59 protein-coding genes (2 of these 59 running past the window's edge) are annotated in these 56643 nt (G+C 56.3%); 31 read left to right on the top strand and 28 right to left on the bottom strand.

Annotation, left to right across the window (positions count from 1 at the left end):
* Positions 1-656, bottom strand: partial view of an endopeptidase La gene (gene lon / locus ACR0D7_RS00875; RefSeq protein WP_480677340.1) — the 5' end (the start) only. Its footprint begins 1753 nt before the window's first position; the window shows 656 of its 2409 coding nt (coding positions 1-656); its start codon is at positions 654-656; the stop codon falls past the left edge of the window.
* A 340-nt stretch (positions 657-996) separates the two neighbouring features.
* Between lon and ACR0D7_RS00880 the strand changes: the two genes are divergently transcribed.
* Positions 997-1863, top strand: coding sequence for a hypothetical protein (locus ACR0D7_RS00880; RefSeq protein WP_480677341.1), 867 nt, complete (start codon positions 997-999; stop codon positions 1861-1863).
* Here the strand turns inward: ACR0D7_RS00880 and tgt are convergent.
* Positions 1860-2990: a tRNA guanosine(34) transglycosylase Tgt gene (tgt, locus tag ACR0D7_RS00885; protein WP_480677342.1), complete on the bottom strand. Its 1131-nt coding sequence runs from the start codon at positions 2988-2990 to the stop codon at positions 1860-1862. The two genes, ACR0D7_RS00880 and tgt, sit on opposite strands and share 4 nt — an antisense overlap.
* A 64-nt stretch (positions 2991-3054) precedes the next feature.
* Positions 3055-3966 (bottom strand): nucleoside hydrolase, encoded by a 912-nt coding sequence (locus tag ACR0D7_RS00890; RefSeq protein ID WP_480677343.1) that lies wholly within the window; start codon positions 3964-3966, stop codon positions 3055-3057.
* A 175-nt stretch (positions 3967-4141) separates the two neighbouring features.
* Here ACR0D7_RS00890 and ACR0D7_RS00895 point away from each other — a divergent pair, with 175 nt between their 5' ends.
* The 3 genes from ACR0D7_RS00895 to ACR0D7_RS00905 all read left to right on the top strand — a co-directional run bounded on the left by ACR0D7_RS00895 (position 4142) and on the right by ACR0D7_RS00905 (position 5768).
* The gene (locus ACR0D7_RS00895) at positions 4142-5032 is read left to right on the top strand and encodes an SPFH domain-containing protein (protein ID WP_480677344.1); all 891 of its coding nucleotides are present in this window, start codon (positions 4142-4144) and stop codon (positions 5030-5032) included.
* Complete coding sequence (locus ACR0D7_RS00900; RefSeq protein ID WP_170381273.1) at positions 5032-5310, top strand: NfeD family protein; 279 nt, start codon at positions 5032-5034, stop codon at positions 5308-5310. Before ACR0D7_RS00895 ends, ACR0D7_RS00900 begins: the two co-directional genes overlap by 1 nt.
* A gap of 95 nt (positions 5311-5405) precedes the next feature.
* Positions 5406-5768 (top strand): SUF system Fe-S cluster assembly protein, encoded by a 363-nt coding sequence (locus ACR0D7_RS00905; protein WP_170569999.1) that lies wholly within the window; start codon positions 5406-5408, stop codon positions 5766-5768.
* A gap of 222 nt (positions 5769-5990) precedes the next feature.
* Here ACR0D7_RS00905 and ACR0D7_RS00910 read toward each other — a convergent pair whose 3' ends face one another.
* Complete coding sequence (locus ACR0D7_RS00910; RefSeq protein WP_170381275.1) at positions 5991-6320, bottom strand: hypothetical protein; 330 nt, start codon at positions 6318-6320, stop codon at positions 5991-5993.
* A gap of 179 nt (positions 6321-6499) precedes the next feature.
* On the opposite strand from ACR0D7_RS00910, the gene ACR0D7_RS00915 reads away from it, so the two are divergent.
* Positions 6500-6865 (top strand): HesB/IscA family protein, encoded by a 366-nt coding sequence (locus ACR0D7_RS00915; protein WP_170381276.1) that lies wholly within the window; start codon positions 6500-6502, stop codon positions 6863-6865.
* 111 nt (positions 6866-6976) lie between these two features.
* Positions 6977-7726, top strand: coding sequence for a triose-phosphate isomerase (gene tpiA, locus ACR0D7_RS00920; protein ID WP_480677345.1), 750 nt, complete (start codon positions 6977-6979; stop codon positions 7724-7726).
* Between the two features lie 8 nt (positions 7727-7734).
* Here the strand turns inward: tpiA and ACR0D7_RS00925 are convergent, their stop codons facing one another.
* From ACR0D7_RS00925 to ACR0D7_RS00950, 6 genes are all read right to left on the bottom strand, one after another.
* On the bottom strand, positions 7735-8046 hold the full coding sequence (locus ACR0D7_RS00925) for a DMT family transporter (protein ID WP_480677346.1): 312 nt from the start codon (positions 8044-8046) through the stop codon (positions 7735-7737).
* A gap of 162 nt (positions 8047-8208) precedes the next feature.
* The gene (locus tag ACR0D7_RS00930; RefSeq protein WP_480677347.1) at positions 8209-9585 is read right to left on the bottom strand and encodes a TRAP transporter large permease; all 1377 of its coding nucleotides are present in this window, start codon (positions 9583-9585) and stop codon (positions 8209-8211) included.
* Complete coding sequence (locus tag ACR0D7_RS00935) at positions 9585-10262, bottom strand: TRAP transporter small permease (RefSeq protein ID WP_480677348.1); 678 nt, start codon at positions 10260-10262, stop codon at positions 9585-9587. Before ACR0D7_RS00935 ends, ACR0D7_RS00930 begins: the two co-directional genes overlap by 1 nt.
* Positions 10263-10378: 116 nt before the next feature.
* Positions 10379-11380 (bottom strand): DctP family TRAP transporter solute-binding subunit, encoded by a 1002-nt coding sequence (locus tag ACR0D7_RS00940; RefSeq protein WP_170381281.1) that lies wholly within the window; start codon positions 11378-11380, stop codon positions 10379-10381.
* A gap of 370 nt (positions 11381-11750) precedes the next feature.
* Complete coding sequence (locus tag ACR0D7_RS00945) at positions 11751-12980, bottom strand: sigma-54-dependent transcriptional regulator (protein WP_480677349.1); 1230 nt, start codon at positions 12978-12980, stop codon at positions 11751-11753.
* Positions 12977-14707: a sensor histidine kinase gene (locus ACR0D7_RS00950; protein WP_480677350.1), complete on the bottom strand. Its 1731-nt coding sequence runs from the start codon at positions 14705-14707 to the stop codon at positions 12977-12979. The genes ACR0D7_RS00945 and ACR0D7_RS00950 overlap by 4 nt, the downstream gene beginning before the upstream one ends.
* A 47-nt stretch (positions 14708-14754) precedes the next feature.
* Here ACR0D7_RS00950 and ACR0D7_RS00955 point away from each other — a divergent pair, with 47 nt between their 5' ends.
* Positions 14755-15927, top strand: coding sequence for a cytochrome P450 (locus ACR0D7_RS00955; RefSeq protein ID WP_480677996.1), 1173 nt, complete (start codon positions 14755-14757; stop codon positions 15925-15927).
* 6 nt (positions 15928-15933) lie between these two features.
* Here ACR0D7_RS00955 and ACR0D7_RS00960 read toward each other — a convergent pair whose 3' ends face one another.
* Positions 15934-16413, bottom strand: a complete 480-nt coding sequence (locus ACR0D7_RS00960; protein WP_480677351.1) for an Lrp/AsnC family transcriptional regulator — start codon at positions 16411-16413, stop codon at positions 15934-15936.
* Positions 16414-16554: 141 nt separating this feature from the next.
* On the opposite strand from ACR0D7_RS00960, the gene cobA reads away from it, so the two are divergent.
* The 7 genes from cobA to infC all read left to right on the top strand — a co-directional run bounded on the left by cobA (position 16555) and on the right by infC (position 22179).
* Positions 16555-17331: a uroporphyrinogen-III C-methyltransferase gene (gene cobA / locus ACR0D7_RS00965; protein WP_170381285.1), complete on the top strand. Its 777-nt coding sequence runs from the start codon at positions 16555-16557 to the stop codon at positions 17329-17331.
* Positions 17331-17645 carry a DUF2849 domain-containing protein gene (locus ACR0D7_RS00970; RefSeq protein ID WP_170381286.1) on the top strand — a complete coding sequence of 105 codons (315 nt, stop codon included), beginning with the start codon at positions 17331-17333 and terminating at the stop codon, positions 17643-17645. Before cobA ends, ACR0D7_RS00970 begins: the two co-directional genes overlap by 1 nt.
* Positions 17646-17710: 65 nt before the next feature.
* Complete coding sequence (locus ACR0D7_RS00975) at positions 17711-19375, top strand: nitrite/sulfite reductase (protein ID WP_170381287.1); 1665 nt, start codon at positions 17711-17713, stop codon at positions 19373-19375.
* Positions 19365-20126: a phosphoadenylyl-sulfate reductase gene (locus ACR0D7_RS00980; protein ID WP_170381288.1), complete on the top strand. Its 762-nt coding sequence runs from the start codon at positions 19365-19367 to the stop codon at positions 20124-20126. Before ACR0D7_RS00975 ends, ACR0D7_RS00980 begins: the two co-directional genes overlap by 11 nt.
* Positions 20123-20530 (top strand): DUF934 domain-containing protein, encoded by a 408-nt coding sequence (locus tag ACR0D7_RS00985; RefSeq protein ID WP_480677352.1) that lies wholly within the window; start codon positions 20123-20125, stop codon positions 20528-20530. The genes ACR0D7_RS00980 and ACR0D7_RS00985 overlap by 4 nt, the downstream gene beginning before the upstream one ends.
* Before the next feature lie 107 nt (positions 20531-20637).
* Positions 20638-21471 (top strand): ferredoxin--NADP reductase, encoded by an 834-nt coding sequence (locus tag ACR0D7_RS00990; protein WP_480677997.1) that lies wholly within the window; start codon positions 20638-20640, stop codon positions 21469-21471.
* A 246-nt stretch (positions 21472-21717) separates the two neighbouring features.
* Positions 21718-22179 carry a translation initiation factor IF-3 gene (infC, locus tag ACR0D7_RS00995; RefSeq protein WP_438826220.1) on the top strand — a complete coding sequence of 154 codons (462 nt, stop codon included), beginning with the start codon at positions 21718-21720 and terminating at the stop codon, positions 22177-22179.
* Between the two features lie 70 nt (positions 22180-22249).
* Here infC and ACR0D7_RS01000 read toward each other — a convergent pair whose 3' ends face one another.
* Positions 22250-23566 (bottom strand): aspartate aminotransferase family protein, encoded by a 1317-nt coding sequence (locus tag ACR0D7_RS01000; RefSeq protein WP_480677353.1) that lies wholly within the window; start codon positions 23564-23566, stop codon positions 22250-22252.
* Complete coding sequence (locus tag ACR0D7_RS01005) at positions 23563-24330, bottom strand: beta-keto acid cleavage family enzyme (protein ID WP_480677354.1); 768 nt, start codon at positions 24328-24330, stop codon at positions 23563-23565. The genes ACR0D7_RS01000 and ACR0D7_RS01005 overlap by 4 nt, the downstream gene beginning before the upstream one ends.
* Before the next feature lie 142 nt (positions 24331-24472).
* Here ACR0D7_RS01005 and ACR0D7_RS01010 point away from each other — a divergent pair, with 142 nt between their 5' ends.
* Positions 24473-25318 carry a MurR/RpiR family transcriptional regulator gene (locus tag ACR0D7_RS01010; RefSeq protein WP_480677355.1) on the top strand — a complete coding sequence of 282 codons (846 nt, stop codon included), beginning with the start codon at positions 24473-24475 and terminating at the stop codon, positions 25316-25318.
* A gap of 43 nt (positions 25319-25361) precedes the next feature.
* On the opposite strand, the gene ACR0D7_RS01015 is transcribed toward ACR0D7_RS01010, so the two are convergent.
* The 5 genes from ACR0D7_RS01015 to ACR0D7_RS01035 all read right to left on the bottom strand — a co-directional run bounded on the left by ACR0D7_RS01015 (position 25362) and on the right by ACR0D7_RS01035 (position 31276).
* Positions 25362-26153, bottom strand: a complete 792-nt coding sequence (locus ACR0D7_RS01015; RefSeq protein WP_480677356.1) for an FAD binding domain-containing protein — start codon at positions 26151-26153, stop codon at positions 25362-25364.
* Positions 26154-26248: 95 nt separating this feature from the next.
* A complete protein-coding gene (locus ACR0D7_RS01020) occupies positions 26249-28609 on the bottom strand; it encodes a xanthine dehydrogenase family protein molybdopterin-binding subunit (RefSeq protein ID WP_480677357.1) in 2361 nt (786 codons plus the stop codon).
* A gap of 80 nt (positions 28610-28689) precedes the next feature.
* Positions 28690-29175, bottom strand: a complete 486-nt coding sequence (locus tag ACR0D7_RS01025) for a (2Fe-2S)-binding protein (RefSeq protein WP_480677358.1) — start codon at positions 29173-29175, stop codon at positions 28690-28692.
* A 137-nt stretch (positions 29176-29312) separates the two neighbouring features.
* On the bottom strand, positions 29313-30311 hold the full coding sequence (locus tag ACR0D7_RS01030; RefSeq protein WP_480677359.1) for a molybdopterin-binding protein: 999 nt from the start codon (positions 30309-30311) through the stop codon (positions 29313-29315).
* Entirely contained in the window at positions 30308-31276 is a 969-nt protein-coding gene (locus tag ACR0D7_RS01035; protein ID WP_480677360.1) for an XdhC family protein, read from the bottom strand. Before ACR0D7_RS01035 ends, ACR0D7_RS01030 begins: the two co-directional genes overlap by 4 nt.
* A 233-nt stretch (positions 31277-31509) precedes the next feature.
* Here ACR0D7_RS01035 and ACR0D7_RS01040 point away from each other — a divergent pair, with 233 nt between their 5' ends.
* Positions 31510-32010 carry a hypothetical protein gene (locus ACR0D7_RS01040; protein WP_480677361.1) on the top strand — a complete coding sequence of 167 codons (501 nt, stop codon included), beginning with the start codon at positions 31510-31512 and terminating at the stop codon, positions 32008-32010.
* A 3-nt stretch (positions 32011-32013) separates the two neighbouring features.
* Here ACR0D7_RS01040 and ACR0D7_RS01045 read toward each other — a convergent pair whose 3' ends face one another.
* Positions 32014-33270 carry a vWA domain-containing protein gene (locus ACR0D7_RS01045; protein ID WP_480677362.1) on the bottom strand — a complete coding sequence of 419 codons (1257 nt, stop codon included), beginning with the start codon at positions 33268-33270 and terminating at the stop codon, positions 32014-32016.
* Positions 33270-34178 (bottom strand): AAA family ATPase, encoded by a 909-nt coding sequence (locus ACR0D7_RS01050; RefSeq protein WP_480677363.1) that lies wholly within the window; start codon positions 34176-34178, stop codon positions 33270-33272. Before ACR0D7_RS01050 ends, ACR0D7_RS01045 begins: the two co-directional genes overlap by 1 nt.
* 136 nt (positions 34179-34314) lie before the next feature.
* Here ACR0D7_RS01050 and pyrC point away from each other — a divergent pair, with 136 nt between their 5' ends.
* Positions 34315-35352, top strand: coding sequence for a dihydroorotase (gene pyrC, locus ACR0D7_RS01055; RefSeq protein WP_480677364.1), 1038 nt, complete (start codon positions 34315-34317; stop codon positions 35350-35352).
* Here the strand turns inward: pyrC and ACR0D7_RS01060 are convergent.
* Together ACR0D7_RS01060 and ACR0D7_RS01065 are read right to left on the bottom strand one after the other, a co-directional pair.
* Positions 35349-36644: an MmgE/PrpD family protein gene (locus tag ACR0D7_RS01060; RefSeq protein ID WP_480677365.1), complete on the bottom strand. Its 1296-nt coding sequence runs from the start codon at positions 36642-36644 to the stop codon at positions 35349-35351. The two genes, pyrC and ACR0D7_RS01060, sit on opposite strands and share 4 nt — an antisense overlap.
* A gap of 37 nt (positions 36645-36681) precedes the next feature.
* Complete coding sequence (locus ACR0D7_RS01065) at positions 36682-37128, bottom strand: type II toxin-antitoxin system RatA family toxin (protein ID WP_480677998.1); 447 nt, start codon at positions 37126-37128, stop codon at positions 36682-36684.
* Between the two features lie 72 nt (positions 37129-37200).
* On the opposite strand from ACR0D7_RS01065, the gene hpt reads away from it, so the two are divergent.
* Both hpt and ACR0D7_RS01075 read left to right on the top strand, forming a co-directional pair.
* Entirely contained in the window at positions 37201-37743 is a 543-nt protein-coding gene (gene hpt, locus ACR0D7_RS01070; RefSeq protein ID WP_170381304.1) for a hypoxanthine phosphoribosyltransferase, read from the top strand.
* 166 nt (positions 37744-37909) lie between these two features.
* Complete coding sequence (locus ACR0D7_RS01075; protein ID WP_480677366.1) at positions 37910-38269, top strand: hypothetical protein; 360 nt, start codon at positions 37910-37912, stop codon at positions 38267-38269.
* A 4-nt stretch (positions 38270-38273) separates the two neighbouring features.
* On the opposite strand, the gene ACR0D7_RS01080 is transcribed toward ACR0D7_RS01075, so the two are convergent.
* Both ACR0D7_RS01080 and lipA read right to left on the bottom strand, forming a co-directional pair.
* Entirely contained in the window at positions 38274-39416 is a 1143-nt protein-coding gene (locus ACR0D7_RS01080; RefSeq protein WP_480677367.1) for an amidohydrolase, read from the bottom strand.
* A complete protein-coding gene (gene lipA, locus ACR0D7_RS01085) occupies positions 39413-40363 on the bottom strand; it encodes a lipoyl synthase (RefSeq protein ID WP_480677368.1) in 951 nt (316 codons plus the stop codon). Before lipA ends, ACR0D7_RS01080 begins: the two co-directional genes overlap by 4 nt.
* Before the next feature lie 265 nt (positions 40364-40628).
* Here lipA and ACR0D7_RS01090 point away from each other — a divergent pair, with 265 nt between their 5' ends.
* Positions 40629-41177 carry a redoxin family protein gene (locus ACR0D7_RS01090; RefSeq protein ID WP_480677369.1) on the top strand — a complete coding sequence of 183 codons (549 nt, stop codon included), beginning with the start codon at positions 40629-40631 and terminating at the stop codon, positions 41175-41177.
* Between the two features lie 54 nt (positions 41178-41231).
* Here the strand turns inward: ACR0D7_RS01090 and ACR0D7_RS01095 are convergent, their stop codons facing one another.
* Positions 41232-42155 carry a hydrogen peroxide-inducible genes activator gene (locus ACR0D7_RS01095; protein ID WP_480677371.1) on the bottom strand — a complete coding sequence of 308 codons (924 nt, stop codon included), beginning with the start codon at positions 42153-42155 and terminating at the stop codon, positions 41232-41234.
* Between the two features lie 44 nt (positions 42156-42199).
* Positions 42200-43309 carry a DUF6456 domain-containing protein gene (locus ACR0D7_RS01100; RefSeq protein ID WP_480677372.1) on the bottom strand — a complete coding sequence of 370 codons (1110 nt, stop codon included), beginning with the start codon at positions 43307-43309 and terminating at the stop codon, positions 42200-42202.
* Between the two features lie 241 nt (positions 43310-43550).
* On the opposite strand from ACR0D7_RS01100, the gene ACR0D7_RS01105 reads away from it, so the two are divergent.
* Positions 43551-43859, top strand: a complete 309-nt coding sequence (locus ACR0D7_RS01105) for a DUF6477 family protein (RefSeq protein ID WP_480677373.1) — start codon at positions 43551-43553, stop codon at positions 43857-43859.
* On the opposite strand, the gene ACR0D7_RS01110 is transcribed toward ACR0D7_RS01105, so the two are convergent.
* Together ACR0D7_RS01110 and ACR0D7_RS01115 are read right to left on the bottom strand one after the other, a co-directional pair.
* Positions 43852-45396 carry a trimethylamine methyltransferase family protein gene (locus ACR0D7_RS01110; RefSeq protein WP_170381312.1) on the bottom strand — a complete coding sequence of 515 codons (1545 nt, stop codon included), beginning with the start codon at positions 45394-45396 and terminating at the stop codon, positions 43852-43854. The two genes, ACR0D7_RS01105 and ACR0D7_RS01110, sit on opposite strands and share 8 nt — an antisense overlap.
* 296 nt (positions 45397-45692) lie before the next feature.
* Entirely contained in the window at positions 45693-46130 is a 438-nt protein-coding gene (locus ACR0D7_RS01115; protein WP_480677374.1) for a GNAT family N-acetyltransferase, read from the bottom strand.
* Positions 46131-46211: 81 nt separating this feature from the next.
* Here ACR0D7_RS01115 and guaA point away from each other — a divergent pair, with 81 nt between their 5' ends.
* The 10 genes from guaA to ACR0D7_RS01165 form a co-directional block, all read left to right on the top strand.
* On the top strand, positions 46212-47771 hold the full coding sequence (guaA, locus tag ACR0D7_RS01120; RefSeq protein ID WP_480677375.1) for a glutamine-hydrolyzing GMP synthase: 1560 nt from the start codon (positions 46212-46214) through the stop codon (positions 47769-47771).
* 97 nt (positions 47772-47868) lie between these two features.
* Positions 47869-48771 (top strand): DMT family transporter, encoded by a 903-nt coding sequence (locus tag ACR0D7_RS01125; RefSeq protein ID WP_480677376.1) that lies wholly within the window; start codon positions 47869-47871, stop codon positions 48769-48771.
* A gap of 124 nt (positions 48772-48895) precedes the next feature.
* Positions 48896-50029, top strand: a complete 1134-nt coding sequence (locus ACR0D7_RS01130) for an OmpP1/FadL family transporter (protein WP_480677377.1) — start codon at positions 48896-48898, stop codon at positions 50027-50029.
* A gap of 216 nt (positions 50030-50245) precedes the next feature.
* Positions 50246-51172 (top strand): porin, encoded by a 927-nt coding sequence (locus ACR0D7_RS01135; protein WP_480677378.1) that lies wholly within the window; start codon positions 50246-50248, stop codon positions 51170-51172.
* 108 nt (positions 51173-51280) lie between these two features.
* The gene (locus ACR0D7_RS01140) at positions 51281-52177 is read left to right on the top strand and encodes a DMT family transporter (protein WP_480677379.1); all 897 of its coding nucleotides are present in this window, start codon (positions 51281-51283) and stop codon (positions 52175-52177) included.
* Between the two features lie 49 nt (positions 52178-52226).
* Entirely contained in the window at positions 52227-53099 is an 873-nt protein-coding gene (locus ACR0D7_RS01145; protein WP_480677380.1) for an ATPase, read from the top strand.
* Positions 53100-53138: 39 nt separating this feature from the next.
* Positions 53139-54077: a homoserine O-acetyltransferase MetA gene (gene metA, locus ACR0D7_RS01150; RefSeq protein ID WP_480677381.1), complete on the top strand. Its 939-nt coding sequence runs from the start codon at positions 53139-53141 to the stop codon at positions 54075-54077.
* A gap of 7 nt (positions 54078-54084) precedes the next feature.
* On the top strand, positions 54085-55032 hold the full coding sequence (locus ACR0D7_RS01155; protein WP_480677382.1) for an alpha/beta fold hydrolase: 948 nt from the start codon (positions 54085-54087) through the stop codon (positions 55030-55032).
* A 49-nt stretch (positions 55033-55081) separates the two neighbouring features.
* Entirely contained in the window at positions 55082-55951 is an 870-nt protein-coding gene (ppk2, locus tag ACR0D7_RS01160; RefSeq protein ID WP_480677383.1) for a polyphosphate kinase 2, read from the top strand.
* A 79-nt stretch (positions 55952-56030) separates the two neighbouring features.
* Positions 56031-56643: the 5' portion of a TetR/AcrR family transcriptional regulator gene (locus tag ACR0D7_RS01165; protein WP_170381323.1), read on the top strand. The gene runs 2 nt beyond the window's last position; the window shows 613 of its 615 coding nt (coding positions 1-613); its start codon is at positions 56031-56033; only part of the stop codon is in view: it crosses the right edge, with 1 base visible at position 56643.

Raw genomic sequence — 56643 nt, forward strand, 5'->3', positions numbered from 1 at the left:
ATCTGAGATTTGACGCGGGTCTTGATCTTTTTCTCGACCTGCAGAACTGACATCTCGCCCTGCATCAGGCCATAGACTTTCTCAAGCCGCTCGCTGACGCTGAGGGTTTCCAGCAGTTCCTGCTTTTGCTCGACTTCAATACCCAGATGACCCGACACCAGATCAGCCAGCTTGGCAGGTTCCGTGGTCTCACCAACCGCGTTCAAGGCTTCCTCGGGGATGTTCTTGCGCACTTTGGCATAACGCTCAAACTCGTCCGCGACCGTTCGCAGAAGCGCTTCGGTCGTGGTTACATCGCCCGGAATTTCGGTCAGATATTCGGCGCGAGCTTCGAAAAACTCTTCGTTTTCAAGAAATTCAGTGATCTGCACACGCGCCTGCCCCTCGACCAGCACCTTTACGGTGCCATCGGGCAGCTTCAGCAATTGCAGAACATTGGCCAGAACGCCAGAACGGTAAATTCCGTCCTGCGCCGGGTCATCATCACCGGGATCAATCTGGCTGGACAGCAAAATCTGCTTGTCGTCCTGCATCACTTCTTCCAATGCGCGGACGGATTTTTCCCGACCCACGAACAACGGCACGATCATATGTGGAAACACCACGATATCGCGCAGCGGAAGTACGGGGTATGAGGAATTAAGGGGCTCTTGCATGCTCAATCCTTATCGTTGGCAAGACGGCTCCGGTCCCTGCTTGAGGCAACTCTTGGCCATCTCCTGTCTTGGACGATAAAGGTGGGGCCTCATCGCCCTTTTTCAACCTTACCGCCATGTATCGAGGTTCAGAATGACTGTTGTGTTCGGCAAGGGCAAGGCGACAAACCACAAGCTTTGGCAATTTTCCTGAAAAACAATTCAGGCGCGAACTCAATGCCGCGAATTTCCGTCTCCTTCCGGTGTATTACCAAATTTTGACCACAAACACGTCACGATCGCTTCGAGATCAACCAATAGTTGCTGTGATTAAAGGATTTTCATTCAAGCCGAGTTCATCATGCTAACCCGTATCTTCTTACAGTACCGACGCTTCTTTCTTTGCTGCATTCTCCTGTCAGTCTTTTTTTACCTAGCTACTTTGCTTGGTTACGGTGAGTGGCCAGAAGAGGTCCGGGGACCACTTGCTCCGCTCGCATACATTATCACGATCGCGATCTGCATAGGCACGCCCATCATAGTATTTTCTCTTTTAGCAACCTTTATGCTTCCGTTGATGGAGATATGGTTAGTGTCTTTGATCGTTTTAATGCTGGTCTTCACCCCAATGCGCGCCCTTTTACCGGCAGACTCCATTCCCGGATGGGTGGATTGCATAGCATTGGGTGCCCTAAGCATCCTAACTTATCTCGCGGTGTACGGTGCATGGTTCGGTGGAATTATGAAAAAAGACATGAAAAAGCACACAAAGACTTTCCATTTAGCCGGAGACCCCGAGGACATCTGGAACGCGTTTTTCCCGAACCCCGAAAATCCAGACCGGCATTATTGGCCGAACACACAGTTTCTTTCGCCTCCAAATGGCAGCAAAGCAAGTTTTGTGATGACACTCCCTCGTCGCGGGGACCTTGAGAACATGACCCAGAAAGTTTTTATCGAATACGCACAACCCTTTTCAGAGTTTCGATTCAGCACCCGCTCTCTGCTAGGCTGTTCGGACCCAAATCAGATTGTTGAGGTCAAGATCACGCCAAATGGGACAAAGTGCCAGGTGGAATACACACGTCAACTGATTGACGTGCCTATCGGTAAGCGGCTTTTTCTGTATTTGTCCAACGACTTTCGCGACACTGTTCACAGCATGAAACGCCGCTTTTCCGGGCGGCGGGATGGCTCGTTGCAAGGTCGACAAATGCTGCGCGGTTAGAGAGGCTCGATATCGCCCTGAGCCCGCTGCGCGTGAAACTGCGCCTTCCATGCGTCAAACGCACCTGCCGCAATAGCATCGCGCATACCCTGCATAATTTCCTGGAAATAGTGCAGGTTGTGCCACGTCAGCAGCATGCCCGAGATCATTTCGTTGGACCGGAACACATGATGCAAATAGGCCCGGGAATAATTCGAACAGGCGGGGCATGAACAGTTTTCATCCAGTGGCCGTGGATCATCGGCGTGGCGAGCATTTTTTATGTTCACAACGCCATAGCGGGTAAAGACCTGTCCAGTACGACCGGACCGCGAAGGCAAAACACAATCCATCATGTCAATGCCACGCGCTACCGCGCCAACGATGTCATCTGGTTTTCCAACCCCCATCAGATAGCGCGGCTTGTCGACCGGTAGGAAGTCGGACGCGTAATCGAGGCAACCAAACATAGCCTCCTGCCCCTCGCCCACGGCCAGACCGCCAACGGCATATCCTTCGAACCCGATGGCCTTCAGTGCTTCGGCACTTTCCTCGCGCAGGTCCTGCTCCAACCCGCCCTGCATGATGCCAAACAGCGCGTGGCCCGGACGGTCCCCGAAAGCTTCGCGCGACCGTTCGGCCCATCGCATCGAAAGACGCATCGACTCGGCAATGCGATCGCGGTCCGCAGGCAAGGCTGGGCATTCGTCGAAACACATGACGATATCCGAGCCCAGCAATCGCTGAATCTCCATCGACCTCTCCGGTGTCAGTTCATGCTTGGAACCGTCGACATGGGATTTGAACGTCACACCCTTTTCAGTCAGCTTGCGTAGCCCGGCTAGCGACATCACCTGAAACCCACCCGAGTCCGTTAGAATGGGGCGTTCCCAGTTCATGAATTTGTGCAACCCGCCCAGCCGGTCAATCCGTTCCGCCGTTGGGCGCAGCATCAGGTGATAGGTGTTGCCCAGCAGGATGTCAGCCCCGGTCGCACGGACGCTTTCGGGCATCATTGCCTTGACCGTCGCCGCCGTCCCAACCGGCATGAACGCAGGAGTCCTCACCTCACCGCGCGGCGTGTTGATCACTCCGGTACGGGCTTTGCCATCAGTGGCCTTAAGGTCAAAGGAAAAACGTTCGGTCATGGGGTCGCCTCGGGGTCGCTGAACCGGGTGGGATGTGCCTGATCTGCCGCGCCATTGCAACCCGTCAGGGCAGTGAAGCAACACGTTCGGTAAACAGCCGCACAACCCCTGCCCCGTCTACGTCCCTACACACACGAACCGGCGGTCGGGACGGATCAGGGCGCGTCGCTCCGATCTCTGAGCCTGCGGTCAAAACCTGTAGGCCGGTTTCAACCATGTCAAACATTGGCTCATGGGTGCAGGCAATCACCGCAGTTGAATCATGAAGGCCACAGCCCTCAAGCCCACCGATTTCCTTGTAGAATTTCAAATAGAACCGAGAGATATCACGAAGAAATCCGCCCATATCCAATGACCGATCGGCCAATGCCTCGAAGTCTGCAGTTTCATAAAGGGTTTTTAGCGTCACATCCAATCCGACCAGAACCGTTTCCGGTGGCGCCGCAAAAACCTCATCCGCCGCATTGGCATCGTGATAGATATTTGCTTCGGCATGCGGTGTGACGTTGCCCGGGCAGTAGACCGCGCCCCCCATTATCACAAGGCGCTTGATATTGGCCGAAAACGCGGGATCCAGACGCATCGCCTGCGCGATGTTGGTTAGAGGGCCAACCGCGCAAACCACAAGCTCGCCTTTATGCTGACGCGCCATGTCCACAAGAAACTCAGCAGCCGACAGAGGATGGTTTGCCCCAATCTCAGGAATGTCGGTGATATCGCCGAAACCTTCAGGCCCGTGGACATGTTCAGACGGTGCGTGGGTATCTTGCCCCGTTGCACATGCAGCACCTTCCGCCACTGGCGCATCTACGCCCAGCTTGTGCAGCAAGAACCGCGCGTTGCGGCTGGACTGATGCACATGCGTGTTTCCGAACACAGTGGTCAGCCCAATCAGGTCGATCTCAGGTGCTGCGGCGGCGTATGCAATTGCCATGGCGTCGTCGATGCCGGGATCAGTGTCGATGATAAGTTTCATTCCGATCCGATACCGCAAACATTGCAGGATGCAAAGCGGTCACATTCGGAAAATTCCGCCCTTCGTCCAACGCTTCTAAGATTTGCTTTCCCACCCAACCCCTTCATACCGATGTTGAATTTCCGCGACTCGATACCCATATGTATACCGTCGTACACAATATAAGAGGACAGATATGACCGAAGACCAGATTATTGGATTGCTAACGTCGAATATTATTTACGTACTGGCGGCTGTTTTAATCATCACCGTCATATTCAAGGGTGTGAAAATCGTCCCCCAATCCGAAAAATACGTGGTCGAACGGTTTGGACGCCTGCATTCGGTGCTTGGCCCCGGAATCAACTTTATTGTTCCGTTTCTGGATGTTGCACGCCATAAGATATCCATTTTGGAACGTCAGCTGCCCAACGCGACACAAGACGCGATTACCAAGGACAACGTTCTGGTGCAAATCGACACCTCGGTCTTTTACCGCATTCTTGAACCGGAAAAGACTGTGTATCGTATTCGCGATGTAGACGGTGCTATTGCAACAACTGTGGCCGGTATTGTGCGCGCGGAAATCGGTAAAATGGATTTGGATGAAGTTCAATCCAACCGTGCTCAACTGATTACCCGCATTCAGGAAAGCGTAGAAACCGCCGTGGACGACTGGGGTATTGAAGTGACCCGCGCGGAAATTCTGGACGTGAACTTGGATCAGGCCACACGTGACGCGATGCTTCAGCAGTTGAACGCCGAACGCGCCCGTCGTGCCCAGGTGACCGAGGCCGAAGGCCAGAAACGTGCCGTCGAATTGAACGCCGATGCCGAGCTGTACGCTGCCGAGCAAACCGCCAAGGCACGCCGCATTCAAGCCGAGGCCGAAGCCTATGCAACCGGCGTGGTTGCCAAGGCCATTCAGGATAATGGTATTGAGGCCGCGCAATATCAGGTCGCCCTGAAACAGGTCGAAGCGCTGAACGCGCTGGGTAACGGTAGCGGTTCGCAAACCATCGTCGTTCCCGCCAACGCGCTGGAAGCTTTCGGAGATGCGTTCAAAATGCTGAAAGGAGGAAAGTAATGGCTGATCCCTTCTGGCTGACCTGGTGGATTTGGCTAGCCGGAGCGCTTGCCCTCGGAATCCTCGAAATCGTGCTGCCAGGCTTCATCTTTCTGGGCTTTGCGATTGGGGCTGCCGTCACCGGATTGATGCTGGTTATTCCCGGTGTCGCGCCTTCTCTGCCAGTTCTGCTGCTAATCTTCGCGGCTTTGTCGCTGATCTCGTGGTTGATTTTGCGTCGGGTTTTCGCCCTGCCTCATGGTCAGGTCAAAACCTTCCGGCACGACATCAACGACTAAACTTCACTGGCGCCCCTCTGGGGCGTCATTGCGCCTCTGGACGCTGCCACTGGCTTTCCCTATATAAATGCTCAGGTAACAAACCCGAGGCACGAATGACTCATCCGAGTGAACAATTTGAGGGCTCACCGCTGATTGCACCTTCAAGCATCGAGCACCCCCTTTATGACACTGTTGTGGAAGCCTGCCGCACGGTGTTTGACCCTGAGATTCCCGTGAATATCTACGATCTGGGTTTGATCTACACCATCGACATCAACGCCGAAAACGCGGTCAAGATTATTATGACTCTGACTGCTCCGGGATGTCCTGTTGCAGGTGAAATGCCCGGCTGGATCGTCGAAGCAGTCGAGCCTGTCGCAGGCGTTAAGGAAGTGGATGTAGAACTGACTTGGGAACCGCCCTGGGGCATGGAGATGATGTCAGACGAAGCGCGTCTTGAGCTTGGGTTTATGTAAGTTTTCCTCGACAATCCTCTGTCATAAAAAGTTTATCTTTATGTCACTGAGGTTTCTAAAAACCGTTACCAAGATTGCAGACAGTGCTCGCGTGCTTGCGCTTATATCCTTTCTGGCCCAGCACAGGCTGGAAAAGCTTGTAACCCCATAAACTCCGGCCTGACGACCCAAATATGAGACCGCTCTTGCCCGAGGGCGGTCTTTTTTGTGCAAACAGGCTGGTTATTGCACACCGCAGGTAGATTTGATTTCTGCTGCCCTTTTATCCAACGCCTTCACGTAATCACCTGATAACATGGTCAATCTTTTGTTTTCGGTTCCGGTTACCATTCCCAATAGCGCCCCTGCAGGTGTCAGCGCCACCACGCTTTCCAGCTGCTGGTCCTGAGCATGTTTCTTTTCGGCTGCAATCGCCCGCAAATCGCCCTCGGCTGTGGCGCAATTGATTGGATGTGTTTTTTGTGCGGTGTCGGCAGATGCCGCGGCCGTTGAGAGCGCTGAAAGTACAGACGCCAACATTATGTTAACAAGCAACAAATTACGCTTAGCCATGTAACCTCATCAATTAATTTTTCGCCCAAGATCAAGTGTGATCAGCTAAAGTCAGCAAATTTCAAAAGGCAAGAACATTCACCGTAAGCGCGAAATGTTAGGTAAGCATGGCTGCTATGTCTTGAGCCATCGCTCTGTCGACACTAGATTAATACTCACGCGCGACAACGGAGATCACAATGTTCGGCATTCCCGGCAAACAAGCCGTGACCATGACGCCCAAAGCGGCAGAGCAGATTGCCCGCCTGATGAAATCAGGTGGTCACGCCGGCCTGCGGATTGGCGTTAAGAAAGGCGGCTGCGCTGGCATGGAATACACAATGGACTATGTCGAACAGCCCGACCCCAACGACGAAGTCGTCGAACAGGATGGCGCGCGTATTATGATCGCTCCTATGGCGCAAATGTTCCTGTTCGGGACCGAGATTGATTATGAGGTCTCCTTGCTGGAGGCGGGATTCAAATTCCGCAACCCGAATGTGGTCGACGCATGTGGATGCGGTGAGTCGATCAAGTTCGACGAAGGCCTCTCGGCCAAGACGTAATCCCTTACCTGCAATCCTCCTGATTTCAGTCCTGCCTGCAACCGGAATTGTCAGTCCGGACTGGCGGTGTTATCCCGTTCTAGCAAATACGAATTTCAAGGAGATCGGGACATGCGGCGCAAGCTGGCGGCTGGTAATTGGAAGATGAACGGAACCACGGCGGCGCTGAGCGAGTTGGAGGCGCTGGCCCGAGCGCACCCGTCACCGTCCATAGATGTTCTGATCTGCCCGCCAGCAACGCTGCTGCACCGCGCGGCGGAGGCCGTGCGTGATACCGATATTTCAGTAGGTGGACAAAATTGCCACGCAGCGACCTCGGGCGCACATACTGGTGACATCAGCGCGGACATGTTGGTTGACGCCGGAGCGAACGCCGTGATTCTGGGCCATTCCGAACGCCGTGAAGATCACGGCGAACAGAACGAAGACGTGCGTGCCAAGGCGCGCGTGGCCATGGATGCCGGGCTAAAGGCAATCATTTGCGTTGGCGAAAGTCTGGAACAACGCGAAGCTGCAAATACGCTGGACATCATCGGCGGGCAGTTGTCCGGATCGATCCCGGATCAATCGACCGGTGAAAACCTGATCGTCGCTTATGAACCCATCTGGGCCATCGGCACTGGCAAAGTCCCAACGCTGAACGAAATCGGAGAGGTTCATGACTTCATCCGCGCCCGGCTGGAGCGGCGGTTTGGCGAAGGCGTCGGCCGATCTGTACGCCTGCTTTATGGCGGGTCAGTCAAGCCATCCAATGCCGAAGAGATCTTTAGCGTCTCAAATGTGGATGGTGCGTTAGTGGGCGGCGCCAGTCTTAAGGCACAGGATTTCTCGGGCATCATCGACGCCCTGCAAAATGCCTGAGCTTAAGCTCAGGCCAGTTTCATCGTCAGCAAGCCGGTCACAATCAAAATCGCCGCGATTACGCGCGCGGCGTTCACTGTTTCCCCCAACAGCATAACTCCAACCAGAAACGCGCCTACCGCACCGATGCCGGTCCAGATGACATAGGCAGTTCCCAGAGGCAGCGTGCGCATCGCCAGCGCCAACAACCCGAATGAGCCAATCATTGACACGCCCATGATGGCGGTCGGCCAAAGCCGTGTGAAACCAGCGGATTGCTTCATGGCAACCGCCCAAACAACTTCCAGCAAGCCAGCAAACAGCAGATATATCCAGGGCATAAGGACACCTCATGTATTTTCGGGTCGTCCCGAATACTTACCCGTTATGGGGAGGTCGTCCTCTGCCTCAGATGTGGGATTGCAAGGCATATCTTCAAGTGGCCCGCAGACAAAAAGGCCGGGCAGATTGCGCTGCCCGGCCCAAGCGACAACTTACTATCGCTAGTTCGTTATGATCTCTGGCCCCATGAAGGTGTTCGGCAGGAAGGTCGAAATCCACGGTATGTATGTCACCATGATCAGGAAAACGAACAGCACAGCCAAGAACGGCAGCGCCGCCTTCACCACGCTCATCATTGGCATGCCAGCCACGCCCGAAGTCACGAACAGGTTCAACCCGACCGGAGGTGTGATCATCCCGATCTCCATGTTGACCACCATGATGATGCCCAGATGGATCGGGTCGATGCCCAGTTCGATCGCAATCGGGAATACCAGAGGTGCCACGATCACCAGCAGGCCCGATGGCTCCATGAACTGACCACCAATCAGCAGGATCACGTTGACCACAATCAGGAACGTCACCGGCCCCAGCCCCGCAGACAGCATGGCGCTGGCGATATGTTGCGGCACCTGCTCGTCCGTCAGTACATGCTTCAGGATCAGCGCGTTGGCGATGACGAACAGCAACGTAACTGTCAGCTTACCGGCCTCGAACAGAGTATGCTTGGTGTCCGGATGGAAGAAAGCAGTGACCAAAGCATAGGGCTTTTTCAGCAGCGGCAGGTTGGCCTGTCCCTCTTCTGTGCTGAGCGGCCCCATGTCCTTGTAGACAAAGCTTGCGATCAAGAATGCATATACGGCAGCAACCGCAGCGGCCTCGGTCGGCGTGAAGATTCCGCCGTAGATACCGCCCAGGATAATGACGATCAGGAACAGACCCCAACCGGCCTCTCGTGCCGAGGTGAAGACTTCACCCCAACCTTTCCATTCACCTTTCGGCAGGTTCTTGACCTTGGCCATCACGTAGATGGTGATCATCAGCATCAGACCGGCCATCAAGCCCGGAATGACCCCCGCCAGGAACATGCGCCCGACCGAGACTTCAACTGCCGCAGCGTACACGACCATCACGATCGAAGGGGGGATCAGGATGCCCAGCGTACCGGCGTTACAGATCACACCCGCGGCGAATTCCTTGGAATAGCCGACCTGCCGCATCCCCGCGATCACAATCGAGCCGATAGCCACCACAGTTGCCGGAGAAGACCCGGACAGCGCTGCGAACAACATACAGGCAAACACACCCGCAATTGCCAGACCACCAGGCAGATGCCCCACACAAGCAATCGAGAACCGGATGATCCGCCGCGCCACGCCGCCTGTCGTCATGAAGGACGACGCGAGGATGAAGAACGGGATCGCCAGCAGGGTAAAGTGCCCCTCGAACGCCTCGAACAGCGTCCCCGCGACCGAAGCCAGCGAACTGTCAGAATAAATCAGCAGGAACAGGGTTGAGCTGAGGCCAAGCGCCACCGCAATCGGAACACCGATCAGCAGCAGGCCAATGACCATTGAGAATAGAAGAATTACGTCCATCAGTCATGCTCCCCCTGCTGAGCGCGCACTTCTTCGATCTCATCCTCAACCTCATGACTGGCGACAAGACGATCCGTTTCGCCGCGCCAGATCTGAACTGCGACCTGAGAAAAACGGATCACCAGCAACAGCATCGACAATGGCAAGATGAAGTAAGGAACGACCTTTGGCAGCTTTTCATAGGCTTCGCCGTAGTTGATCATGTCTTCCAAAAACCGCAACGGTGCGACCATGGGGATGTCATCAACTTCGTAAAAGCTCTGGCTACGGGCATCGACATTGAAGCCGGTCGGGAACCAGCGGCCCGACGTGGGCGGCAAATCCGCGAACACAGCCCAATAGTCATAGGCGCCCTTCAACAGCAGCAGCGAGAATACCAGACAGCATGCCACAGCGATCAACGCCAGTATCCGGCGCGGCGCTGGGGCCAGCATGTTCAGGATAGCATCCACACCCAGATGCGCGTGCTTTTTCACGGCATAAGACGCACCCAGCAGTACCAGCCAGCCAAAAGTGAACACTGTCAGCTCAAGCGCCCACAGAATGTTGGAGTTAAATACGAACCGCGCAATCACGTTGGCAAAGGTTACGGCCGTCATCAGGCCCAGTAGCAACGCGATCAGGGTTTCTTCGATATGGTCGACCAGCCCGCCTTGGCCGGGTTTCGCACCAGACATCTTTCTGTCCCCGCATTTTTGTGATGAGAGTGAATAGGTGGCGGGCCTGATATGGCCCGCCCGACCAGCGCGTCCCTCCAACTCCCCAGTCCTGGGACGCGCGGTCTGAACCGGGATCAGAACCCGGCGTTGATGGCCTGCGCTGCGTCGATCTTATCTTGACCCACGTCACCTGCGAACTGATCCCAGACGGGCTTCATCGCATCAACCCAAGCCTGACGTTGTTCAGGGCTTAGTTCACGAATGATCCCACCCGCATCAGTGATCGAGGCTTTGGCCGCTTCGTTCACCGTAAAGGCTTCTTTGTTCCGGGTTGCGGTGACTTCGTCCAGAATAGTCATGAACTGATCACGCACTTCCGGATCCAGGCTGTCCAGCCAGTCGACCGAGGTTACAACCAGATAGTCAATGATGCCGTGGTTGGTCTCGGTGATGCCGTCCTGCACCTCAAAGAACTTCTTGCCGTAGATGTTCGACCAGGTGTTTTCCTGACCGTCCACAACACCCTGCTGCAGCGCGCCATACACTTCCGAGAACGCCATCTTCTGGGGGCTGCCACCGATGGCTTCCATCTGCGCAACCAGAACGTCCGAGGACTGAACACGGAACTTCAGGCCATTGGCATCCGAAGGGTCAACCAGCGGCTTGTTGGCCGACATCTGTTTCATGCCGTTGTGCCAGAAGGCCAAACCTTGCAGTCCACGACGCTGCATACTGTCCTTCATCGCCTGACCTTCGGCCGAGGCTTGGAATGCGTCCACAGCATCGATGTTCTTGAACATGAATGGCAGGTCGAACAGACGGAATTGCTTGGTGAACTTTTCAAACTTTGACAGCGAAGGCGCGGCCAGTTGAACGTCACCTTGCAGCATCGCCTCAAGCACCTTGTCATCGTTATACAGGGTGGAGTTCGGATAAACTTCCACGCACATCACGCCATTCATCTCGTCATTGACGCGCTGTTCCAGCAGCGATGCCGCGATGCCCTTGGGGTGTTTGTCGGTATTCGTAACATGAGCGAACTTCACGACGATCTCGCCATCATCACAGGCCGCCATGCCTGCGGTCGCTGTTACGGTAAGTGCCATGGCTGTTGCAGCCGTTGTCAGGAACTTCATCAGTCTTTTCCTCCCAAACTTCCTAAATCTTCAACTCGGCACTCCTTCAAGCGCCGCATGCCGGAAGTGAACCGAATCAACGGGCGCGGCTCAACGGTTTGTTACGATTCGTGTTTTTCCTGAAATTTCGCTTATAAAACATATCTTTAAAACATGCCTTTCACCGGTATGTTTCACGCTCTTGCATGTAGTGTGCGAAATTCCGCACGGCCACATCAGTCGTTGTGCGGAAATCCGCACTCCTCACGAATCATCTCGGTAGAATCACAAACTTGAATGACTACGCCAACCGCAGCACGCGCCAGCGGGCTGCCCCGCTCAACTCCGATAAGCGCATCGCAATGAGATTTTCGGAGGTGGGCGCCTCTCTCTATCTTCGGTAATCCTCGGGGCGTATCTGATAACGGGCCAGCTTGTCGTAAAACGTCTTGCGCGGCAGCTTCAATGCTTTTGCCGCATCCGAAGCCTTTCCATTGTGCCGACCCAAAGCCGCGACCAGCAATGAACGTTCCACCCGCGCCATCTGCTCGCTTAGCCCCAGATCGGTGGCCTGCGCCACCTCTTCCGGCATCCCAAGCACGAACCGCATCGCTGCCGACATCAAAGATCGTGCATTCCCCGGCCAATCAGCGGCCATCAGCGCCGCCAAATGATCCGAGGAAATCTCGGGTTCAGCTATGCCCGCTTGCTCAGCCGCCTGCGCAACATAGTGTCGAAAAATTACAGGAATATCTTCGGGACGTTCAGCCAGTGACGGGATACGCACACGCATTACGTCCAACCGATAGAACAAATCCGCAAGGAACCGCCCGTCGGAGGACAGAACCGCAAGATCCGCGGTTGTTCCCGCAAGGATACGCGCGCCTGTTCCCTGCTCAACCAGTTCCAACGCGGCATATTGCGTGGCCTCGGGCATGGCTGAAATCTCATCCAGAAACAGCGATCCACCGGCTGCGTCCTCGCAAATCTGAACCAGCGCGTCCGGCGTCAAACCCGATGATGGCCTTTTTACAAACGGCCCCTGCCCCTGCGGTGACATTAGATGCACTACCTCGGCCACCTTGGATATCCCACTACCAGCAGGACCGGTTACCAGAACCTCAGCCCCAGTGGGCGCAACGGTCCGAACGCGCTCTCGCAGTGCTTCTGCCTGAGGAGACAGGCCGAACAGCATACGAGCAGCCGGATCTCCACGCTCCAGCTCATGCTTAAGCGCGCGCTCTTCCAGAACCCGAGTGCGCACAGCAAAAGCCTTGCTCAAAACATCCAAAAGATCAGCAGCAGCACATGGCTTTTCAAGAAAATCAAATGCGCCCTGCCCCATGGCCCTCACTGCCATCGGAATATCCCCTTCGCCGGTCAACAGAATGACTGGCAAATCCGGGTCGATTTCAAGCGCATAAGTCAGCAGATGAAATCCATCCCGGCCTGGCATTCGAATATCAGATACGATCACACCGGGAAAATCCGCGCGAATGTGATCTTTCGCCGCCACGAAAGAACCAGCCGACACGGGAAGATAATCCGCAAGTTCCAGCGTTTGCGCCAGCGCCTCGCGCACGGCGGCGTCGTCATCAACCAAAAGAACTTTACGCGTCATGCCACTTCATCTTCCCGATACGCTTCAAGCTCGACAGTGAACACCGCCCCTGTTTGCGTATTTGCCCCGCGGATATTGCCACCAAAACTTTGGACCAAACCATACGAGATTGACAGACCAAGACCCATCCCCTCGGACGACCCTACCGCCTTGGTGGAATAGAAGGGTTCGAACAGCTTCTCGGTATTCTCAATGCCGGGTCCGATGTCGTGTACAGTGACAGAAAGTGTCTCTTCGCTGTCGATTTCAATGCTAATAAGCCGATCGTCTTGCTGGCTCATCGCGTCAGCAGCATTGTTGATCAGGTTCACAAAGACCTGCACCAACCGTACCTCTCCACCCCAAGCGAAAACTGGCCCATCCGGGGGCTGCCAATGCAACTTAACGCCTTCAGCACGCAAACGCGCATCGGTTAGTTCCACGGCTGTGTTGATCACCTGCACCAAATCAACCTTGCCCATCGGTTCGCTTTCATTGCGCGCGAAGGCGCGAAGATTCTTGATGATACGCGCCATCCGAGAGGCCATGTCCGAAATGCGACTCAGATTCTCTGAGGCCTTTTCTGAACGCCCCTTTGTCAGAAACGCCGCGCCATTATCCGCGAATTGCCGTATCGCCATCAGGGGTTGATTCAATTCATGACTGATCCCCGCTGACATCTGACCCAAAGCGCTAAGCTTGCCGGCCTGTATTAGTTCTTCCTGCGCGTGTTTCAGTGCGGTCTCGGCCTCTTGTCTTTCACGCACCTCGCGTCGCAGGGCCGTGTTGGCGACCGTCAAGGCGCGCGTACGCTCTGCAACGCGGCTTTCCAAAACCACGTTTGTTTCGGCCAAGGTTCGCCGCCGTTCAGTCGCCAGAAACAGCAGCGCTCCGAACGCCAAACAGATCGCTGCGACGGTTGCCGCCTGCAGCCCAGCCAAACGCTGGGCTGGGGCGACATCAACCAGCACCTCTGCCGTCATGTCGATCACCGGAAGGTCCAGCATCAGGTGCAACGCGCGTTGCGGAAGATAGCGGCCCCAGTTCAGCGTCCATAGCTCATGCCCGCCAACGATGGTCGTCGCGAAATCGACGGGGCCTCCGTCTGGTGGTTGCAAGCCCTGCTGCCCTTCGGCTCTTTGCCAGAACAGAAGGTCAGACCGGTTCGAGATAAAGACTACCCCGTCCCCGTCGATGAAAAACACCGCCTCGGTACTGCCACGCCAAGTCTGCTCCACATCCTGCACATCGGCCACGACCATCAGCGCACCCTCAACGCGCCCCGTGGAATCAAATGCAGGTGCCGCGTAAGAATAAGTCCGCTCTCCGCTATCCAGCGCACCATGCGCGTTACCCAAAGCCCCCTGCAAGGCCCGCCGAAATGCCGGGTGATCCGCCATATCCTGTTGCGCCACGGGTTGGGCCGAGGCCAGAACCTGTCCGCGACGATCCAGATACATCATGTTCACCGCAGCCGTCTTGTCAGTCACATCCAACAAGACCGCTTGCGCCGCCTGTTGCCGGGCCGGGCTATCCAATGTGCGCAAGGTGGGGTGGGTGGCCATAAGCACAGCCAATTCCTGATACACCTGCATCTGGGTGCTAAGCCTATCGGCAGCCAGTTCAAGATCGGCCTCGGCCTTTTCGCTAAGCTGCGACAGTGCCTGTCGATAGCCATAAGACCAAACTCCGGCGGACAACAGCCCGACGGCAAACAGAAATCCAAGGATCATCCAAATCCGTTGCATGACATAGGGTCTTGCATTCGACGCGCCGCATGGCAAGTCTGCCGCGCATGAAGACCGTATTCCAATCCCCGGTGGAACCGGGTTTCGTGCAAAACCCTTATGCCTTTTATGACACGGCTCGCACATACGGGGACCTTGTCTACTGGAATGACTACAAGAAGGTGACTGCGGTCTCGCACCGTGCTGTACAGGCGCTGCTAAAAGACAGACGCTTTGGCCGAGAAGTTCCCGCCGAGATGCAAAGGCCCGGCCCCGCGCATCTGCTCCCGTGGCTGAAAATCGAAGCGCACTCGTTGCTTGAGGCGGAACCACCACGCCACACCCGTCTGCGCACGCTGGTGATGCGAGCCTTTACGTCACGCGCGATTGCGGCACTTGAACCGTCAGTTCACGCGCTCAGCCACGCCTTGATCGACCGATTTCCCGATACACCATTTGATCTGTTGGATGCCTTTTGCACGCGGGTGCCGGTGATCACCATCTGCCGCCTGCTGGGTGTGCCCGAAGAAATGTCGCCTGATCTACTGTGCTGGTCTCATGCGATGGTGGCGATGTATCAGGCCAGCCGCACGCACAAGACCGAGGACGCAGCCGCCAAAGCCGCCAAGGATTTTACTGCGTTCCTGAGTGAGTACATCGAAAAACGCAGAACCGATCCCCGAGACGACCTGATCACCCGCCTGATCTCTGCAGAAGAAGATGGTGAAAAGCTTTCACGCGATGAGCTGGTGGCTACGTGTATCCTTCTGTTGAATGCCGGACATGAGGCGACGGTTCACTCTCTTGGAAATGGGGTAAAAACGCTGCTGAAACTGGGGATCGCCCCATGCGCCCAGACGACAGATGGGCTGGTCGAGGAAATCCTTCGCTATGACCCGCCACTGCATATGTTCACGCGCTACGCCTATGAAGAGGTCGATGCCTTTGGCCATAGTTTCAAACGGGGGGATGAGGTTGCCTTGCTGCTAGGTGCGGCGAACCGCGATCCTGCGGTTTGGAGCGAGCCGAACCGCTTTGATCCGACTCGCCCGATTGTCACCAACACCAGTTTCGGAGGTGGTCTGCATTTCTGCGTCGGGGCCCCACTGGCACGGCTAGAGATGCGCATTGCGTTGGTGGCGTTATTCGCGCGGTGCCCGAACCTGCGCCTGACAGCCGAACCGGAATACTCAAACACCTACCACTTTCACGGGCTGACCCGCTTGATGGTTCAGACCTGAGCAACCTCAGTTATCGATCAACGCATTCAGCGGCAGCATGGTGGTGGACTTGATCTCCTCCATCGACAGCAAAGCGGTCACGTTATGCACACGCACCTCTGAAATCAGGGTCTGGTAGAACACGTCATAGGCCCGTGCATTTTTGACCCGAACCTTGAGGATATAGTCGATGTCGCCCGCCAGCCGGTGAGCCTCTTGCACTTCGGGGCGGTCGCGCAACGCTTTTAGGAACTTACGTTGCCATTCCGCCTCGTGTTCAGAGGTGCGAATCAGAACAAAAAAAGTGGCTTCGAACCCCAATGCTTCGGCATCCAGCAAAACAGTCTGCTGACCGATGACTCCGGCCCCTTTCAGCTTGCGGATTCGATTCCAGACCGGGGTCTTGGAACTGCCAACACGGGCTGCTATTTCGTCCAGCGATTGGCTGGCGTCGCGCTGTAGCTCGACCAGAATTTTCCGATCCGTGTCATCAATTCGCACTGACATTCCAATTTTTCCTTTGTTTCGAAACCAACGTCCCGCACAGAGGCGCTGGCCAAACATTTGTTCTTATTTACACGCCCATATAGCGTATTACAGGGAATATTTCCTATATTGCAGTTCAAGTCAAACCAAGCGGAATGGAACATGCAGCTTACGCATTCATATGATGGCACAGGACACGTCGACTTTGTCGGCGCGGGTCCGGGCGATCCGGAATTGCTGACGCTCAAGGCGGTGAACGCCTTCGCGCGTGCTGACGTCGTGCTGCATGACCGCCTGATCAGCGCCGAGGTTCTGGAACTGGCGGGCAAGTCCGCCGTTCTGGTTGACGTCGGCAAGGCAGGCTTTGGTCCCTCTTGGAAACAGGAAGACATCGACGCGCTGCTGGTCGACTACGCAGTCAAGGGCCACCACGTCGTACGCCTGAAATCGGGTGATCCCACTGTCTTTGGACGTCTGGATGAAGAAATCGAGGCGGTCGAGGCCGCAGGTATCTCGTGGCAGATCGTACCGGGCATTACGGCGGCCTCTGCTGCCGTTGCAGGAATTGGTCAAAGCCTGACCCGCCGCGGCCGCAACTCGTCCGTGCGGTTCCTCACCGGTCACGACATGAAAGGGTTCGCCGATCACGACTGGACCGCGCTGGCGCGCTCCGGCTCTGTGGCCGCAATCTATATGGGCAAGAAATCCGCCCGTTTCATTCAGGGCCGCCTGATTATGCACGGCGCTGACCGCGAAACGCCGGTCACACTGATCGAAAACGCGTCGCGCCCCGATCAACGTATTCTGGCCACCACGCTGGACCAGCTGCCCACCGATTTGAACGCCGCCGAAATGGACGGCCCCACCCTGACCTTTTATGGCCTCGCCCCGCGCCAAGCAGCCCAGGCCCTGACCGAATTCAAGAAGGAGCACGCCTGATGGCCCGCGCTTTTACCCCCAAAGTGGTCACCGCCAACGATCTGTTGGAAGGCGACGTTATCTATCTGACCGAAGACGACCGCTGGTCGCGTGACCTGTCCGAGGCCGAGCTGATCACGGATGAGGCCCACGCTCAGGTCCGTCTGCTGGATGCCACCCGTCAGGCCAACAAAATCGTCGGCGCCTATCTCGCCGATGCCGTAGCAGGCGCGAACGGCCCCGAACCCACCCATTTCCGCGAGGACTTCCGCCGCACCGGACCGTCCAACTATGCCCACGGCAAGCAGGAAACAGCAACGCAGCCCCGGGCCTGACATCTGGCCCTCTCTCTCCCCTTCAAGGCCCCGGGTTTCGGGGCTGCAATTAAGGACAGCTAATCATGTATCGCTACTCCGAGTTCGACACAGCATTTTTGGCAGAACGTAACGCGCAGTTCCGCGCGCAGGTTGAGCGCCGTATCGACGGCTCGCTGACCGAAGACGAATTCAAACCGTTCCGCCTGATGAACGGCCTATACCTGCAGCTACACGCATACATGCTGCGGGTTGCTATCCCCTATGGTACGCTGTCCAGCGCACAGATGCGCCAACTGGCACTGCTGGCCGAGAAGTGGGACAAGGGTTATGGCCATTTCACCACCCGTCAGAACATCCAGTACAACTGGCCCAAGCTGAACGATGTGCCGGACATGCTGGACGCGCTGGCCGAGGTTGGCATGCACGCCATCCAGACCAGCGGTAACACCATCCGCAACGTGACCGCCGACCACTTCGCCGGTGCCGCCGCGGATGAGATCGCTGATCCCCGCCCCTATGCCGAACTGCTGCGCCAGTGGTCGACCGACCACCCGGAGTTCCAATTCATGCCGCGTAAGTTCAAGATCGCCATCACCGGCTCGGAAAACGACCGCGCCGTGATCAAGGCGCATGACATCGGCCTGCAGCTGGTCGAGCGCGACGGCGTTCTGGGTGCCCGTGTTATCGTGGGCGGCGGTTTGGGCCGTACACCGATGATCGGCAAAGAGCTCTCGGAATTCGTCGCCTTTGACGACCTGCTGGCTTACCTCGAAGCCACTGTTTCCGTGTGGAACCAGATCGGCCGCCGCGACAACAAGTATAAGGCGCGCATCAAGATCACCGTCCACGAGAACGGCATCGACACCATCCGCGCCAAGGTCAACGAGCGCTTCCTGCAGGTTCGCCCGCAGTTCAAAGGCGCCGACATGAACCTGCTGGAAGAGATCAAAGGCCACTTCGCTGCCCCGGCTTTCCGTGAGGGCTCGGTTGCCTCGTTCGAAAGCGCCTATACCAACGATCCTGTCTTCCGCTCGTGGGTCGACACCAACATCGCGCCGCACAAGAATGCGGACCACGCGATCGTCACGATCTCGATCAAAAAGCATGGCGCAACACCGGGCGATGCAACTGCTGAGCAAATGCGCGTGATGGCCGATCTGGCCGAAGAGTTCGCCTATGACGAGCTGCGTATCAGCCATGAGCAGAACGTGATCCTGCCGCATGTCCACAAGTCGGACCTGCCCGCAATCCACGCGAAGCTGAAGGAATACGAATTGGCGACCGCCAATATCGGCCTGATCAGCGACATCATCGCCTGCCCTGGCATGGACTACTGCGCACTGGCAACCGCCCGCGCAATTCCGGTTGCGCAGGAAATCGCGACACGTTTCGACGACCTGAAGCTTGAGCATGATATCGGCCACCTGAAGATCAAGATCTCGGGCTGCATCAACGCATGTGGTCACCACCACGTGGGTCACATCGGCATCCTTGGTCTGGATCGCGCTGGCGTCGAAAACTACCAGATTACTCTGGGTGGTGACGGAACCGAGACCGCGACCATTGGCGATCGCACCGGTCCGGGTTTTGCCTACGATGAGATCGTGCCAGCCGTTGAGCGCATCGTCGACACGTATCTTGAGCAACGTGAAAGCAACGAGGAAACATTCCTGCAGACCTATCGTCGGGTAGGCATGGCGCCGTTCAAGGCGGCGCTCTACCCCGAGGCGCAGGCCAATGCCGCTTGACCTGATCCAAACGGAACTGGGTAAAGACCGAAGCGCACTGACCGAAAGGGTCGAAGCGCTGAACGCCCAGTTCCGGCACCACAGTGCGCATGATGTCATGCATGGTGCCATCGAAGAGGTCGACAAGCTTGCTCTGGTCTCAAGCTTCGGTGCGGAATCGGTAGTGTTGCTGCACATGGCGGCGGTCGTCGACAAGATGACCCCGGTGTTGTTCGTGGACACGCAGATGCTGTTCACCGAAACCCTGGAATACCAGCAGGAGGTCAGCGAGCGTCTGGGGTTGAAAAACGTCCATATCATCCATGCCGAGGATGAGGACGTGCAACGAGAAGACCCTTATGGTGCGCTGCGTTTGCGGGACACGGATGCGTGCTGCAATCTGCGCAAAACCTTCCCGCTGCAGCAGGCATTGACAGGCTACTGCGGCTGGATTACCGGGCGCAAGCGGTTCCAGTCGGGCACCCGCGCAGCGCTTGATTTCTTCGAAGTCGAGGACGGCACGGGCCGGATCAAGGTCAACCCGCTGGCCCATTGGGCGCCCGAAGATGTGCGCGCCTATATGGAAGAAAACAACCTGCCTCGGCACCCGCTGGTGGCCAAAGGATACCCTTCGATTGGCTGTGCACCCTGCACCTCGCCGGTCAAAGAGGGCGAAGACCCCCGCGCCGGACGCTGGCGCGATCAGAACAAAGAAGAATGCGGCATCCATTTTGTCGATGGCAAGATGGTGCGCGCCGGAGAGAAAACATGAACGTAATCGTATCGGATGAGGGGTTCGCCCCCGATGACTGGACCGACGGCTTTGTCACGCTGGAAGACGCGGCCAATGATGTGGTCGCGCTGGATGTGGCCTCGGACACTGACCCGGATGACCTGATTGACCGTTTGGGCAACGCAAGGATGGTGCGCGTGGACTTCCCGTCTTCGGCGGATGGCCGCGGCTTTACCATTGCCCGCGTTCTGCGCCTGAAAGGCTATACCGGTCGCCTGCGCGCCAAGGGTCACGTGCTGGCCGATCAATATGCCATGGCTCGCCGCAGCGGTTTTGACGAGGTCGAGATCGACCACGCACTGGCCTCCCGTCAGCCCGAAGACCAATGGTTGGCCCGTGCCAACTGGCAAGACAACAATTACCAGGCCCGCCTGCGCGGCTAAGACCGCCATCGCAAGCTTGTGAGTGGAAGGGGGCAATCTGTCCCCTTTTCCTGACTTGGATCAAAGATTAAACGGAGATGTCGGTTTACCCCACCGGCAGTGAAACGATGACAGAGATGAAGCCCGTGACCGAAGCAACCGCCGTGAAGGCCCCCGTTCTGCCGGATGCGCAGACCGTAACAGATGTCAAACACTGGACCGACAGCCTGTTCTCGTTCAAGGTGTCGCGCCCTGCCTCGCTGCGGTTCCGCTCGGGCGAATTCGTGATGATCGGCCTGCTTGGCGACAACGGCAAACCGCTGCTGCGCGCCTATTCGATTGCCTCGCCGTCCTGGGACGAAGAGCTGGAGTTCTATTCGATCAAGGTTCAGGACGGTCCGCTGACCTCGAAACTGCAGCACATCAAAGCGGGTGACCAGATCATCCTGCGGCCCAAGCCCGTCGGCACACTGGTCCACGACGCCCTGCTGCCCGGCAAGCGTCTGTGGTTCTTTGCCACCGGCACCGGTTTTGCGCCTTTCGCATCGCTGCTGCGCGAGCCGCAAACCTATGAGGACTATGACGAGGTCATAATCACCCACACCTGCCGCGAAGTTGCGGAACTGGAATATGGCCGTCAGTTGATCGAAAGCATCCGTCAGGATGAAATGCTGGCCGAATTGATGGGCGAAGGATTTGCTGACAAGATTCGCTATTACCCGACCACCACACGGGAAGAGAGCCCCAAGATGGGCCGTATCACGAACCTGCTGAAAGACGGCACCGTGTTTGCCGATCTGGGCATCGAAGGTGGCATCAAGCCTGAAACCGACCGCGGGATGGTCTGCGGTTCGCTAGCCTTCAATCTGGATATCAAGGCAATCCTTGAAGAATTCGGCCTGCGTGAAGGTGCGAACTCGGAGCCCAAGGAATTCGTGATCGAAAAGGCCTTTGTAGGCTGATCCTTTCGTGCGGGTCGCTGAAATGACAGTGGCCCGCGCATAAACCCGCTGCAAAACCTGTGAATTTCAGCCTTTTCGACGCGGATGGCGCTTGAATCAAGGCGCGGGGCGGTCTAGATTTCGGGCTCGAAATTCTGCAATCATCAAAGGAATGAACCCATAGCCCGCAGACCCCACAACGCGCCGCCGCAGAGAGACACCGGACCGCGCGTCAATGAAAAAATCCGTGCCCCCGAAATTCGCCTGATTGGCGCTGATGGTGAAAATGTCGGGGTGGTTCATCCCGCCAAAGCCATGCAACTAGCCGCAGATGCCGGCCTTGACCTCGTCGAGATTTCGCCAAACGCGAACCCTCCGGTCTGTAAGATCATGGATTTTGGCAAGTTCAAATACGAACAGCAAAAGCGTGAGAGCGAAGCCCGCAAGAAGCAAAAAGTCATCGAGGTGAAAGAGGTCAAGTTCCGGCCCAACACCGACACTCATGACTATGACGTCAAGATGAAGAACGTTTTCAAGTTCTTGGAAAAGGGCGACAAGGTCAAAGTCACCCTGCGTTTCCGTGGCCGTGAAATGGCACACCAGAACCTGGGCCGCGAGCTGCTGGAACGTGTGGCCGAGGACATCAAGGACCTGGGCAAGGTCGAGAACATGCCCAAGATGGAAGGCCGTCAGATGATCATGATGATCGGGCCTCTGCCACAGAAATAAGGTTCTGACTGATCAGAACAAAAAAGCCTCCTCAATTTTGAGGAGGCTTTTTATTTTACGCGCTGCTTTGTCAGATCACTGCAGAAATGGCCCTGCTCAGTTTCCCAACCAGTTCGTCAATCTGCGCGTCTTCAATGATGAACGGTGGCGCCAGCAGAACGTGGTCTCCCTTTCTACCATCTCGGGTGCCTGACATCGGGTAACAAATCAGCCCCTCAGCCAGAGCCGCCTTTTTGACCTTTCCCGACACCGCAAGTGCAGGGTCAAACGGCGTTTTCGTATTCCGATCCGCAACAAGCTCAATACCCCGGAACAACCCTCGGCCTCGAATATCCCCAACATTCGGGTGCTGCCCCAGTGCAGCTTCAAGCGAGGATTGAAGTTTTTCGCCCAAAACGCCCACCCGCGCTGGCAGCTCGCGGTCGGTCAATTCACGCACGACCGCCAAAGCCGCCGCCGTCGCCACCGGATGCCCAATATAAGTATGGCCGTGCTGGAAGAACCCTGACCCGTCACGGATCGCGTCATATATCTGACCTGTGCACATCATCGCACCGATCGGCTGATAACCCGCCCCCAACCCTTTGGCGATACACAGAATATCTGGATCCACCCCATCGTGGTCACAGGCAAACAGATGTCCGGTTCGGCCCATGCCGCACATCACTTCATCCAAGATCAACAGCACGCCATATTGATCACAGATCTCGCGGACGCGCTTAAAATACCCATCAACAGCAGGCACTGCACCCAATGTCGCACCAACAACTGGTTCAGCCATGAACGCCATCACAGTGTCGGGACCCAACCTAAGGATTTCTGCCTCCAACTCGTTGGCGACCCGCTGACCGTAGTCAAAGCTGCTCTCACCTTCAGGTTTTTCAGCATATTCATAGCAAGCTGAGATATGAGTCATGTCGATCAGCATCGGTGCGAACTGCGCGCGCCGCCACGCATTTCCACCCGCAGACAACGCCCCAAGCGTATTGCCATGGTAACTCTGTCGCCGCGCAATCACGTGCCGCCGGTCAGGTTGACCAATCTCCAGAAAGTACTGTCGCGCCAGCTTGATCGCCGCCTCGGTCGCCTCGGACCCGCCCGAAACAAAATACACCCGATCAATATCCCCCGGCGCGTGTTCAATCAGCAGGTCCGCCAAGGCTTCGGCCGGTTTTGAGGTCATGAAACCTGTATGCGCAAAGGCAATCTGTTCGACCTGGTCCTGCACGGCCCGGATGACTGCTTGGTTGGAATGACCCAGGCACGACACCGCCGCATCGCCGCAATCCAGATAACGATTGCCCTGCGCGTCGATTAGGTAACACCCATCTCCTCCTGCCGCGACCGGCAATTCGGATTTAGTGTGGCGAGGAAATACGTGACTCATTTGACTGCCCTTTCCAGCGTGGCAACAAGCGCCGAAACCGACGCGGCATTGTCTTTCCAAAGGTTTCCGCTTTCATCCGTCAGGCTGTTTTCGAACCCGACGCGAACATTTCCGCCTTGCCGAGCAGCGTATGTCAGACAGGCATGCTCCTGAGCACCAAAAGCGCAGACCATCCAAGGCGATTTGGTTTTGGAAAAATGGTCCAAATCCTGCGGTGCAGACTGCTGGCCCGAGGTATACCGCCCCAATACGAAAATACGTTCTGACTGCCCATCTCGTACGGTCCCAGCCTTCTGCCACTGCGCCAGCAATACGGCATCTTCGGAATCATACAGAATATGCTGCACACGCGTATCCTGCTCAGCACACAGGCCGTACACCCGCTCCGCCCATTCCGGTGCTCGCGCAATCTCGCGCACAGAAATCGACGCCCACTCAGGGCGCACCCGTTCCAGACATGCAAACTGGGCAGGTACATCGAAAGTTCCGGCGGCTTCGGTCGTGATCTGAATGTCCATCCCAGGTACAGCCGCCCGAAGTTCGGCCATTGTCTCAAGATAGAGACCGTCGTCCAACGAATGCAGCCCATCCGAATCCCGAACGTGCAAATGCAGCCCATTCGCCCCTGCATCAAAGCTGGCTTTCGCGGCTTCCACAATCTGATCAGTGGACACCGGCAAATTCGGGTGATCCACCGGCCCGCGCCGAGCACCAGTCGGAGCGACAAGAATATAAGGTCTAATTTTGGATCGCATGTCGGACATTAAGATACCTCTGAGCTCCCGGCCTCACCTAATCCATTTCGCTATGTTTTTTAGTTGTCTTTTCCATAACATTTGTTTTTTTAATTCTATGGACGCTACGCCCAACCAACTCATCGATCGACTGCGCCAAGATATTGGCCAGATGCCGTCTGCCCTGCAAGCGGCGGCCAAGTATATCATCGACCATCCTGGTGATTTTGGACTGAACCCGATCCGCACCAGTGCTGAAAAAATCGGGGTCAGTTCGAACGTTCTGGTTCGGCTAGCACAACGCATGGGTTTCGACAGCTTCGACTCCTTCCGAAGCCCCTTTCGTGACGCCCTGGTCACGGACCGAGAAAGCGTATTGGGGCAGGATTGGCTAACCACCCTGCAGAACGAAGATGCCTTCAGCAATACCCAGGCAAGACTGGCTCAGAACGAGCAAAACGTGGTCGCCCGATCACTGCGTCTGATGAAACCCGATAAAGTACGCAACGCTGTCGCATATATGACCGAATCCCGTAGATGCTTCGTTACGGCGACGCGTGCCAGCTATGCGTTGGCCTATTACTTTTCTTACACCGGACGCATGGCGCATCCAGGCATCCAATTAATACCGCGCCATATCGGTTCCGCCACCGACGATCTGCTTGACGCCGATCATCAGGATTGCCTTCTCGTCATCACCGTTCACCCATATTCAGCAGACACAATCCAGTCGATGCGGTTCGCGAAACAAAAAGGCCTGCGCCTTATTCTGATCTCAGACAGTGACGTGATCGCACCTGGGGTCGAGCCTGACGTCGCATTTAAGGTCAGCACTCGGGCATTACACTCGTTTTCCTGCTTTACCGGGGCCATGGCCGTTCTGGAATGTCTGCTGGGTCATCTTTTCGACGCCGGGGGTGACACTGCCCGACAGCGGATCGACGCCTATCAAAAGGCACGTGAGGACACTGGTGCCTACTGGCAACCGTCCAAACCACCAAGGCTGCGCCGAAAATAAAAAGCCCCGACGCACGACCGGGGCTTTAATAACAGAATACAAATCACAGACAGGTTTCAACAGCCCGCTTTGTCATGACGCCAACAAGATGGGCACGGTATTCTTTACTGCCATGCAAATCAGCAATCATGTTGGCCGGGTTAATACGCAGATCCATCAGGGCGTCTGCCCGGAACTCTTTGTTCAAAGCCTCCTCCGCTTCGGTCCAGCGGAACACACCGTCTTCACCAGCCCCGGTCACGGCCACACGAACCCCATCAGCAAACCGCGCCAGATACACGCCAACCAGAGCAAAACGCGATGCTGGCTGCAGGAACTTCTGATAGCTGGCGGCTTGAGGCACCGGGAACCGGACCGTGGTGATAATCTCGCCCTCATCCAACGCGGTCGAGAACATCCCGTCAAAAAAATCATCCGCCGCAATCTGACGCGTGTTGGTTATGATCGTCGCTCCCGAACCAAGTGCCCCTGCCGGATAGCAAGCCGCAGGATCATTGTTGGCAATCGAGCCTCCAATAGTTCCCCGGTTGCGCACTGCCGGATCACCGATCTGACCAGCTAACGCCGCCAAGGCCGGATAGCTGCTTGCAGCCTCGTTCGCCACAGTGGCGTGGGTCGTCGCCCCACCAATCGACACAGAACCATCATCGTCGACACAAACCCCCTTCATCTCGGCAATCCCGTTCAGAGAGACCAACACCGAAGGCGCCGCCAACCGTTGCTTCAGAGTCGGGATCAGGGTCTGTCCGCCCCCCAAAGCCTGCGCATCCTCATCTCCCAAAGCGGCGACCGCGTCAGCAATGGTCGAGGGTTTTTCAAACTCGAAATTGTACATTTCGCTTTTCCTTTCCGAAAGGCGCTCCTTGGCCCTTCATCTTTTTGGAAATACTCCGGGGAGCGCGAGGGGCTGGCCCCTCGCACCCCAACCACTTAACTGTTCATCGCCGCCCAGACGCGCGACGGGCTCATCGGCATATCGATGTGATCCACAGCCTTGCCACCCGAGTTCAGCGCATCCAGCACACCATTTACCACCGCAGGCGGCGAGCCGATCGCCCCGGCCTCACCACAACCCTTTACGCCTAGCGGGTTGTGCGTACAGGGTGTCTGGCTGGAATGATCCACCTCATAAAACGGCACATCGTCGGCGCGCGGCATCGCATAATCCATGAAGGACGCACTCAGCAGCTGGCCGTTCTCGTCATAGGCACAGTTCTCCAAAAGTGCCTGACCAATGCCCTGACCGATGCCACCGTGCACCTGACCATCCACAATCATCGGATTGACGATGTTGCCAAAGTCATCCGCTGCCGTGAACTTCTCGATGCTGACCTGACCAGTTTCCGGATCAACTTCGACCTCACAGGCGTAGGCACCTGCCGGGAAGGTAAAGTTCGCTGGGTCGTAGAACGCAGTCTCCTCTAACCCCGGCTCGACCTCCAACGGATAGTTATGAGGCACGTACGCAGTCAGGGTCACATCCCCCCAAGCCACCGACTTGTCGGTGCCAGCCACACTGAACTGACCGTCCTTCAGCTCAATATCTGCCTCGGACGCTTCCAACAAATGCGCTGCGATCCGCTTGGCTTTTTCGATGACCTTCTCGGTCGCCTTGACCATGGCCGATCCGCAGACGGCCAGCGATCGCGAGCCATAGGTGCCCATGCCAAACGGGATCTTGGACGTATCGCCATGAACGATCTCAACCATCGACTCGTCGATGCCGATCATGTCGGCCACAACCTGCGGGAAGGCGGTCTCGTGCCCTTGCCCGTGGCTATGCGCCCCCACCATGACGCTGATCGAACCGGTTGCGTTCACCCGCACGGTCGCCGCATCATACAAACCCGCGCGAGCCCCCAACATGCCAACAATGTTCGAGGGCGCAATACCGCAAGCCTCGATATAGCAGTTAATACCCAGACCACGCAGCTTACCCTTGGCCTCACTTTCAGAACGGCGCGCGGCAAAACCTGCCAGATCAGCCGCAGCCTCCAGCTTATCCATCGTACCGTTGTAGTTGCCGGTGTCATAAGTCAGCGCGACAGGCGTATCGTACGGGAATTTAGTGATGAAATTCTGGCGGCGTAGCGCAATCGGATCGACACCCAATTCACGCGCGGCTTTGTCCACGACACGTTCCAATTGGAACGTCGCCTCGGGGCGACCGGCACCGCGATAGGCATCCACCGGCACCGTGTTTGTGAACATCGCCTTCACGTTCACCTGAATGACCGGCGTCTTGTAGTTGCCCGCCATCAGCGTGCCGTGCAGCCATGTCGGCACTGAACTGGAGAACGTGGAAAGATAAGCACCCAAGTTGGCGTATGTATTGGTACGCAGACCGACAAAGTTGTTGTCCGCGTCCAATGCCAGTTCAATGGTGCTGACGTGATCTCTGCCCTGTGCGTCCGACATGAACGCCTCGGACCGGCTCGCGGTCCACTTGACCGGACGTCCACACGCCTTGGCGGCAAAAGTACAGAATGCCTCTTCCGCGTAGTGGAAAATCTTGGTGCCAAAGCCGCCGCCCACGTCCGGAGCAACAACACGGACCTTGTGTTCTGGCAGCCCCAGCACGAAGGCACACATAAGCAGTCGGATCACGTGCGGGTTTTGGGACGTGGTGTAGAGGGTATACTCCTCGGTCCCGCGCGCGTATTCGGCCACCGCCACACGCGGTTCCATCGGATTGGCAACCAGTCGGTTATTTACCAGATCCAGAGTGGTCACATGCGCCGCATTGGCAAAGACCTCATTGACCTTGGCATCATCCGCCTCACCCAATTGCCAGTCATAGCAAATGTTGTTTTTCAGATCGTCATGGACCAGCGTAGTGCCATCCTGCGCTGCAGCCTTCATGTCGAGAACAGCAGGCAGTTCCTCGATATCTACATCGATCGCTTCCGCCGCATCACGGGCCTGTTCCAGGCTATCCGCAACAACAGCCGCGATAGGATCGCCCACATGACGCACTTTACCCTGCGCCAGAATGGGGTGCGGTGGCTCTTGCATCGGCGCACCGTGCTTGTCGGTTACCTCCCAGCCGCAGGGTATACCGCCCACGCCTTCGAAATCCTTGCCGGTGAACACTTTCACCACACCAGGCATGCCTTCAGCCGCCGAAGTGTCCACGGATTTGATACGGCCATGTGCGATGTCGGACCGCAAGAAATGCACATAGGCCTGGCCATGTACGTTAATGTCGTCAGTATAATTGCCCGCTCCGGTCAGAAAGCGGACGTCCTCGCGCCGCTTGGAACTGGCTCCGATGCCACTGTCTTTGGGCATTGCTTGTTCTCCTCCCATAAACGGATGCCTATGCACCCTGTGTCATCCCACGGGCATCTCCTCCGACGCCCGCAGTGGCATCATTCGGCAGCGATGCTGCTGACGTCCTGACCGGATGCGGCCATGATCGCCTTGACGATGTTGTGGTAGCCGGTGCAACGACACAGGTTGCCTTCGAGGTACTTGCGAATTTCGGCCTCGGTCGGGCGCGGATTGTCCTTGAGCAGCGCCGCCGCGCTCATCACCATGCCCGGTGTGCAAAAACCGCACTGCAGGCCGTGGTGATCCTGAAATGCCTGCTGAATCACGTTCAACGACCCGTCGCCGTTAGCCTGCCCCTCGATGGTGCCCACATCGGCTCCATCAGCTTCAAGCGCCAGCATGTTGCAGGATTTGACCGCCTCGCCATTCACATGAACCACACACGCGCCGCATTGCGCCGTGTCGCAGCCCACATGAGTACCGGTCAGGTGCAGATGGTCGCGCAGAAAGCTGGACAGCAAAGTCCGGCCTTCGACATCACCGCTCACGGATTTTCCGTTCACGGTCATTGAGACCTGTGTCATTGGCTCCTCCCAAAATGAAACTCCCTAGCCCGAGTTAAACACGGGAATTTTTGTTTGAGAACAAAAATATTTAGCGACTTGCCTTTATGGCCGCTTGGGTAACTACCATAAGTATTGCGTTGACTCAGAAAGGCAAATTATCGCCGTGACGCCCGTGGCTGGGGCCGCGTCGGGATCTCTTTAAGCAGTCCGCCAACGCCCATCGCTGCAATGTCAGCACCTGTCGGTTCAATCCCGCAGGCGACGCGAGACAGAACCCAGTCGGCCCCATTCAACGCCGGAGACCGCGCGCATCCCGGTAGCCCAATCACCGGTCGCGGGCTGAGCGAGCCCAGAAACAAAAGGTTGCCAGGATCAACCGGCATGCCAAAACGATCCACCTGGCCGCCTGCGGCGCGCACGGCTTCGGGGGCTATGTCCATCACATCCGACGTGGCCGAGCCGGTCAGGATCATCACCACATCGCCTTGCGTTTCCAAAAGCGCGGTCGCAAGTGCATCCGTCCGGTGCGGTACGATACGCACGTCGTTCATCTCCATTCCCAGTGCCTCGACACGGCCACGGATCGCGGCGATGCCCTTCTCGATTGGCGGCCCGCCTGGAATGTCAGTTACGACCAACCCGGCGCTTCTGTAAGCTGGCGTCGCAAGGCGAATGGCGTTTTGCGCAACGCGCGACGCTGCAAGAACATCGCCACCCGGAACTGCATAGGAAATAACCTTGATCGTCGCGACCATACCCCCGGCACTCATCTGTTGATACTGTGGGACGGTGGCGACGGTAATCATCGGGTTGACCAGATTGAACGCCTCAAGCGCGGCTATGTCCAGAACCGCAATACCCGGCCCATCTGCAAGCAGATTCACACGACCGGTAAAGGGCTGTGTTACCCGCAGATTTGCGGCAGCGGGATCGGGTACCAAAGCATCGGCCAACATCCCGGCAGCTTTGTCTTCATGGCAATCACCGGGCTCCAACCGGGCAACCGTGACGGAACTGTATCCGGCGGAAACCAACTGTTCCTGATGTTCAGTCGTAAGAACAATGCCTTTGCGCAGTTTCATGCCTGCTGCCTGCACGGAATGGGCCAGAATGGCCCCGGCGGCCTGATCAACAGGAACGGGGCCGAACTTCACGCTTTGCCTCGCAACACGGCAGTCATCTGTGCAAGTATTGCCACGGCTATTTCCGACGGATCCGCAGCGCCAATATCCAATCCAACCGGTCCGTGGATACGTGCAATCTGCGCGTCGATGAAACCTGCCTCTTTCATTCGCGCCACCCGTCTGGCATGGGTTCGCTTGGATCCCAACGCCCCGATGTAGAACACACCCGCCTTCAACGCAGATTCCAACGCTGGATCGTCCAGCTTGGGGTCATGCGTCAACAACACCACCGCCGTTCGCGCGTCCAACCCAAGCTTGGCCACTGCTTCATCAGGCCAATCCGTTAGGATCGTCTCACCGGGAAAACGCGTGCTCGAAGCGAAAGCATCACGTGGGTCAACAATGGCGGGGTCGTACCCAGCAATCCGCGCCATCGGCACCAGCGCCTGCGCAATATGCACCGCCCCCACGACAATCAACCTCAGCGGAGGGTTATGGACAGCGACAAACGTCTGACCATCTTCTTCGAATCCGGAACGGTCCAGTCTCAGGCGATCCGGATATGCGTTCCGACGCAAGGCGCGGTGGCCGGTTTCGATGTTTACTTCATAGGCGACAGGCTCGCGCCGCGCGCGTCGGTCGACCAGTTCGCGTAACATCGGTTCGTGCAGCACCTTGCCCACCGGCTCAACCAAAACGCGGATGGTTCCGCCACAGGCCAGCCCAACGGCAAAAGCGTCCTCATCACTGACACCGAATTCCAATAGCCGCGCTTCGCCTTCGTCGATTGCCTCAAGGGCCTCGACCACCACCGCGCCTTCGACACAGCCACCCGAGACGGAGCCTTCGATGCGACCGTCCCCGCCAATCACCAGCTGAGCGCCGACGCGACGCGGAGCACTACCCCAGGTTTCGACAACAGTGGCCAATGCCGTCGGCTTACCATCGCTATACCAACGAAGTGCCGTCTCAGGGCTGTTATCGAATCTGTCCATGGAACTCTCCGAATGTGTTCTGACCCAACATAAGCAGGTTTGGCTCGATGAAAAGGAACCTGGGCTCTCAAGTATATGGGTCGGCGGACAAACTGGTAATTTCAGCGCCATTTGGCCGGGATTTTCGCGCTTTGCGCAAAGGATTGATTGTCATGATGCGTGGATTTAGCCTACACGCGCAACTGGTGCATTCCAGAATGCGCATATTATTTTTACACAAGGGAGTCAGAGACTTGAAACGCATTTTTACATTCGGACTGGCAATGGGTCTACTGACCTCGACTGCGGTAAGCGCCGATACGTTTCTGCGTTACGGCGAAGTAGAGGGGTGGAAAGTCTTCATTGATCAAAACAAAAAATCCTGCCTGATCGAAGCCGTGGATGACGCTGAAAACGTTGTTCAAATGGGGCTGACCGAAGATCGCGGCGTAGGCTATGTCGGTGTTTTCACCAAAGGGGAAACCAACATTAAACGCGGTGAGAAAGAAGGCGTTGCGATCTTGTTGGGGGACAATATCTATGTAGGTGAAGCCACTGGTATGAAGGGCAACATCACAAAGGGGTATTCCGGCGGATATGTTCTGTCAGATGATCCACAATTCGCGGAAGATATCGCCAAGCAAAAAGTAATGGTCGTATTCCCCGAGAAGGAGTTTGGCTTCACAGTCGATCTGACCGGTACTTTCAAAGCCATGGAAATGGCGCGCAAGTGCAACGAAGAACAGCTGGGTTAAGGCTCAGCCCGAAAGCGCGGTCATCAACCGCGCTTTCTCTCCCACGTCATCGGGTTTCGAGATGACAGCGGCCAGATCCTCTAAGGACGCGATCGAGTGCCCTGCGCGAAAACTGTCCACATGTGGCAGCATCGCGGCCACGCCCTGCGCCTTGGGCGCGAAACCTTCCCAGCGCAACAATGGATTGAGCCAGATAAGACGACGTGCCGACAGATGCAGGCGCTCTATCTCTTTCCCCAACGCCTCGGGGTCACCCCGATCTAGACCGTCCGAGATTAGCAAAACCACCGCCCCTTGCCCCATTACCCGACGTGACCAGTCGCGATTGAAGATGTGCAGGCACTCTCCGATCCGGGTTCCCCCCTCCCAATCCTGCGCCTCGGCCCCTGCAGCTGCGAGTGCGGCGTCCACGTCGCGCTGTTGCAGGTGTCGGGTGATATTGGTCAGCCGCGTTCCAAAGGTGAAGGCATGGACCTTGGCCCACCCAGCCCCTTTGGCGTTCGAGACTGTATGCAGAAAGTGCAGGACGATCCGACTGTATTGGCTCATCGACCCTGAAATATCGCAGAGCACCACAAGGTTGGGCCAGCGCGGCTTGGGCTTGAGACGGGCGATGTCACGCAGTTCACCCCCCTGTCGCATCGCCGCGCGCAAGGTTCGGGCGCGGTCAATCCGATACCCCAAATGACTGGCCTGCCCGCGTCGGGAATCGATAGGTTTAACAGGCAAGGTCAATCGCGCCAGCATACGCTTGGCCTGCGAAATTTCGGCCGTACTCATCTGTTCGAAATCCAGACTACGTAGCCGTTCCTCGGTCGATGCGGTTTGCGAGGCATCAATCTCAAGCAAGGTCTCTTCTTCGGAATCTGACGATTCAGGCAGATCGCGCTCTACCCCATCCAACAATGCCCCGGCCGCGCGCTTTTCAGCCGCGTCGGCCTTGCGCTCTTCCTGTACGCCGCGGATTGCAGGCAGCATCATGGACATCATGTGCTCCATGTAACGCGGGTCCCGCCAATACATGCGAAAGACCTGTGCGAACACCGTCCGGTGCTCGGGGCGGCTGACGAAACAGGCGTGCAAAGCCCAGTAGAAATCTCTCTTTTCAGTGAATCCTGCGGCTTGCACAGCTCGGATTGCGTCAACAACACGTCCTGTTCCAATTGGCAATCCAGCCTTGCGCAATGCTCGTGCAAAATGCGTGATGTTTTGCGCCAGTTTTGGGTCGTCGGGAACAGCAAGAGGAAGCTGTTCTGCCATCAGACCGGTTCCAAATCGGCTTTGGCCTGATCCAAAATCCGCTTGGCCTCAGACCCCTGTAGTTTCTGAATATCGTCCTGATATTTCAGAATCGCACCCAACGTATCGCCGATCACCTCGGGGCTGAGGTTGATCACGTCCAAGGCCAGCAGGCATTTCGCCCAGTCAATGGTTTCGGCCACGCCAGGTTTCTTGAACAGATCCTCAGTGCGCAAGCGCTGAACAAAAGCAACCACCTCGCGACTGAGCGCTTCGGCCGCTTCGGGCGCGCGGGCATGCAGAATTTCGATTTCACGGTCGAAATCCGGGTAATCGACCCAGTGATACAGGCAACGGCGTTTCAGCGCGTCGTGCACTTCTCGCGTGCGGTTCGACGTCACTATCACAATGGGTGATTCAGGCGCTTTGACAGTGCCCAACTCAGGAATCGTTACCTGAAAGTCGCTCAGCGCTTCCAGCAGGAATGCCTCGAACGGCTCATCCGTGCGATCCAGTTCATCAATCAACAGGACCGGAGCGCCGTTTTCGTCGGGGCGCATGGCCTGCAGCAATGGCCGCTCGATCAAATATTCATCCGAGAACAATTCATTCTGCAACGCGCCCCGGTCGGCACCACCTGCAGCCTCAGCCGTACGGATCGCCACCATCTGCGCCGGAAAGTTCCATTCGTACACGGCCGACGATGCATCCAATCCCTCGTAGCACTGCAACCGGATCAGCCGCCGGTTCAGCCCTGCGGCCAGCGCCTTGGCGATCTCGGTTTTGCCAACACCAGCCTCACCTTCCAGAAACAAGGGGCGGCCCAGCTTCAAAGACAGAAACACGACCGTAGCAAGCGCCCGTCCGCAGACATAGCCCTGCGCGCCCAGCATTTCTTGAACTTCGTCAATGGTATCCGGCTGTTTCATGTTCTCATCTCTCCCTCGCCACAACAGGTCACGGCAACGCGCGGGCGTCAAGACCACTGTCTGTCGGGGACTTGGACCGATCCGACCCGCTGACAAGGGCTTTCGCGCGGATCACTGCTGTGCTAGCGGATGCGCCATGACCGATAGCATCACGATCCGCCGCCCCGACGACTGGCACCTGCACCTGCGCGATGGCGCGATGTTGCAGGCCGTCCTGCCCGAAACCGCACGCCATTTTGGCCGTGCGATCATCATGCCGAACCTCGTTCCGCCCGTCGTGCGCGGCGATCAAGCCGCCGCCTATCGCGACCGCATCATGGCCGCCCTGCCCGACGACATGACGTTCGAGCCGCTGATGACGCTCTATCTAACCGAAGACACTGACGCAGAGGACGTAGCCGCCGCACATGCCAGCGGTCTGATCAAAGCCGTCAAGCTGTATCCGGCAGGCGCAACGACAAACTCGGCTTCTGGCGTGCAGAACTTCAACAATGTTCGTTCGGTTCTGGAAAAGATGGCCGAGATCGGACTGCCTTTGTGCGTTCATGGCGAGGTCACGGATGCCGAGATCGACATCTTTGACCGCGAGGCCGTGTTCATCGACCGGGTTCTGGACCCGATCCGCAAGGCCACTCCCGGCCTGCGCGTGGTGATGGAGCACATCACCACAAAGGACGGTGTTGAGTATGTCAAATCTAACGAAACCGATCTGGGCGCGACCATTACAGCGCACCACCTGATCATCAACCGCAACCACATTCTAGTGGGTGGAATCAAACCGCATTACTACTGTCTGCCTGTCGCAAAGCGCGAAGAGCACCGTCTGGCACTGCTGGCCGCAGCAACGTCGGGCGATGAGCGGTATTTCCTGGGTACCGACAGTGCGCCGCACACCGATGCCAATAAGGAAATGGCCTGCGGTTGTGCAGGGTGCTTCACTGCAACGAACACAATGTCTCTGGTTGCCGAGATGTTCGAGCGTGAGGGCGCATTGGACAAGTTGGAAGGCTTCGTCTCACTGAACGGCCCTGCCTTCTACGGCCTGCCGGTGAACGAAAGCACGATCACTCTGACCAAAGGTGATCCCGTTGAATATCCAAGCAAGATCGAAACCGAAGACGGCCCGGTAACGGTGTTCGAGCCAGGTTTTCCTCTGCACTGGCGCGTGGTTTAGCCCTCCAGCCTCTTTGCCAGATCGCGGGCGCGGCCACCGGTGCGCAGCATCGACCAGATCGCGTCCGCTTCATCGGCTCCAATCAGCTTGGCAACCTTGCCGCGTACGCGGTCTTCCCGTTCAGACAAGGACATCGGCGCCAGCAGATCGTGTTTTGCCTCTCGACGTGCACCATCCCGGCGCAACAAAGTCAGATGCGCCTGCGTTTCCGTAAGCGTGTCGTCAGCCTCAACCGAGATACGGTCCCGAAGGGATATCAGGCGCGAATCCGCGCAATTCCTTTCGCTATAACTTCCCGGCAATGCTGTATCATACCCAAGCGCCTGCATGGCGATGACGGTCCGATATGAGAATTTCGCCCCCAACCCCGTTGTCGGATTCATCTGGTTACAAACGCTCATCCAACGAGGATGGGTCTTGATCTTGATCTCAGCTACTTCGGGTTCGGCAATGTCCAGATCACGCGCGGCCTCAAGCGCTGCATGCAGACCATGACAGCATGCATGAAACTTGTGGCTTACGCTTTCGAACAACCATTCATCGCCCAAACCCTCTAGCGCTGCTTCCGCGTTAGCCTCACCTTTATGGGTCGCGCCAAATCCAAATGGGCCTTCAAGCGCACCCGAGTTTGGTTCGAACCCTTTTGAAATTAACAAAGCGGCTTCTACTCCGGCCGTAGCTGCCAGCCCCGCATTATACGGCTTGCCCATCGTTCCGAACTGAGATTTTAGCCCCGCCGCGCGTGTCGCCGTAAGCCCCAAGACTTTGTGCATCTGATCCGCGTCGAATTCCAAAAGGCGCCCGGCAGCTACAGCAGCGCCAAACGCGCCAGCCGTCGCAGTCTGGTGAAACCCTGCTTGATAGTGATCGCGCCCCAGCCACAAACCGACGCGTATGGTTACCTCCATACCTACCAGCGCAGCCTCAAGGAAATCGACCAGGATACGATCATCCCATTCGCTCAGCGCCAAAGCGGCAGGTAGGACTGCAACCGAAGGATGACCAATATGGGCAAAATGCGTGTCATCATAATCCAACGCGTGAGACACAGTCCCGTTGACCAATGCCGCCCCACGCATTGGCGCCGCGCCGCCGCCAAACAGATGTGCTTGCGCGGCACCTTTTTCGCCTAGCACGAGATCGCGAACGACCATCGATACCGGCTCATCTTGTCCGGCGCGCCCAACAGCGAGCCAATCGAGCACAGACAGTGAGGTGACGACTCGCGTCTGCAGCGTTGTTTCAATGGGGCCTGCGGCAAACCCAGCCAGAGATGTGGAGAAATCGCTCATGGGCGCAGTCTATCGCCCGGAATTCACGGGTAAAGACCTAGCCGTACAAATCCTCGGCACGGGCTTCGAACGCCTGCACGATCCGGTGCATCGCTTCGTTGAACACTACGCCGATGATACCCTGCAGAATGGCGTTCTTGAATTCGAAATCCACATGGAAAGACACGTTACATCCGCCGTCAGGCGTGTCGTCAAAATGCCAATCGGACTTCATGTATTTGAACGGGCCGTCCAGATATTCGGTGTCGATCTTCATCTGATCGGGGAACAATGTCACCCGACTGCCGAAGCGTTCACGGAACACCTTGAACGAGATGATCAGATCCGCTTCCATCACCTGCGCCTCGCCTGCGGCATAGGTCCGGCGGATACGGGAGGCGGCGCACCAGGGCAGAAACTCGGGGTATTTCGCCACATCCGCGATCAGGTCATACATCTGCTGAGCCGTATAAGGCAGAGGGCGAGTTTCCGAATGAGTAGGCATAGCGTCCGGTATTAGCAGGTGACAATGGCGCGTCATGTCGTATGTTGCGCGCCAAAGATCAAGGGGGCAGCGATGAGTGACCGTGCATATGTAATCGACGAGATGATCTCAGCCAAGGCTATCGCTGCTCGGATCGAAGAACTGTGTCGTGAAATCAGCACAGAATTTTCTGATACCGATAAGCTGGTTGTGGTCGGCCTGCTGCGCGGCAGTTTCGTCTTTATCGCCGATCTGGTGCGTGAGCTGGACCTGCCGATCGAGGTGGACTTCCTTGAGGCTTCTTCATACGGAGACTCGATGGAGAGCAGCCGGGAAGTTCGCATTCTCAAAGACTTGCGCGGTGCAATTGAAGGGCGCGATGTGTTGGTCGTCGAAGATATTGTCGACACAGGCCACACGCTGAACCACGTGACCAAACTGCTGGAAAGCCGCAAACCCGCGCGCTTGAAGTCTATCGCCCTTCTGGACAAACCCAGCCGGCGCGAGGTGGATTTCCGGTCCGACTGGATTGGTTTTGATATCCCTGACGAGTTCGTGGTGGGCTATGGAATCGATTACGCTCAGCGAAACCGCAATTTGCCGTTCATTGGGAAAGTTCGCTTTACCGAAGACTAAGAAGACAAAGCCCTAAGTTTTTCAACAAAACTCGTAATTGTTCTACGTAAGAACAAATAAACTCGGCTTCCATAACAACACCCAGTCAAATTCCTAAACTGGAATATCAATGGACAACTGGCCGGGTCCCAGATTAACCTTCAAAAATCTTAGGAGGTTAATGCACATGAAGTTGTTGCCTATAGGTATTCTGGCCGCCAGCGCGGTGGTCCTACTAAGCGGGTTTGCCGACGCGAAAGACAATAAAGGCAAAGGTAAAGGAGCAGACAAAGGCAAAATCGAGAAACCGATAAAGTCCAATAACGGCGTCGCTTTTCCGCCCGGGCAGATTAAGAGATATACGCGAGGCAAGAAATTGCCCGACGATTTGGATTTCGACTACCTTGATGATCTGGACGGATGGAAGCTCAAACCTCTACCCAAAGGTCAACGCTATATCCGTGTAGATGATGAAATTCTTTCGATTTCGGATGACACGAAAACCGTCATTGATGCGGTCGGAATTGTCGGCGACCTTGTAAACTGATCTATCACCACAGCAAGGATCGAAGTGATGCCACAAACACGGCAGTTCCCACCGGGATGAGTTCATCTGGAAAATCATAATCCGGATTGTGCAATTGGGGGTGGGCTGTCCCTGCCCCCAGCCAGAACATCGCCGCCTTTGCGTCTTTACCAAACTGCCCGAAATCTTCGGAAAACTTCTGTGGGTTGCCCGTCAAGGTGCAGGACACCCCCGCTTCGGCGCAAGATTGGTTCAGGATATCGACTGCTTCAGGCGCGTTCACGCAGGCTTCGAAAACATCCTCATAACTGAGCTCAAAGCCTAGCCCATGGTCCGATGCAGCCTTGGCAACCAGCGCCTCGGCTTCCACGATCAGGCTCTGCATCCGTTCATCCGCGACAGTGCGTAGTGTCACCCAAAGCTCGGCCTGACCCGGCGCAACGCCAAAAGTCGGCTCACCAAGGTTGGCATGCGTGACAGTGGTCAGCGCAAAATCGGCGTCCAAGGATCCGCCCCGCCCCAGTCCTGCCAGTTGCGGCATGAGAGTTGCCAATGCCGCAGCCGGTGACACCCCATCTTGCGGTGCCGACGCGTGCGAGGTTTTGCCCGTCAGAACAATCTTCATCCCACGCGAGGCACAATTTGCGGGGCCTTCACACAGCTCGACTTCCCCCAGTGCAAGCCCCGGAAGGTTATGCAGCGAAAACGCATAGTCTGGTGCAATTTTCGCAAACTGCGGATCAGCCCGATAGGCGATTGCGCCCTGTCCGGTTTCTTCCGCCGGTTGGAATATCAAAACGACGCGGCCCTTTTTCGGGCGGTTGTCCCTCAGATAGTCCGCTACGCCCAGAACCATTACCATGTGACCGTCGTGACCACACAGGTGACCTTTGCCCGAAATGCGCGACACATATTCGGCGTCGGATTGTTCCTGAATCGGCAATCCGTCCAACTCGCACCGAATGGCAACTGTTGGCCCTGCCAGCCCACTGTCGAACACCCCGGCCACCCCGTGACCGCCAATTCCTGTCAGGACCGTATCGGCACCCCGAGCACGCAACTCGTCTGCTATTCGAGCAGCCGTTTGCTCCTCTTGCCCTGAAAGTTCGGGGGCTTGATGAAGCGCGTGACGCAGACGAGTCAGCCGCGCGATTGTGTCAGGCGTCACCCTTGTTCCAACTTTTTCTGGCGGGCATCACGCAGACGGGCAAAGTCGTCACCCGCATGATAGGACGACCGGGTCAGCGGTGTTGCGGATACCATCAGGAAGCCCTTGCCATAGGCAGCTTTTTCATACGATGCGAATTCCTCGGGCGTGACAAATCGGTCAACTCCGTGGTGTTTCGGCGTGGGCTGCAGATACTGGCCGATGGTCAGGAAATCGATGTCCGCAGCCCGCATGTCGTCCATGACCTGCCGGACCTGCTGCTCCTCCTCCCCCAAGCCGACCATGATGCCCGATTTAGTAAAGATCGAGGGGTCCATTTCCTTGACCCGCTGCAATAGCCGCAGCGAGTGGAAATAGCGCGCACCGGGGCGCACTTCGGGATACAGACCGGGGACGGTTTCAAGGTTGTGGTTGAACACGTCCGGTTTCGCCTCGACCACAACTTCCAGAACCGAAGGATCACATTTTAGGAAGTCCGGCGTCAGAATTTCGATCGTCGTCTTGGGCGAGCGGTGACGAACAGCACGAATGGTTTGCGCAAAATGCTCGGCGCCGCCGTCCGTCAGATCATCCCGGTCAACCGACGTGATAACCACATGGTTAAGGCCCAGTTTCTGCACCGCGTGCGCCACACGCCCGGGCTCGAACGCGTCCAGATCATCCGGACGGCCTGTGGCGATATTACAGAAGGTGCAGCCACGGGTACAGATCTCACCCATGATCATCATGGTGGCGTGGCCTTGGCTCCAGCACTCGCCTACATTGGGGCACCCAGCCTCTTCGCAAACAGTGACCAGATTGTTCTCGCGCATGATCTTGTGCGTGTCGGCATACCCCTTACCGCCGGGTGCCTTGACGCGGATCCACTTTGGCTTTTTCGGCTGCGCATTGTCTTGGCGATGCGCCTTTTCGGGATGACGTTGTTCGGGGATCTTCAGATCACGCACAGCTGGCTTTCCTGACTTGGGGTCAATTTCCTTGGGCATAATATAATTCGCCGCACTTAGCTACACCACCCATGCATACCTGCTATAACAGCGCACCGCGCAAGTGCAGAAAAAAGCCCCCCCCTAAAAGCTAGAAAGCCTTTAAACAATAGTATGTTCAATAACCTTGAACCTTATTCGCGACCGCAGCAAAAATTACGTTGAAGCCAATTTAGAACTGTTTTAAATCGCAAACAGTTCACAAATGAATCACAGGAACATGAATATGAAATCCGGTACCAAACTGCCTGACGTAACCTTTCACACCCGTGTCCGTGATGAGGCTGTTGAAGGCCCCAACCCGTTCCGCTGGGAAGACAAGACCACCGCAGATTACTTTGCCGGCAAACGCGTAATCCTGTTCTCTCTGCCCGGCGCGTTCACCCCGACCTGCTCGACCTACCAGCTTCCTGGCTTTGAAAAAGGCTATGGCGAGTTTAAGGAAAAAGGCATCGATGGGATCTACTGCATGTCGGTGAACGACAGCTTTGTCATGAACAAGTGGGCGCTGGATCAGGGTCTGGAAAACGTCAAGGTTATCCCGGATGGATCGGGTGAATTCACCCGCAAGATGGGCATGCTGGTCGACAAGGACAACCTGGGCTTTGGCATGCGTTCGTGGCGTTATGCGGCCATCGTCAACGATGGCGTGGTCGAAGCTTGGTTCGAAGAACCGGGCCTGATGGACAACTGCCCCGAGGACCCCTATGGCGTGTCCTCCCCGGAAAATCTGAAAAAGCATCTGGACGAAGCAAAAGAGCCAGCGCTGGCATAAGCTTACGTGCAATAGCATATAAAAGACCCGCATTCTCGCGGGTCTTTTCGTTTTTCAGGCTCTTGTTTGGGAAACGATTTCCTCGCCGACTTGTCGGATGACCTCGGCCAGACCATCAAACCAATCCTCGCCACCAGTAGATGCACGTCGCACCAATCCAACCGTTCTTGCCGGTTGGGGTACGGTGAAACGCAACAGTTTCAAGCCGGGAACCGCCTCGGATTCGGCGCGTGCGGCCAGCTCCGGCATCAGGGTCAAACCAAACCCTTCCGCGACCAGTCGAGATAAAGTTGCCAGAGATGACGCACCCATATTGATCAAGCCACTGCTGCGATCCTGACCGCAAACCTCAAGCGCCTGATCAGTCAGGCAATGGCCATCATCCAACAACATCAACTGAGCGGTCTGCAAATCCAGAGGCCGCAATGCCTCGGGATTTGTCGCCATGGTCTCTAGGCGGGGTGCACTGCCAGCTAATAAAAAGTGATCCTGAAACAACGGCAGTTCGAAGAGTTCGCTTCCACCGGCTGGCAGGGCCATGACACCGGCGTCGATCTCTCCGGCGCGCAGCATGGTCAATAGGCGCTCGGTCCGGGCCTCGCGAATTTGCACTCGCAGCGACACGTCAGAAGACCGTAGCCCCGCCAACACGCCGGGAAGCAAATATGGTGCAATGGTCGGAATGATCCCGATTGATAGCGAACGGTGCCCACCTGAACGATCCTTTGCGAACTGGTCAAGCCGTTCGGCAGCCCCCAGAATCTGACGCGCATGGTCCAACACATCACGCCCCAGCGGCGTTAGAAGGATATCACGCGCCTGACGTTCGAACAGCGGGCCTCCCAAGCTCTCCTCAAGTGTCTTGATCTGCACTGACAAGGCGGGTTGAGAAACATTGCAAACTTGCGCCGCGCGGCCGAAATTTCGCTGTTCGGCGACTGCCCGCAAGTATTGCAACTGTCTAAGGGTAAAATGCATAACCAGTGATTATCACTTGACGCCAACAGCGCAACCTAAAATTATCACCCGATCATTCGGTTGCGCTCAGACTGGCTCTCATAATGCCGTTTGAGTCTCTGCAGCGCGATCCTCAGCACGATCTTGCCCGAACGCGCGGACCACCCCATTCGTTTTTCCGCCAATTCAAGCCCTTCAAGGTAGCAACAACAGCGAAGGGCAACATCACTCAGCCCTGGACCGAGGTCTGACAAGGCAAGGGCGACGCGATCACGCGCATCGGAAGAACCGCGCCCGCCATGGGCTTCGTTGCCAAAACTGCCGCGCCCGCCTGCAGTCAGAAAGTGATCCCAATTCTGCGTGACCTGAGGCCCAATCTGCGCCAATTCGAAATCTTCTCGCAGGCGCTCGCCAGCCGCCACCAGCGTTTCATCCAGAAAAGGCTTTCCATCCCGATCCCGTCTGCGAGCGAGAGCGATCAACGGGCTTTCCGCCACGCTGTAGCGCATGCGTTTTGGGCGGTCATTCTTGTTCGCACCCCCCTGCCCCGGTACCACCTTGGCCTGAAACGGTGTCTGCGCATCGGCCATTCCAAACTCATTTCGGGTGCGGGCTTTGTTTTCTGCATCGGCAACCAATTGACCAAGCGCTGTCCGGCCCGTCGAAGAAATGCGATACCGCGAAATACGTCCCGGGTTATCGCAAGAAATCCAATCTTTCAGAGCCAACGCCTGAGCAATAGCGCAGTCCACCACTGCAGTCCTTGTCGCGCCGCCACCTCCAGAGTCTCGCACGACGACCGCCTTGTCCATCTCTTCAGCGACTGCAAGCACCGAGCCCGTTTCGCACAAGCGACGCAGAATCCGAAGGGCCTCGCGGTTGAACTCTTCATCTTCGGCGGCGGCGGTTTCCTCAGGTGTCGTACCAAACATGTTATTCACATGAGCCGCCGGCTCGGCGAAATGCGTCTTGGCCAGCGATTGCAGTGCTGCGTCTACCAACGGATCGTCCCGCCGAGTTTCGATCCGCCGGATTTGTCTGAGAATGGTCGAAGCATGGCACCCAGCAGATCGCGCGATGTCGCGGATCGATTGGCCGGTTTCAGTGTGGGCAAGGTATCTTTGCGCCCCTTCTGGAACCCAAGCCGGAATAGTGAAAGCCATGTTATTTTCCATAGTTTCTTGACCTCGTCGACAAAACAATCTGTTCCCAATCGCCCCCGATGAGTTTGTTAACCAATTCTAACTAGAGTCGCTTTCGTTACTCGTTCGTTAACCCGCAGAGACAAGAACCAGATTTGATTCAAAAATATAAACACTCATGAAGCCAGAGTTCGGGGCGACCCTGATCAAGGCAACACCCGCTTAGGTTGTGCGACACATTCAGGGACATTCACTGTTAAGAAGGACCGCTGGAATGCAGGATCTGATGACCTTGATCACTACTCTACGCCGCCCTCGCCTGTTGGCACGGGCCGCGAAACTAGGGGCGCAGGACTATGACCGGGACCGGCATCTGCAACGCATCCTCGGTTATGGATCATTGCCCGGCACAGGCGCCGCACTGATGCGACTGATGGAATTGGAAAGAGAATTTAATTCACAGCGAATGGAAGAAGATGCGGCCTATTCATTGGTCCGGCATCTTGACGTGTTGATCGCGCTACTGGGTGAGGCGCAACTGTTTCAGGCCAGTCGCGCCTCGCAATATTCAGTGATTAGCTGAATGCATCCGGCATGGATGCTTTCTTTTTCTCAATGTATTCATTGAGCGCGGCGGTGATCGCCGGGTCGAGTTGTGGTTGCTGGTAGTTGGCCAGCAGATGCTCGACTCGGGCAGATGCCAGTTGGCGCGTGTCACGCCCGCCTTCATCTTCCCAGGTTTCGAACGGTTTGTAGTCCAGCATTTCAGACTTCCAGAACGCGTCCTTGAAGTTCGCCTGCGTATGGGCGCAGCCCAGATAGTGGCCGCCCGGTCCGACCTCGCGGATCGCATCCATCGCCTGCGCGTTCTCGTCATAAGCCACGCCTTTGGCCAGACCATGCAGCACGCCCAGTTGATCGGCATCCATGACGAACTTCTCGAAATCCGCAACCAGACCGCCTTCAAGCCAACCGCAGGAGTGCAGCATGAAGTTCACGCCCGACATCAGGCCCATGTTCAACGAGTTTGCTGTTTCGTAAGCCGCTTGTGCGTCGGGCAATTTCGACCCACAGAACGACCCGGCCGAGCGGAACGGCAGGTTCAGGCGACGCGCCAGCTGACCCGCACCATAGGTGACCATCGACGCCTCAGGCGTACCAAAGGTCGGCGCGCCCGAGTTCATATCAATCGACGACACGAAGGCCCCAAAGATCGCCGGGGCACCCGGACGGATGATCTGGCTGTAAGCCACACCGGCCAGAACCTCGGCCAGAACCTGCGTCAGCGTCCCCGCCACCGAAACCGGAGCCATCGCACCGCCCACGATAAAGGGCGAAATGATGCAGGCCTGATTGTTCGCGGCGTAGACTTCAAGCGAGCCCATCATCACGTCGTCAAACGTCATCGGCGAGTTGATGTTGGTCAGCGAGGTCATGACCGTGTTTTCCTGCACGAACTCTTTGCCGAACAGAATCTCACACATTTCAACCGAATCTTGTGCGCGGCTGGGGTCAGTAACCGAACCCATGAACGGCTTGTCCGACAGGGTCATGTGCGCCATCAGCATGTCCAGGTGGCGCTTATTCACTGGCACATCGGTAGGTTCGCACACGGTCCCGCCCGAGTGGTGCAGCCACTTGGACATATAGGCCAGTTTCACGAACTTATTGAAATCGTCCATTGTCGCATAGCGACGACCACCCTGCGCGTCGCGCACGAACGGAGGACCATAGACCGGTGCAAGCACCAAATTGCGGCCACCGATGACAACCGATTTCTCGGGGTTGCGAGCGTGTTGTGTGAATTCGCTGGGGGCGGTTTTGATCAGCTCTCGCGCCAAACCGCGGGGGATGCGAACACGTTCACCATCGACATCGGCACCGGCGTCTTTCCAGCGCTGTAGCGCGCCCGGATTGTCAACGAAGTTAACGCCGACCTCGGCCAGAATAGTTTCCGCATTGGTCTCGATGATCTCCAACGCTTCTTCGTTGAGAACCTCGAAATTCGGAATGTTCCGTTCGATATATTTTGCAGTTTCGATACGAACTGCGGTGCGCTCGGCCCTACGGGCGGCACCACCGCCGCCTCTGGCTCTGCGTCGGGTGTTTGCCTCTGCCATGAGATAATCCCGTTAGTCATGTTCACGTTGCAAATCGTGTTACCGGAACCGCAAGTCACACCAGACGTGGATTACGGCGCTATAGGGGTAAAAGCGACATGATCGACCTTTCGATCTTGTTTTAGCCCCTAGTTCCTCATGTTCATGATAGGCGCGTTGTACCTGAATCGCAAAAATCATCTTTCCCCAGGATTGAGAATGAACCCTTGGATGCGACAGAAAGCGGTGCCGTCGCAAACCTGTTTCGAGGTGCATTTTTTTCCAGTAAGAATCCGGATTCGATAGGCTGGCAACCCTCAGAGGTCTTTGCGCATCGCAACCGAGTTTCCTGCCAATTCAGTTTCAACCCACCCAAGATGCGCGTAAATCGCCCGCGTATCCTGCATCAGCCGATGGGTGCGCAGTTCCATGTGGGTGCAGCCAGCGTCGCGGGCGTCGGCCTCGGCGAGTGATAGCAACTTACCTGCAACCCCCTGCCCCTGTGCCGCCGGTGATACAGCCAGGTTGATAACCTTCATCACATCACCTTGTTGCGCAAAGATGATCACCCCGACAAATTCGTCATTGCCGAGGGCCAGAATCACGCGATGATCCGCAATTTCCCGCGCCAATCCGCCCGTTACATCTGGCAGATCATCAATGGTTTCGCGCGCTTTAGAATAAGCCGCCCGGATGCAGTCAGTGACTGCATTGACGTCATCCAGCGTTGCATCCCTGAAACGAATATCCGCCATTGCTAGCATCTCCCTCTGCATCTGCTCGAAAACGTCCTCATAACGCTTGCACATAACCGCCGCGCGACCTAAGAGCCAGTCATGAGCCAGACATCCCATGACCGCCTTCTGATCATAGACTTCGGCAGCCAGGTGACGCAGCTGATCGCACGCCGCCTGCGCGAGTTGAATGTCTATTGCGAAATCCACCCCTACCAAAAGGTCACGATGGACTTTGTGCGCGAGATGGCGCCCAAAGCCGTGATCTTCTCGGGTGGGCCAGACAGTGTAACCCGTGACGGGTCACCACGCGCACCGCAAGAGATTTTTGATTATGGCGTGCCGATCCTTGGCATCTGCTATGGTCAGCAAGTGATGATGCAGCAACTGGGGGGCAAGGTTGAAAGTGGCCATGGCACCGCCGAGTTCGGGCGCGCATTTGTTACTCCGAAGGGTCAGCTGGACATTCTGGACGACTGGTTCGCCGAAGGTGATGAACAGGTCTGGATGAGCCACGGCGACCACGTTAGCGAAATCGCACGGGGGTTTGAGGTTTTCGGAACCTCGCCCAACGCGCCCTTTGCGATCACTGCCGACACCAGCCGTCACTTCTATGCCGTGCAATTCCACCCCGAGGTGCACCATACACCCAAAGGCGCGAAGCTGTACGAGAACTTTGTGAAACTGGCCGGGTTCGAGGGCGATTGGACCATGGGCGCTTATCGCGACGAGATGATCCGTAAGATCCGCGAACAGGTCGGTGACAAGAAGGTCATCTGCGGCCTGTCCGGTGGTGTTGACAGCTCGGTCGCGGCGATCCTGATCCACGAAGCGATCGGTGACCAGTTGACCTGTGTGTTCGTTGACCATGGGCTGTTGCGTAAGAACGAAGCCGAAGAAGTCGTTGGCATGTTCCGCGACAACTACAACATTCAGCTGATCCACGCAGATGAAAGCGAATTGTTCCTGGGTGAACTGGACGGCCAGTCCGACCCTGAAACCAAACGCAAGATCATTGGTAAACTGTTCATCGACGTGTTCCAGAAACACGCGGACACCATCGAAGGGGCCGAGTTCCTGGCTCAGGGCACGCTGTATCCTGACGTAATCGAGTCTGTCTCGTTTTCAGGTGGGCCTTCGGTCACTATCAAATCGCACCACAATGTGGGCGGTCTGCCGGAAAAGATGGGTCTCAAACTGGTTGAACCCCTGCGTGAACTGTTCAAGGACGAGGTTCGCGCTCTGGGCCGCGAACTTGGCCTGCCGCAAAGCTTTATCGGCCGTCACCCCTTCCCCGGCCCGGGTCTAGCGATCCGATGCCCCGGCGAAATTACCCGCGAGAAACTGGAAATCCTGCGCGAAGCGGATGCGATCTATATCGACCAGATTCGCAAACACGGCCTCTATGACGACATCTGGCAGGCATTTGTGGCGATTCTACCCGTCCGCACGGTTGGCGTAATGGGTGATGGTCGCACATACGACTACGCCTGCGCCCTTCGTGCCGTGACGTCAGTAGACGGTATGACTGCAGATTATTATCCGTTCAGCCATGAATTCCTCGGAGAAACGGCCACACGGATTATCAACGAGGTCAAAGGCATCAACCGATGCACTTATGACATTACCTCGAAACCTCCGGGAACGATCGAGTGGGAATGACAAGAAAGCCGGGCTTCACCCCGGCTTTTTTTGTTTAAGTCCTGCCAGAAACCCATAGGTTTTCATAAGGAAATCCGCGATTCCCGCAGGCAAAGGCATGGACAGCAGTAAACCACAGATCGGCAAGGCCGCGCTTTGGATGACAGGCGCCATTGCCTCATTCTCGTCAATGGCCATTGCTGGCCGCGAGCTGAGCGTGACCCATGATACGTTCGAGATCATGTTTTACCGAAGCCTCGTCGGCATCTGCATTGTGTCATTGGTTCTGACACTGACAAGAAAGTGGAATCAGGTCTCGACATACCGGCTCGGCCTACACGGCATCCGAAACCTGATGCATTTCACCGGTCAGAACCTTTGGTTTTATGCTGTCTCAGTTATCCCATTGGCACAGGTTTTCGCGCTGGAATTCACCCAACCGATCTGGGTTATTCTCCTGTCTCCGTTGCTGCTGAAAGAGAGGCTGACCCCTGTGCGTGCCCTTTCGGCCATGATTGGGTTCGTTGGAGTTCTGATAATCACCCGCCCAGGTGCTGCCCCCCTGAGCACTGGAATTCTTACTGCGGCAATGTCAGCGGTATTCTTTGCGTTTACAACGATTTCCACCAAATCTCTGACCCGTTTTGCAAGCATCGGTTGCATCATGTTTTGGCTGACAGTTATGCAGGCAATCTTGGGGTTTCTAGCAGCAGGGATTGACGGCCATATTGCCTTACCGACGGCAGCTACTGTCCCTTTCCTATTACTTGTAGGTTTGGCCGGCTTGCTGGCGCATTACTGCATCACCAACGCGCTGGCCATTGCCCCTGCGACCGTGGTTGTGCCGTTTGACTTTGTCCGCCTTCCCACAATCGCCGTGATTGGGATGATTCTGTACCACGAACCCTTGGATCACTGGACCCTTTTGGGGGCCGTCGTGATTTTTTTCGGTATCTTTCTAAACGTAAACACCGAAAAACGTAACAGTTTGGCAACAGATACCCGCCACACTGGACAGTAGTAACGCACCGTCACCAGTTGACGGTTAAACTAGGGTTAAGAAAGTATCGAGCACCACAAGGCGGATCGGTTTTCACCACTCAGTAGCCCGGTCTGGCAAACAGGACACCTTTAGGGAGGACATAATGAAAAAAGCGCTTCTACAGGCGTGCGCGGTGTGCGTTGGGGCAACGGGTGCCTATGCGGGGGGCATTGACCGGAGTGGTCAGGGCATCAACCTGATCTTCGAAGAAGGAACTGTTGTTCAGTTCGGCCTAAGCTATACTGACCCAGAAGTAAGCGGCACCATGCCCAATATTTTCCCCCCCGTTGGTGAACCTGTCGACTCGGGCAACATCGCCAATGATTTCTTTACACCGCACCTGGGGTTCAAAACGGCGCTGACCGAGCAACTTGATCTGGCGATCATCTACGATGAACCGTTTGGCGCTGATATTGCCTATTCATCCGCCTACCCGCTGTCGATCAATCCGCTCAATCCAACTCAGCCCAATGCGCTGAGAGCCGAGGCAGACATAGATGCCCTCACGGCCTTGTTGCGTTATAATTTCAATAACGGTTTTAGTGCGTTGGGTGGCGTTCGTGTTCAGCGCGTCTCAGAAGCGTCGATTGGTGTTCCGATTGTCGGGGACTATTCGTTTGATGCCGACAGTGAAGTTGACTTTGGCTACCTAATCGGCGTCGCATGGGAAAAACCGGAAATTGCTGCCCGTGTTGCACTGACATACAATTCCAAAATTACACATGACCTGTCGCAGACAGAAATCATAGGCGGCGTACCTTCTGACACGACGACAGAAGTTGACACACCACAATCGGTCAATCTGGATTTCCAGACAGGCGTCGCCCCCAAAACCTTGCTATTTGGTTCGGTGCGGTGGGTCGACTGGCCACAGCTGGATTTGGCCCCGCCTGTCTACACTGGTGCCGTTGGCTCGTCTCTCGTAGATTATGAAAACGCGACATACACATTCTCTCTTGGCCTGGGCTACCAGTTCACTGACGAATTCGCTGGTGCCATAACCGCTGGATATGAATCTGACGACGGAATTCCGGTGTCCAACCTGAGCCCAACTGACGGATTCTGGAGCGTTGGTCTTGGCGGCACCTATTCATTGGAAAAAGCAAAGATCTCGGCTGGTGTTCGGTATACCGATATTGGTGACGCGACCGCAGATGGTGCATTTGGCCAAACAGCAGACTTTAGCGGCAACAGCGCTTGGAGCGTAGGCTTCCAGATCACCTACTCACTGGGCTAAGCGACAAATACCTTAAACCTTGAAGCCCCGCCTTTTTGGCGGGGTTTTTCTTTGCCCGCCGATTACACATACTTCACCATCCGGCGCATTGTGTTTGCGACACATCTGACGGGAAATTCAGGACAAAATATCTCACTTTGATATTTCGCCTATCGACTCAGGACTTGTGCAGTTAAGGGAGCCGAACAACCAAATATGTAACGAGGAACGACTCTGTTGAAAACGAGCAAAATTTCAATCGTAGCAATCATTTCCATGACGGCGGGAATTGCCAGTGCCCAGGATTTTCGCGGGGCGGCGACTTTGGGATACGGACACTCTTCCGTTTCCGACGGCGGCGGTGACTCCGGTACTTTCACTGGCGACGCAACCGGAACTCTGAGCTTTGACAACGGTCTGCACTGGGGTTTGGACGCCAAGTACTACTATGTCGACCCAGATGATGCGTCCGGCGACGTGACAGTTTGGGATCTGGGAACCACATTGAACTATCAGTTCAACAGTGGCGGTGTTCTGGGCGGTTACCTTGACTATGCAGATGCCGAACTGGATACGGGGCTGGGCTTCGACCTATCCACCGACATTACTTCTTATGGTATTTCCGGCGGCTACGTCGCCGAAGGCGTCGGGGTCGAGGCATGGATCGGCGAAAGCACGACATCGCCCAGTTTACCCGGCGGCGCGGATTGGACCGATATCGGCGCTCTGTTTCGGTATCAGCTATCGGATAGTGCGGCATTCGGCGGGCATTATGTTCGCAGCGAAATATCTGGGAGCGGCGCAGATCTTGATTTGTACAGTATCGGTCTGGGTGGATACTATCAGTTTGCAAGTGGCTGGGGCACCTATGCTGGCCTCGTCCATCAATCGTTCAGCGATCTTGACACGGACCTCACCACATTCGGCTTAGGCGTTGACTATAACCTGCTTGAGATCAGCCCAATTCCAGCTCAATTTTCCTTGGAATTGGCTAGAACCGACATTGATGTTGCCGGTACCAGCGGTGATATCGACACAATCCGCGTTGGCCTGACCTTCCCGCTTGGGGATCGCAGTGCGGCTACACCTCTCAACAGTGTTGCGCGTGCAGCCATGGCCCCGCGTCACAATGCTCTGACAACGTTGACAGATACTGCCTTCTGAAGCTCGGGCACTTTATAAGAACGGCTTAAGACCCCGCCCCTTTGGGCGGGGTTTCTCTTTGCGCAAGTTCCGGGTCGAATGGATTTATCCAAGTTGCGAGAACGAGGCATGGCAAAACAAAAACATCTTTCCCCAAAAGCATGGGCCGAGCTTCTTTTGCTGGGCTTGATCTGGGGCGCTTCGTTCGTGTCGATCCGGATAGCTCTGGATACGCTCCCTGTAATGACCTCAGTATTCCACCGCGTATTTTGGGCAATGCTGGTGCTTTGGCTGGTGGTTTGGATTCAAGGGCTTCGTGTGCCGACCAGTCCCCGTGTGTGGCTCGCGTTCGGAATCATGGGCCTGTTAAACAACGTAGTCCCATTTTCCTTAATGGCCTGGGGGCAGCTCTACATAGAAACCGGCCTGACCTCGATCTTGAACGCAATGACGGCCATATTCGGCGTTATCACCGCCGCGATTTTGTTCAAGGATGAACGCCTGACACCTCTACGCGCTGCAGGGGTTGGACTAGGGTTTCTCGGCGTCGCCATCGCCATTGGGATCAAAAACTTCACCACATTCAACCTGCAGAGCGCGGCTCAACTGGCCATTATCGCCGGTGCGATTTCTTACGCCTTGGCCGGAGCTTGGGCGCGTGTGAAATTCTCCGACATGCCACCCGTTGTCGCCGCCGCCGGGATGTTGACGGCATCGACCGTGCAAATCCTGCCCATCACACTTCTGGTCGATGGTGTACCCCAGTTGGACTTGCCCATGATCACATGGGCCGCAATCGGCTATTACGCACTGATCGCCACAGCCGGAGCGTATCTGCTGTACTACCGGGTTCTTGCCATGGCTGGTGCAGGAAACCTATTGCTTGTCACATTGGTCATTCCTCCTGTTGCCATCGTACTGGGCGCGGTATTGCGAGATGAGACCCTGCCCCCACAAGCCTATCTGGGCTTCGCAATTCTCGCTCTGGGGCTGCTGATCCTTAACCGCGCGGGTACACGCGATTGACGCGGACCTCTGCCCGATTTAGCTAGGTCGGAAAAAGGGATAGCGGACGATGATCTACGGCTCGGCAAAAGACTGGCGCGATGCGGCGCGGAAAAAGGTGCTGTTCTTCGGCATGTCGGGGCTGGGAAAGACCTATGTATCCAACGTCTTGCGCGACTCGGGTGACTGGTTCCACTATTCTATCGATTACCGCATCGGCACCCGCTACATGGGTGAATACATCGCCGATAATGCCAAGGCCGAGGCGATGAAAGTCCCGTTTCTGCGCGATCTTCTTCTGTCTGACTCGATCTTTATCGGATCAAACATCTCGTTCGAGAATCTGACCCCCGTTGCCTCCTATTTGGGCAAGCCCGGAAATCCGGCTATGGGCGGCCTGGAACTGCCAGAATACCGCCGCCGGCAGGAACAGTTCCGCCAGGCAGAAATTCATGCTCTGCTGGACACCGAGTACTTCATTGATCGCGCGCAGCACCTGTATCAGTACCCGCACTTCATCTGCGATACCGGCGGTTCGATCTGCGAATGGGTCGATCCGAATGATCCCACCGATCACGTACTGTCCGAACTGTCCAGTCGGACGCTGATGATCTGGATCAAAGGGGATGAGGACCACACCGCCGAACTGGTCCGTCGGTTCGACAAAGCCCCCAAACCGATGTCCTATCAGCCCGAATTCCTGACCCGTGTTTGGGACGACTACCTAACCCAGAATGCCTGCCGGGCCGAGGATGTAGACCCCAACGCCTTTATCCGCTGGACCTATGCGCAGGCTCTTGCACACCGTCAGCCGCGTTATCAGGCGATGGCGGACAACTGGGGTGTCACTGTAACCGCGGACGATATGCACAACGTCCGTGATGCTGGGGATTTCGATGAGTTGATCGAACGCACCCTTGAGACCAGCGCCAAGCGCGCTTAATTACCGCCTCTACACTGTAACTCCAAAGGCTTGCACCTGATGCCAATCAAGATTCCTTCCGACCTGCCCGCATTTGACGTTCTCTCGAAAGAGGGCGTCTCGGTCATGGCCGAGGATCAGGCAATGCGTCAGGACATCCGCCCCCTGCGCATCGGTTTGCTGAACTTGATGCCCAAGAAGATTCAGACTGAAAATCAGTTCGCGCGTCTGATCGGAGCGACTCCACTGCAGATCGACCTGTCACTAATCCGCATGACGGAACATCGCACCAAGAACACTGCTGCTGAACATATGGCTGAGTTCTATCGTCCCTTTCAGGAGGTGAAGGACGAAAAGTTTGACGGCCTGATCATTACCGGGGCGCCAATCGAGCATCTGGAATTCGACGCCGTTACCTATTGGAACGAAATGCGCGAAGTCTTCGAATGGACGCAGACAAACGTACATTCAACGTTTGGCGTGTGCTGGGGCGGAATGGCTATGATCAACCATTTCCACGGCGTTAAGAAACACATCCTAGATGCCAAGGCTTTCGGCTGCTTTCGTCACGTGAATCTGGACCCGGCTTCGCCGTTCCTGCGTGGATTCTCGGATGATTGTGTCATCCCGGTAAGCCGGTGGACCGAAATGAAACAAACTGAGATCGATGCCGCAGACGGTCTGGTGACTCTGCTGGGCAGTGAGGATGTTGGCCCCTGTCTGGTCGAAGATACGGCGCATCGTGCGCTCTATATTTTTAACCATTTCGAATATGACAGCGATACGCTGAAGCAGGAATACGATCGGGACGTAGCCAATGGTACGCCAATTAACGTACCAATGAACTACTATCCGGACGACGATCCGACCCAGACACCACAGAACCGTTGGCGCAGCCATGCGCATCTTCTCTATGGAAACTGGATCAGCGAGATATATGGCACCACGCCCTATGACATTAGCCGGATCGGAATGGAAAAAACCGACCTGAGGGCCTGAACTGGTGATGCGCGCTGGCCTCATCGCTTTGACCCTTCTGGTTTTGCTCTGGGCCATCGCCATCTGGCGCGCCGGTCGAAATGAGGCCCGCGCCGAGGCTGCTTTTCCCCCCGAAGGTCTGATCATCGATGTCAATGGCATTCCGGTGCATGCGGTCGTGATGGGCGAAGGCCCTGACGTTGTTCTGATCCATGGATCCAGCGGGAATACACGTGACATGACCTTTGCGCTGGCCCCGATCCTGGCCGAAAATTTCCGTGTAATCGTGTTCGATCGCCCCGGCCTAGGCTACAGCGGCAGCTTTAACCCCGATGGGGAAACTATTGAAGAACAAGCAGATATCCTGCAAAAAGCCGCCGAAAAACTGGGCGCTGAAAAACCCATCGTAGCTGGGCAAAGTTATGGCGGGTCTGTCTCGCTTGCCTGGGCTGTAACGCGGCCTGACAATATCTCTGGCCTGGTTCTGATCGCCGCTGCTGCGATCCCGTGGGAGACACCTCTGGACGGGTTCAACAAGATGGCTGCGACCTCGGCGGGCAAGGTCGCAGCCCTGCCCTTGGTCACTGCGTTTGTTCCCGAATGGTATGTTGAAAAGGCGCTGGACCGGGTGTTTGCACCTCAGACCGCGCCCGAAGGTTATGCCGATCACTTCGGTCCGGGTCTGACCATTCGAAGAAGCTCGATGCACGCCAATGCCAAGCAACGCGCAAACCTGCTGGAAGAGGTTCGCGCTTTGCAGCCGCGCTATGCAGAGATCACCGTTCCGACTGAGATCGTTCACGGCACCGATGACGACACTGTGGGCTTGGGCTGGCATTCCCACCGGCTGGTCGAACAAATCCCCGGTGCCGAACTGATCGAACTGCCCGGAATTGGGCACATGCCGCAAGTTGTGGCCGCCCCTGAGGTCTCTGCCGCCATTATACGTGCGGCGGAGCGAGCGGGTTTGCGTTAATCCCACGGCTAATCCATAGTAAGTTATGGATTTTATGACGAGGTAACCTATGGCCCGCACCGAAAAAGGTTCCATCGAAAAGTACTACAGGAATGACGCCCCGGAAGAGGTGCGTTCGGCCATCAAGAAGTCGGATAAGGACGACATTCTGAACCCAACATACCCTTACGACGAACGCATGAAACGTAAGGACTATGAAAAAGAGATGGAAAAGCTGCAGATAGAGCTGGTCAAGCTGCAGTCTTGGATCAAGGAAACCGATCAGCGCATCGCGCTTATTTTCGAAGGTCGAGACGCGGCGGGAAAAGGCGGCACGATCAAACGTTTCCGTGAAAACCTTAACCCTCGCGGCGCACGAAACGTGGCCCTTAGCAAACCCTCGGATACTGAGCGAAGCCAATGGTACTTTCAAAGGTACATCCCGCATCTTCCAGCCGCGGGCGAGATCGTGTTCTTTGACCGGAGTTGGTACAATCGTGGCGTTGTCGAAAACGTATTCGGGTTCTGCACTGCCGAGCAACGTGAGCATTTTTTCCGGCAGGTTCTGCCGCTCGAGACTGGTCTGGTCAACGACGGGATCATACTTTTCAAATTCTGGCTCAACGTCGGACAGGCGGAGCAGTTGAAACGGTTTCTGGCGCGTGAAGGTGACCCATTAAAGCATTGGAAACTCAGCCCAATCGACGTGGCTGGTCTAAGTAAATGGGACGAATATAGCCAGTCGATCTCGGAAACCCTGACCCGCAGCCACTCGGAACACTGCCCATGGACGATTGTGCGGTCAGATGACAAGAAACGAGCGCGCCTAGCAGCTATTCGTACGGTTCTGCATGCGCTCGACTATGACGAAAAGGACGAGAATGCGATTGGCCCCAACGATCCAAATATCTGCGGTGGGCCAGAAATCTGGGAATCATGATCAGCAGTGGACGAATACCACAGCGCGAATTATGTCATGAATTCTGAACACTTAAACAACAAAGGCAACTGAAACAGGAATGACGAAACGCGGGTATCACCACGGGAACCTGAAACAAGCTCTGATCGAAGCAGCCCTGTCTTTGATCGAGAAAAAAGGCCCGACTGGTTTTACCCTGTCCGAAGCTGCAAAAACCGCAGGTGTTACCCCTGCCGCAGTCTACCGGCATTACCATGGGCGCGAAGATCTGATCGCCGAAGCCGCGCGCCAAGGGTTTGAGATGTTCGCAGACCTAATGCAATACGCCTATGACAAGGGTCAGCCCTCGGCCCTGGCTGCGTTCGAAGCAACGGGCCGCGCCTATCTCGCCTTTGCCCGCAAGCACCCAGGCCATTACATCGCCATGTTCGAAAGCGGCATCTCCGTTAACCGAACACCCGAATTGGCGCTGGCCGCTAGCCGCGCAAAGGGCGTGCTGGAGAAGGCCGCAGCCGATTTGTCACAACATATACCGCCCGAGAAGCGCCCACCCGCTTCGATGTTCAGCGCCCATATCTGGGCAATGAGCCACGGTGTTGTTGAGCTATTCGCTAGAAATACCGGCGCAAGCTCGCCATTTCCGCCAGAGGATTTGCTCGAGACCGGTATCGGTATTTATCTGCGGGGGTTGGGTTTGGTCCCACAAGACGACT

It is taken from the genome of Ruegeria sp. BB7, assembly GCF_056539365.1.

Coding starts and splice junctions, on each gene's coding strand:
- ACR0D7_RS00945 (WP_480677349.1), bottom strand. CDS start 12,980: ATGACGCGTAAAGTTCTTTTGGTTGATGACGACGCCGCCGTGCGCGAG.
- ACR0D7_RS01140 (WP_480677379.1), top strand. CDS start 51,281: ATGGCAAAACAAAAACATCTTTCCCCAAAAGCATGGGCCGAGCTTCTT.
- ACR0D7_RS01025 (WP_480677358.1), bottom strand. CDS start 29,175: ATGACACAGGTCTCAATGACCGTGAACGGAAAATCCGTGAGCGGTGAT.
- ACR0D7_RS00975 (WP_170381287.1), top strand. CDS start 17,711: ATGTATCGCTACTCCGAGTTCGACACAGCATTTTTGGCAGAACGTAAC.
- ACR0D7_RS01075 (WP_480677366.1), top strand. CDS start 37,910: ATGAAGTTGTTGCCTATAGGTATTCTGGCCGCCAGCGCGGTGGTCCTA.
- ACR0D7_RS00935 (WP_480677348.1), bottom strand. CDS start 10,262: ATGTCTGGTGCGAAACCCGGCCAAGGCGGGCTGGTCGACCATATCGAA.
- ACR0D7_RS01060 (WP_480677365.1), bottom strand. CDS start 36,644: ATGAGCGATTTCTCCACATCTCTGGCTGGGTTTGCCGCAGGCCCCATT.
- ACR0D7_RS01110 (WP_170381312.1), bottom strand. CDS start 45,396: ATGGCAGAGGCAAACACCCGACGCAGAGCCAGAGGCGGCGGTGGTGCC.
- tpiA (WP_480677345.1), top strand. CDS start 6,977: ATGCGGCGCAAGCTGGCGGCTGGTAATTGGAAGATGAACGGAACCACG.
- ACR0D7_RS01035 (WP_480677360.1), bottom strand. CDS start 31,276: ATGGACAGATTCGATAACAGCCCTGAGACGGCACTTCGTTGGTATAGC.
- pyrC (WP_480677364.1), top strand. CDS start 34,315: ATGACCGATAGCATCACGATCCGCCGCCCCGACGACTGGCACCTGCAC.
- ACR0D7_RS01130 (WP_480677377.1), top strand. CDS start 48,896: ATGAAAAAAGCGCTTCTACAGGCGTGCGCGGTGTGCGTTGGGGCAACG.
- ACR0D7_RS01100 (WP_480677372.1), bottom strand. CDS start 43,309: ATGGAAAATAACATGGCTTTCACTATTCCGGCTTGGGTTCCAGAAGGG.
- ACR0D7_RS00950 (WP_480677350.1), bottom strand. CDS start 14,707: ATGCAACGGATTTGGATGATCCTTGGATTTCTGTTTGCCGTCGGGCTG.
- ACR0D7_RS01155 (WP_480677382.1), top strand. CDS start 54,085: ATGCGCGCTGGCCTCATCGCTTTGACCCTTCTGGTTTTGCTCTGGGCC.
- metA (WP_480677381.1), top strand. CDS start 53,139: ATGCCAATCAAGATTCCTTCCGACCTGCCCGCATTTGACGTTCTCTCG.
- ACR0D7_RS01115 (WP_480677374.1), bottom strand. CDS start 46,130: ATGGCGGATATTCGTTTCAGGGATGCAACGCTGGATGACGTCAATGCA.
- ACR0D7_RS01065 (WP_480677998.1), bottom strand. CDS start 37,128: ATGCCTACTCATTCGGAAACTCGCCCTCTGCCTTATACGGCTCAGCAG.
- ACR0D7_RS01005 (WP_480677354.1), bottom strand. CDS start 24,330: ATGTCCGACATGCGATCCAAAATTAGACCTTATATTCTTGTCGCTCCG.
- tgt (WP_480677342.1), bottom strand. CDS start 2,990: ATGACCGAACGTTTTTCCTTTGACCTTAAGGCCACTGATGGCAAAGCC.
- ppk2 (WP_480677383.1), top strand. CDS start 55,082: ATGGCCCGCACCGAAAAAGGTTCCATCGAAAAGTACTACAGGAATGAC.
- hpt (WP_170381304.1), top strand. CDS start 37,201: ATGAGTGACCGTGCATATGTAATCGACGAGATGATCTCAGCCAAGGCT.
- ACR0D7_RS01050 (WP_480677363.1), bottom strand. CDS start 34,178: ATGAAACAGCCGGATACCATTGACGAAGTTCAAGAAATGCTGGGCGCG.
- ACR0D7_RS00990 (WP_480677997.1), top strand. CDS start 20,638: ATGACAGAGATGAAGCCCGTGACCGAAGCAACCGCCGTGAAGGCCCCC.
- ACR0D7_RS00985 (WP_480677352.1), top strand. CDS start 20,123: ATGAACGTAATCGTATCGGATGAGGGGTTCGCCCCCGATGACTGGACC.
- ACR0D7_RS00940 (WP_170381281.1), bottom strand. CDS start 11,380: ATGAAGTTCCTGACAACGGCTGCAACAGCCATGGCACTTACCGTAACA.
- ACR0D7_RS00880 (WP_480677341.1), top strand. CDS start 997: ATGCTAACCCGTATCTTCTTACAGTACCGACGCTTCTTTCTTTGCTGC.
- ACR0D7_RS01000 (WP_480677353.1), bottom strand. CDS start 23,566: ATGAGTCACGTATTTCCTCGCCACACTAAATCCGAATTGCCGGTCGCG.
- ACR0D7_RS01125 (WP_480677376.1), top strand. CDS start 47,869: ATGGACAGCAGTAAACCACAGATCGGCAAGGCCGCGCTTTGGATGACA.
- ACR0D7_RS01095 (WP_480677371.1), bottom strand. CDS start 42,155: ATGCATTTTACCCTTAGACAGTTGCAATACTTGCGGGCAGTCGCCGAA.
- ACR0D7_RS00900 (WP_170381273.1), top strand. CDS start 5,032: ATGGCTGATCCCTTCTGGCTGACCTGGTGGATTTGGCTAGCCGGAGCG.
- ACR0D7_RS00960 (WP_480677351.1), bottom strand. CDS start 16,413: ATGTCAGTGCGAATTGATGACACGGATCGGAAAATTCTGGTCGAGCTA.
- ACR0D7_RS00915 (WP_170381276.1), top strand. CDS start 6,500: ATGTTCGGCATTCCCGGCAAACAAGCCGTGACCATGACGCCCAAAGCG.
- ACR0D7_RS00930 (WP_480677347.1), bottom strand. CDS start 9,585: ATGGACGTAATTCTTCTATTCTCAATGGTCATTGGCCTGCTGCTGATC.
- ACR0D7_RS00890 (WP_480677343.1), bottom strand. CDS start 3,966: ATGAAACTTATCATCGACACTGATCCCGGCATCGACGACGCCATGGCA.
- ACR0D7_RS00925 (WP_480677346.1), bottom strand. CDS start 8,046: ATGCCCTGGATATATCTGCTGTTTGCTGGCTTGCTGGAAGTTGTTTGG.
- ACR0D7_RS00910 (WP_170381275.1), bottom strand. CDS start 6,320: ATGGCTAAGCGTAATTTGTTGCTTGTTAACATAATGTTGGCGTCTGTA.
- ACR0D7_RS01145 (WP_480677380.1), top strand. CDS start 52,227: ATGATCTACGGCTCGGCAAAAGACTGGCGCGATGCGGCGCGGAAAAAG.
- ACR0D7_RS00980 (WP_170381288.1), top strand. CDS start 19,365: ATGCCGCTTGACCTGATCCAAACGGAACTGGGTAAAGACCGAAGCGCA.
- ACR0D7_RS01015 (WP_480677356.1), bottom strand. CDS start 26,153: ATGTACAATTTCGAGTTTGAAAAACCCTCGACCATTGCTGACGCGGTC.
- cobA (WP_170381285.1), top strand. CDS start 16,555: ATGCAGCTTACGCATTCATATGATGGCACAGGACACGTCGACTTTGTC.
- ACR0D7_RS01090 (WP_480677369.1), top strand. CDS start 40,629: ATGAAATCCGGTACCAAACTGCCTGACGTAACCTTTCACACCCGTGTC.
- ACR0D7_RS01045 (WP_480677362.1), bottom strand. CDS start 33,270: ATGGCAGAACAGCTTCCTCTTGCTGTTCCCGACGACCCAAAACTGGCG.
- ACR0D7_RS01020 (WP_480677357.1), bottom strand. CDS start 28,609: ATGCCCAAAGACAGTGGCATCGGAGCCAGTTCCAAGCGGCGCGAGGAC.
- ACR0D7_RS00895 (WP_480677344.1), top strand. CDS start 4,142: ATGACCGAAGACCAGATTATTGGATTGCTAACGTCGAATATTATTTAC.
- ACR0D7_RS01105 (WP_480677373.1), top strand. CDS start 43,551: ATGCAGGATCTGATGACCTTGATCACTACTCTACGCCGCCCTCGCCTG.
- ACR0D7_RS00905 (WP_170569999.1), top strand. CDS start 5,406: ATGACTCATCCGAGTGAACAATTTGAGGGCTCACCGCTGATTGCACCT.
- ACR0D7_RS00970 (WP_170381286.1), top strand. CDS start 17,331: ATGGCCCGCGCTTTTACCCCCAAAGTGGTCACCGCCAACGATCTGTTG.
- ACR0D7_RS01010 (WP_480677355.1), top strand. CDS start 24,473: ATGCCGTCTGCCCTGCAAGCGGCGGCCAAGTATATCATCGACCATCCT.
- guaA (WP_480677375.1), top strand. CDS start 46,212: ATGAGCCAGACATCCCATGACCGCCTTCTGATCATAGACTTCGGCAGC.
- ACR0D7_RS00955 (WP_480677996.1), top strand. CDS start 14,755: ATGAAGACCGTATTCCAATCCCCGGTGGAACCGGGTTTCGTGCAAAAC.